Origin of the sequence: Parvibium lacunae, assembly GCF_003335215.1 — a bacterium.
GTDB lineage: Bacteria > Pseudomonadota > Gammaproteobacteria > Burkholderiales > Burkholderiaceae_D > Parvibium > Parvibium lacunae.
In genome coordinates this window covers 1-57,223 of the sequence record NZ_QPGB01000007.1, presented here as the reverse complement: position 1 = coordinate 57,223, position 57,223 = coordinate 1, and the positions used below count along the sequence as shown (strand labels likewise).

54 protein-coding genes, 2 tRNA genes and 2 pseudogenes (1 of these 58 cut by a window edge) are annotated in these 57,223 nt (G+C 51.7%); 37 read left to right on the top strand and 21 right to left on the bottom strand.

Annotated elements, in window-relative coordinates; all coding sequences use genetic code 11:
* The 3 genes from DU000_RS12335 to pmbA all read right to left on the bottom strand — a co-directional run.
* Positions 1-237 carry the 5' portion of a TRAP transporter substrate-binding protein gene (locus DU000_RS12335; RefSeq protein WP_114403711.1) on the bottom strand. 846 nt of this gene lie to the left of the window's left edge, so the window shows 237 of its 1,083 coding nt (coding positions 1-237); its start codon is at positions 235-237; its stop codon lies beyond the left edge, outside the window.
* Positions 238-459: 222 nt separating this feature from the next.
* Positions 460-1,548, bottom strand: a complete 1,089-nt coding sequence (locus DU000_RS12330) for a TRAP transporter substrate-binding protein (protein WP_114403710.1) — start codon at positions 1,546-1,548, stop codon at positions 460-462.
* 280 nt (positions 1,549-1,828) lie between these two features.
* The gene (gene pmbA, locus DU000_RS12325; protein ID WP_420812158.1) at positions 1,829-3,214 is read right to left on the bottom strand and encodes a metalloprotease PmbA; all 1,386 of its coding nucleotides are present in this window, start codon (positions 3,212-3,214) and stop codon (positions 1,829-1,831) included.
* 96 nt (positions 3,215-3,310) lie between these two features.
* Here pmbA and yjgA point away from each other — a divergent pair, with 96 nt between their 5' ends.
* Genes yjgA through DU000_RS12310 form a run of 3 tightly spaced genes read left to right on the top strand, consistent with a single transcriptional unit; the run spans position 3,311 to position 5,098 of the window.
* Entirely contained in the window at positions 3,311-3,829 is a 519-nt protein-coding gene (gene yjgA / locus DU000_RS12320) for a ribosome biogenesis factor YjgA (RefSeq protein WP_114403708.1), read from the top strand.
* Positions 3,830-3,839: 10 nt separating this feature from the next.
* Positions 3,840-4,421, top strand: a complete 582-nt coding sequence (gene mog, locus DU000_RS12315; protein WP_114403707.1) for a molybdopterin adenylyltransferase — start codon at positions 3,840-3,842, stop codon at positions 4,419-4,421.
* Positions 4,422-4,426: 5 nt separating this feature from the next.
* Positions 4,427-5,098: an alpha/beta hydrolase gene (locus DU000_RS12310; RefSeq protein ID WP_114403706.1), complete on the top strand. Its 672-nt coding sequence runs from the start codon at positions 4,427-4,429 to the stop codon at positions 5,096-5,098.
* A gap of 49 nt (positions 5,099-5,147) precedes the next feature.
* On the opposite strand, the gene DU000_RS12305 is transcribed toward DU000_RS12310, so the two are convergent.
* The 3 genes from DU000_RS12305 to DU000_RS12295 form a co-directional block, all read right to left on the bottom strand.
* Positions 5,148-5,966, bottom strand: coding sequence for a hypothetical protein (locus DU000_RS12305; RefSeq protein WP_147267025.1), 819 nt, complete (start codon positions 5,964-5,966; stop codon positions 5,148-5,150).
* A gap of 83 nt (positions 5,967-6,049) precedes the next feature.
* Positions 6,050-6,126, bottom strand: a tRNA-Asp gene (locus DU000_RS12300).
* 97 nt (positions 6,127-6,223) lie between these two features.
* A complete protein-coding gene (locus DU000_RS12295) occupies positions 6,224-7,075 on the bottom strand; it encodes an SPFH domain-containing protein (protein WP_114403704.1) in 852 nt (283 codons plus the stop codon).
* A 180-nt stretch (positions 7,076-7,255) separates the two neighbouring features.
* On the opposite strand from DU000_RS12295, the gene DU000_RS12290 reads away from it, so the two are divergent.
* From DU000_RS12290 to DU000_RS12260, 8 genes are all read left to right on the top strand, one after another.
* Positions 7,256-8,494: an MFS transporter gene (locus DU000_RS12290; RefSeq protein ID WP_114403703.1), complete on the top strand. Its 1,239-nt coding sequence runs from the start codon at positions 7,256-7,258 to the stop codon at positions 8,492-8,494.
* Complete coding sequence (locus tag DU000_RS12775; RefSeq protein ID WP_158529705.1) at positions 8,494-8,664, top strand: hypothetical protein; 171 nt, start codon at positions 8,494-8,496, stop codon at positions 8,662-8,664. The genes DU000_RS12290 and DU000_RS12775 overlap by 1 nt, the downstream gene beginning before the upstream one ends.
* Before the next feature lie 277 nt (positions 8,665-8,941).
* A complete protein-coding gene (locus tag DU000_RS12285) occupies positions 8,942-10,918 on the top strand; it encodes a DNA topoisomerase IV subunit B (protein ID WP_114403702.1) in 1,977 nt (658 codons plus the stop codon).
* A 186-nt stretch (positions 10,919-11,104) separates the two neighbouring features.
* Positions 11,105-11,578 carry a hypothetical protein gene (locus DU000_RS12280; protein ID WP_147267024.1) on the top strand — a complete coding sequence of 158 codons (474 nt, stop codon included), beginning with the start codon at positions 11,105-11,107 and terminating at the stop codon, positions 11,576-11,578.
* Positions 11,579-11,669: 91 nt separating this feature from the next.
* Positions 11,670-11,906 (top strand): AbrB/MazE/SpoVT family DNA-binding domain-containing protein, encoded by a 237-nt coding sequence (locus DU000_RS12275; protein ID WP_240001896.1) that lies wholly within the window; start codon positions 11,670-11,672, stop codon positions 11,904-11,906.
* Between the two features lie 3 nt (positions 11,907-11,909).
* Complete coding sequence (locus DU000_RS12270) at positions 11,910-12,383, top strand: type II toxin-antitoxin system death-on-curing family toxin (protein ID WP_114403699.1); 474 nt, start codon at positions 11,910-11,912, stop codon at positions 12,381-12,383.
* Positions 12,383-14,689 (top strand): DNA topoisomerase IV subunit A, encoded by a 2,307-nt coding sequence (gene parC, locus DU000_RS12265; protein ID WP_114403698.1) that lies wholly within the window; start codon positions 12,383-12,385, stop codon positions 14,687-14,689. Before DU000_RS12270 ends, parC begins: the two co-directional genes overlap by 1 nt.
* 10 nt (positions 14,690-14,699) lie before the next feature.
* Positions 14,700-15,716: a response regulator gene (locus DU000_RS12260; protein WP_114403697.1), complete on the top strand. Its 1,017-nt coding sequence runs from the start codon at positions 14,700-14,702 to the stop codon at positions 15,714-15,716.
* 52 nt (positions 15,717-15,768) lie between these two features.
* On the opposite strand, the gene DU000_RS12255 is transcribed toward DU000_RS12260, so the two are convergent.
* The 3 genes from DU000_RS12255 to DU000_RS12245 are packed head-to-tail and all read right to left on the bottom strand — an operon-like array spanning position 15,769 to position 17,448.
* Positions 15,769-16,377, bottom strand: coding sequence for a hypothetical protein (locus DU000_RS12255; RefSeq protein WP_114403696.1), 609 nt, complete (start codon positions 16,375-16,377; stop codon positions 15,769-15,771).
* Entirely contained in the window at positions 16,361-17,230 is an 870-nt protein-coding gene (locus DU000_RS12250; RefSeq protein WP_114403725.1) for a segregation and condensation protein A, read from the bottom strand. Before DU000_RS12250 ends, DU000_RS12255 begins: the two co-directional genes overlap by 17 nt.
* Before the next feature lie 17 nt (positions 17,231-17,247).
* Positions 17,248-17,448, bottom strand: coding sequence for a DUF3460 family protein (locus tag DU000_RS12245; protein WP_114403726.1), 201 nt, complete (start codon positions 17,446-17,448; stop codon positions 17,248-17,250).
* Positions 17,449-17,555: 107 nt separating this feature from the next.
* On the opposite strand from DU000_RS12245, the gene DU000_RS12240 reads away from it, so the two are divergent.
* The 3 genes from DU000_RS12240 to kefC are packed head-to-tail and all read left to right on the top strand — an operon-like array spanning position 17,556 to position 20,449.
* Complete coding sequence (locus DU000_RS12240; protein ID WP_147267023.1) at positions 17,556-18,065, top strand: outer membrane protein assembly factor BamE; 510 nt, start codon at positions 17,556-17,558, stop codon at positions 18,063-18,065.
* Positions 18,065-18,595, top strand: a complete 531-nt coding sequence (gene kefF, locus DU000_RS12235; protein ID WP_114403694.1) for a glutathione-regulated potassium-efflux system oxidoreductase KefF — start codon at positions 18,065-18,067, stop codon at positions 18,593-18,595. Before DU000_RS12240 ends, kefF begins: the two co-directional genes overlap by 1 nt.
* Before the next feature lie 9 nt (positions 18,596-18,604).
* Positions 18,605-20,449 (top strand): glutathione-regulated potassium-efflux system protein KefC, encoded by a 1,845-nt coding sequence (kefC, locus tag DU000_RS12230; RefSeq protein ID WP_114403693.1) that lies wholly within the window; start codon positions 18,605-18,607, stop codon positions 20,447-20,449.
* 32 nt (positions 20,450-20,481) lie between these two features.
* Here kefC and DU000_RS12225 read toward each other — a convergent pair whose 3' ends face one another.
* From DU000_RS12225 to metG, 3 genes are read right to left on the bottom strand one after another with little or no spacing between them, the layout of a single operon-like run.
* Positions 20,482-21,453, bottom strand: coding sequence for an alpha/beta hydrolase family protein (locus tag DU000_RS12225; RefSeq protein WP_114403692.1), 972 nt, complete (start codon positions 21,451-21,453; stop codon positions 20,482-20,484).
* A 4-nt stretch (positions 21,454-21,457) separates the two neighbouring features.
* A complete protein-coding gene (locus DU000_RS12220; protein ID WP_205074066.1) occupies positions 21,458-23,143 on the bottom strand; it encodes a SulP family inorganic anion transporter in 1,686 nt (561 codons plus the stop codon).
* Position 23,144: 1 nt separating this feature from the next.
* Positions 23,145-25,286, bottom strand: coding sequence for a methionine--tRNA ligase (gene metG, locus DU000_RS12215; protein ID WP_114403691.1), 2,142 nt, complete (start codon positions 25,284-25,286; stop codon positions 23,145-23,147).
* Between the two features lie 134 nt (positions 25,287-25,420).
* Between metG and apbC the strand changes: the two genes are divergently transcribed.
* Positions 25,421-26,515: an iron-sulfur cluster carrier protein ApbC gene (gene apbC / locus DU000_RS12210; RefSeq protein ID WP_114403690.1), complete on the top strand. Its 1,095-nt coding sequence runs from the start codon at positions 25,421-25,423 to the stop codon at positions 26,513-26,515.
* Between the two features lie 166 nt (positions 26,516-26,681).
* Positions 26,682-27,215 (top strand): hypothetical protein, encoded by a 534-nt coding sequence (locus DU000_RS12205; RefSeq protein ID WP_114403689.1) that lies wholly within the window; start codon positions 26,682-26,684, stop codon positions 27,213-27,215.
* An 8-nt stretch (positions 27,216-27,223) separates the two neighbouring features.
* On the opposite strand, the gene DU000_RS12200 is transcribed toward DU000_RS12205, so the two are convergent.
* Positions 27,224-28,147: a LysR family transcriptional regulator gene (locus DU000_RS12200; RefSeq protein ID WP_192878497.1), complete on the bottom strand. Its 924-nt coding sequence runs from the start codon at positions 28,145-28,147 to the stop codon at positions 27,224-27,226.
* A 93-nt stretch (positions 28,148-28,240) separates the two neighbouring features.
* Here DU000_RS12200 and metE point away from each other — a divergent pair, with 93 nt between their 5' ends.
* The 4 genes from metE to msrA all read left to right on the top strand — a co-directional run bounded on the left by metE (position 28,241) and on the right by msrA (position 32,605).
* Positions 28,241-30,568 (top strand): 5-methyltetrahydropteroyltriglutamate--homocysteine S-methyltransferase, encoded by a 2,328-nt coding sequence (gene metE / locus DU000_RS12195; protein WP_114403688.1) that lies wholly within the window; start codon positions 28,241-28,243, stop codon positions 30,566-30,568.
* 244 nt (positions 30,569-30,812) lie between these two features.
* Positions 30,813-31,379, top strand: coding sequence for a dCTP deaminase (dcd, locus tag DU000_RS12190; RefSeq protein WP_114403687.1), 567 nt, complete (start codon positions 30,813-30,815; stop codon positions 31,377-31,379).
* A 212-nt stretch (positions 31,380-31,591) separates the two neighbouring features.
* The gene (locus DU000_RS12185; RefSeq protein ID WP_114403686.1) at positions 31,592-31,984 is read left to right on the top strand and encodes a VOC family protein; all 393 of its coding nucleotides are present in this window, start codon (positions 31,592-31,594) and stop codon (positions 31,982-31,984) included.
* A 63-nt stretch (positions 31,985-32,047) separates the two neighbouring features.
* On the top strand, positions 32,048-32,605 hold the full coding sequence (gene msrA / locus DU000_RS12180) for a peptide-methionine (S)-S-oxide reductase MsrA (protein WP_114403685.1): 558 nt from the start codon (positions 32,048-32,050) through the stop codon (positions 32,603-32,605).
* Here the strand turns inward: msrA and pdxH are convergent.
* The 3 genes from pdxH to DU000_RS12165 all read right to left on the bottom strand — a co-directional run bounded on the left by pdxH (position 32,582) and on the right by DU000_RS12165 (position 34,841).
* Complete coding sequence (pdxH, locus tag DU000_RS12175; protein ID WP_114403684.1) at positions 32,582-33,217, bottom strand: pyridoxamine 5'-phosphate oxidase; 636 nt, start codon at positions 33,215-33,217, stop codon at positions 32,582-32,584. The genes msrA and pdxH overlap by 24 nt on opposite strands.
* A gap of 73 nt (positions 33,218-33,290) precedes the next feature.
* The gene (locus DU000_RS12170) at positions 33,291-33,884 is read right to left on the bottom strand and encodes a P-loop nucleotide/nucleoside kinase family protein (RefSeq protein ID WP_114403683.1); all 594 of its coding nucleotides are present in this window, start codon (positions 33,882-33,884) and stop codon (positions 33,291-33,293) included.
* Positions 33,885-33,887: 3 nt separating this feature from the next.
* Positions 33,888-34,841 (bottom strand): CysB family HTH-type transcriptional regulator, encoded by a 954-nt coding sequence (locus DU000_RS12165; RefSeq protein ID WP_114403682.1) that lies wholly within the window; start codon positions 34,839-34,841, stop codon positions 33,888-33,890.
* Between the two features lie 136 nt (positions 34,842-34,977).
* Here DU000_RS12165 and DU000_RS12160 point away from each other — a divergent pair, with 136 nt between their 5' ends.
* The 9 genes and pseudogenes from DU000_RS12160 to DU000_RS12120 form a co-directional block, all read left to right on the top strand.
* Positions 34,978-35,754 carry a sulfite exporter TauE/SafE family protein gene (locus DU000_RS12160; protein WP_114403722.1) on the top strand — a complete coding sequence of 259 codons (777 nt, stop codon included), beginning with the start codon at positions 34,978-34,980 and terminating at the stop codon, positions 35,752-35,754.
* A 15-nt stretch (positions 35,755-35,769) separates the two neighbouring features.
* Positions 35,770-37,509 carry a nitrite/sulfite reductase gene (locus DU000_RS12155; RefSeq protein ID WP_114403681.1) on the top strand — a complete coding sequence of 580 codons (1,740 nt, stop codon included), beginning with the start codon at positions 35,770-35,772 and terminating at the stop codon, positions 37,507-37,509.
* Positions 37,502-38,002 carry a DUF934 domain-containing protein gene (locus DU000_RS12150; RefSeq protein WP_114403680.1) on the top strand — a complete coding sequence of 167 codons (501 nt, stop codon included), beginning with the start codon at positions 37,502-37,504 and terminating at the stop codon, positions 38,000-38,002. Before DU000_RS12155 ends, DU000_RS12150 begins: the two co-directional genes overlap by 8 nt.
* On the top strand, positions 37,999-38,685 hold the full coding sequence (locus DU000_RS12145) for a phosphoadenylyl-sulfate reductase (protein ID WP_114403679.1): 687 nt from the start codon (positions 37,999-38,001) through the stop codon (positions 38,683-38,685). The genes DU000_RS12150 and DU000_RS12145 overlap by 4 nt, the downstream gene beginning before the upstream one ends.
* 392 nt (positions 38,686-39,077) lie before the next feature.
* Positions 39,078-40,265, top strand: a complete 1,188-nt coding sequence (locus DU000_RS12140; RefSeq protein ID WP_114403678.1) for a methyl-accepting chemotaxis protein — start codon at positions 39,078-39,080, stop codon at positions 40,263-40,265.
* Between the two features lie 135 nt (positions 40,266-40,400).
* Entirely contained in the window at positions 40,401-41,336 is a 936-nt protein-coding gene (gene cysD / locus DU000_RS12135; protein ID WP_114403677.1) for a sulfate adenylyltransferase subunit CysD, read from the top strand.
* Positions 41,336-42,649, top strand: a complete 1,314-nt coding sequence (locus DU000_RS12130) for a sulfate adenylyltransferase subunit 1 (RefSeq protein ID WP_114403676.1) — start codon at positions 41,336-41,338, stop codon at positions 42,647-42,649. Before cysD ends, DU000_RS12130 begins: the two co-directional genes overlap by 1 nt.
* A 131-nt stretch (positions 42,650-42,780) precedes the next feature.
* A complete protein-coding gene (gene cobA, locus DU000_RS12125) occupies positions 42,781-43,560 on the top strand; it encodes a uroporphyrinogen-III C-methyltransferase (RefSeq protein ID WP_114403675.1) in 780 nt (259 codons plus the stop codon).
* Positions 43,561-44,123: 563 nt separating this feature from the next.
* Positions 44,124-44,771, top strand: a pseudogene (locus tag DU000_RS12120) (TerC family protein); the annotation flags it as partial.
* 248 nt (positions 44,772-45,019) lie between these two features.
* On the opposite strand, the gene DU000_RS12115 reads toward DU000_RS12120, so the two are convergent.
* The 3 genes from DU000_RS12115 to lptF are packed head-to-tail and all read right to left on the bottom strand — an operon-like array spanning position 45,020 to position 47,706.
* A complete protein-coding gene (locus DU000_RS12115; RefSeq protein WP_114403673.1) occupies positions 45,020-45,409 on the bottom strand; it encodes a sirohydrochlorin chelatase in 390 nt (129 codons plus the stop codon).
* Positions 45,410-45,417: 8 nt separating this feature from the next.
* Positions 45,418-46,551 carry an LPS export ABC transporter permease LptG gene (lptG, locus tag DU000_RS12110; protein ID WP_114403672.1) on the bottom strand — a complete coding sequence of 378 codons (1,134 nt, stop codon included), beginning with the start codon at positions 46,549-46,551 and terminating at the stop codon, positions 45,418-45,420.
* A gap of 3 nt (positions 46,552-46,554) precedes the next feature.
* Complete coding sequence (gene lptF, locus DU000_RS12105) at positions 46,555-47,706, bottom strand: LPS export ABC transporter permease LptF (protein ID WP_114403671.1); 1,152 nt, start codon at positions 47,704-47,706, stop codon at positions 46,555-46,557.
* A 390-nt stretch (positions 47,707-48,096) separates the two neighbouring features.
* Here lptF and DU000_RS12100 point away from each other — a divergent pair.
* The 4 genes and pseudogenes from DU000_RS12100 to DU000_RS12085 form a co-directional block, all read left to right on the top strand.
* Positions 48,097-49,668, top strand: a pseudogene (locus DU000_RS12100) (leucyl aminopeptidase); the annotation flags it as partial.
* Between the two features lie 120 nt (positions 49,669-49,788).
* On the top strand, positions 49,789-50,214 hold the full coding sequence (locus tag DU000_RS12095) for a DNA polymerase III subunit chi (protein ID WP_114403670.1): 426 nt from the start codon (positions 49,789-49,791) through the stop codon (positions 50,212-50,214).
* Between the two features lie 2 nt (positions 50,215-50,216).
* Positions 50,217-50,606, top strand: a complete 390-nt coding sequence (locus DU000_RS12090) for a hypothetical protein (RefSeq protein ID WP_114403669.1) — start codon at positions 50,217-50,219, stop codon at positions 50,604-50,606.
* Positions 50,607-50,662: 56 nt separating this feature from the next.
* On the top strand, positions 50,663-53,437 hold the full coding sequence (locus DU000_RS12085) for a valine--tRNA ligase (RefSeq protein WP_114403668.1): 2,775 nt from the start codon (positions 50,663-50,665) through the stop codon (positions 53,435-53,437).
* A 65-nt stretch (positions 53,438-53,502) separates the two neighbouring features.
* Here the strand turns inward: DU000_RS12085 and DU000_RS12080 are convergent, their stop codons facing one another.
* On the bottom strand, positions 53,503-53,742 hold the full coding sequence (locus DU000_RS12080) for a sulfurtransferase TusA family protein (protein WP_420812157.1): 240 nt from the start codon (positions 53,740-53,742) through the stop codon (positions 53,503-53,505).
* Positions 53,743-54,200: 458 nt separating this feature from the next.
* Here DU000_RS12080 and DU000_RS12075 point away from each other — a divergent pair.
* The 4 genes from DU000_RS12075 (at position 54,201) to DU000_RS12060 (ending at position 56,656) form a co-directional block, all read left to right on the top strand.
* Positions 54,201-54,290: transfer RNA gene (locus DU000_RS12075), tRNA-Ser, on the top strand.
* Between the two features lie 362 nt (positions 54,291-54,652).
* Complete coding sequence (locus DU000_RS12070) at positions 54,653-55,237, top strand: suppressor of fused domain protein (protein ID WP_114403667.1); 585 nt, start codon at positions 54,653-54,655, stop codon at positions 55,235-55,237.
* 199 nt (positions 55,238-55,436) lie between these two features.
* Positions 55,437-56,300: a hypothetical protein gene (locus DU000_RS12065; RefSeq protein WP_114403666.1), complete on the top strand. Its 864-nt coding sequence runs from the start codon at positions 55,437-55,439 to the stop codon at positions 56,298-56,300.
* A gap of 11 nt (positions 56,301-56,311) precedes the next feature.
* The gene (locus DU000_RS12060; protein WP_114403665.1) at positions 56,312-56,656 is read left to right on the top strand and encodes a hypothetical protein; all 345 of its coding nucleotides are present in this window, start codon (positions 56,312-56,314) and stop codon (positions 56,654-56,656) included.
* Positions 56,657-56,717: 61 nt separating this feature from the next.
* On the opposite strand, the gene DU000_RS12055 is transcribed toward DU000_RS12060, so the two are convergent.
* Positions 56,718-57,223: IS30 family transposase (locus DU000_RS12055; protein WP_114403664.1), on the bottom strand; the 506-nt coding region annotated here is incomplete at its 5' end.

Genomic DNA, 57,223 nt, shown 5'->3' with positions numbered 1-57,223 from the left:
GAACGCAGGAACAATTTCACCGGCAGCAAAAACCCGAATATCAAAGCGACCTTCGGTGGCAGCTTTAACGCGCTTGGCCATATCTTCTGCGGCTTGATAAATCGTATCCAGGCTTTTCGGGAAGCTCGACGCCAAGCGCCATTTGATGGTTGGTTGTGCTTGTGCAATTGCTGGGGCGGCAAGGGTAGCCACAGCGGCACCGGCACCTGCTTTTTTCATAAAGGAACGGCGTTCCATATTGTCTCTCTCCTTCGTTATGGGAAGCAAACAACCTAGCAACTGCTAGGGCTAAGACATAGACTTACCATTGAGTATTAAGTTCTGTCTAGTGCAAAGATATTAAACCGAATACCTCATTGTTGGCGTGTGAAAATTTTTACTGTCTCGCAATTTGCAGCAAAAATGCAAAAACCCTGCCGAAGCAGGGTTTTCACTAGTTGCTTAAAAGCGGATTGAGGCTTAGACCTTTTGGTTAAAGGCAAACGCAGCAAAGCCTTGTTCAGCAACGCGGAACCACTGATAAGAATCATTACGGAAACGATTCCACTGATCAAAAATCTTTTTGAACTGAGGGTTCTTCGCATTTTCTTCGGCCAAGAGGTCTTGCGAGGCTTTAAATGCAGCCGCCAAGACATCATTTGGATAACGGTGCAGTTTCGCGCCTTTCGCCAGCAGGGAGGCCAGAGCGCGAGGGTTTTTCGCGTCATACTCAGCTTGCATTTTTACATGGGCTTCAGCTGCGGCCGCTTCTAGGGCTGCCTTGTAGGTTGCAGGCAGTTTTTCCCATTCCTTGGCATTGATGTAAAACGAAAGCTGCGTGCTGGATTCCCAGAAGCCAGGGTAATAGTAGTTCGGGGCGACTTTGAAGAAGCCAAGCTTTTCATCATCGTAAGGACCAACCCACTCTGCGGCATCAATGGTTCCCTTTTCCAATGAGGGATAAATATCGCCACCAGGAATCGCTTGGGGAACCACGCCAAGGCGGGACATCACTTCACCCCCGAAACCAGGAATGCGCATTTTGACCCCTTTCAAATCTTCAACAGATTTGATCTCTTTGCGCCACCAGCCGCCCATTTGGGTGCCTGTATTGCCGCCAGGCATATTGATAATGTTGAATTCACGGAAGAATTCGCGTGTTGCAGCAAGCCCACCACCGTGGTACATCCAGGCAGTTTGCTGGCGGGAAGTTAGGCCAAATGGAATAGCACAATCGAAACAGAAGGTTTTATTTTTGCCGACGAAATAGTAAGAAGCAGTATGTGCCATTTCAACCGTACCGTTTTGCACGGCGTCTGCAACCCCGAATGCCGGGACCACTTCTCCAGCGGCAAAAACACGGATATCAAACTTACCATCGGTTAATTCCTTGACACGCTTGGCCATGTCTTCTGCTGCCTGATAAATGGTATCCAGGCTTTTCGGGAAGCTGGATGCCAAGCGCCATTTGATTGATGGTTCATTCGCAATGGCGGGTGCAGCGAGTGTCGTGGCGGCAGCCGCAGCAGCGCCTGTGCTAGCTTGTTTCAGAAAGGAACGGCGTTCCATGGAGTCTCCTCAGCATTATTAAAAAATCACCTGCTACCCGGTGACGGCACGCTGCATTAACCGCTCCCCTGTCGATGGCTCGATTGCAGCATGTAGGCATACGAATCACTTCGTTAGCGACTGAATTTTATGGAACTCTATGCTGAAAAAAACTCAGGGAATTCCCTTGAATTGAGGGGGTCTAGGGAAAACCCCTAGCGACGAGATGAGACTTGATAGCTGCTGTACCAGCTGTGCTAAAGAGGCGGGATGGCTTGATCTGCCGGCCCCGACAATCGTATTAATTGCCGGCAACCTGCATGGATTCAATCAAGATTGAACCCGTGGTTTTGGTCCCTCTTGTGAGGTAATCGGCACCAACTGCAACGATGTCACGCAGCATGGTTTTAAGATTACTCGCAATGGTAATTTCCTCGACCGGATATTGAATGACGCCATTTTCTACCCAATAGCCAAACGCCCCACGTGAGTAATCACCGGTGACATAATTTACGCCTTGGCCCATCAGTTCGGTGACAAATAGGCCTGTGCCGAGTTTGCGCAGCATAGCAGGCAGATCATCGTTTGGTATAGTTTGGGTGCTGGTCAGACTGAGGTTATGCGCCCCGCCTGCATTCCCCGTTGTGGGTAAGCCGAGTTTGCGGCCACTGTAGGTAGACAGAAAATAACCGGCAACGACACCGTCTTTAATAATTTGCCGACGGGCAGTCCGGCACCCTTCATCGTCAAACGAGGCACTTCCCATACCACCCTGTAAGGTCGGATCATCCCAGACCTGGAGATGCGGTGCGAGCACTTGTTGGCCCAGACTGTTTAATAAAAAACTGGATTGACGATAGAGTGCGCCACCACTAAGGGCTTGGGTTAAGGCACCCAATAACCCCGCCGCCAGTGGCGCTTCGAAGAGGACCGGCACCCGTCTTGTACTGAGCCGACGCGCATGCAGGCGGGCTAACGCACGCTCCGCTGCATAACGGCCAATCGCCGCCGGTGCTGCCAGCTTCGCTGGATCGCGTTGTGAGCTATACCAATCATCTCGTTGCATGATGTTTCGACCAGACTGCGCGATGGGCGCACAGGCAATACTGTGACGTGAATATGGATACCCTCCCATAAAACCACGTGAGTTCGCGAGGATGAAGTGCCCGTGTTGCGCATGGACCGACGCCCCATCCGAGTTACGAATTTGCTTGCTGGTCGCAAAGGCCGCCGCTTCTGTGGTTTGGGCTATCTGAATGGCTGTTGTGGCATCGATATTCCAGGGGGTATACAACCCTAAATCATGCGGCGAGTTTTGCAACGATTCAGGCTCAGGCAAGCCCGCACAGTCATCAACCGCTGTGTAGCGGGCGATATCGTAAGCGGCTTGTACGGTCGCCTTGAGGGCATCCAAGCTGAAATCTGACGAACTGGCATGGCCTCGACGATAGCCTTGTTGCCCTGCTTCAGCCGGCAAATAGATGGTGACACCCATGCCTTTATCGCGGTTGTGCTCAATTGTTTCCACTGCCCCCTTGCGTACTGAGACAGACAAGCCATGACCATCGGAAAACTCAGTGCTGCAATCACTGGCTCCCAGTGCTTTCGCCAGGTGCAACACATGTTGCGCGAGACTTTGCAGGGTTTCTGTGGAATAAGCAAAAGTAGGTGAAGCAGGAGTAGCCATAGTCATCAATAATCTTCGAACGATGCGCAGAACAGAATAGACAAATCAATATGAGGTTATCATAACAGCCTGTAGAACCTAATCCATAGCCTTGTCATGTCTACCCTATACGAGAAAGGGCTTGATCCCGATGCAATCGACGATCGGCCCAGTAAAACCCGCCGCAAAAAAGAGATGCATGCGCTCCAAGATCTGGGTGAGCAGCTCGTTGATCTTTCCAAAGATCGACTCCGTCAGGTTCCACTCGATGAGGGATTGCGTGGCGCGATTGAACTGGCCCAACGGATTACGACCCATGAAGGAAAACGCCGTCAGTTGCAGTACATTGGTAAGTTAATGCGGAATACCGATACCAGTGCAATCAAAACGCTGTTGGATTTGTGGTCGGGTGAGTCAAAAGCGGCCACGGCGCAGTTGCATCTACTAGAACGGTGGCGTGAGCGCCTGATCGAAAATGATGAGGTGCTGACGGAGTTTGCTGCCGCCTACCCCCAGGCGCAGGCTGAAATCCAGACTTTGCGTACCTGTATCCGTAATGCACGGAAAGAAAAAGAAATGAATAAACCACCCAAAGCCTACCGAGAGCTGTTTCAACTGCTCAAGCAATGGTTGTAGAGGGGCTTCTATGTTGAAAATTGGTTTGGTAGCGACCTCTGACCGCGCGAGCCAAGGCGTCTATGAAGACAAAGGCTTACCCGCACTCAATGCATGGTTAGAGAGTGCGCTGGCTAGCCCTTGGCAAGCCATGGCTCGGCTCATTCCTGATGACCAAGCCGAGATTGAACGGACGCTGATTGACTTAGTCGATACCGAAGGGTGTCACTTGGTGCTGACCACGGGCGGGACGGGCCCGGCCCCACGCGATGTCACACCTGATGCAACGTTGGCCGTTGCCGACCGCCTCATGCCGGGCTTTGGTGAACAAATGCGACAAATTAGCTTGCATTTTGTCCCCACCGCTATTCTGTCGCGCCAAGTTGGTGTGATACGACAGCGTTGTTTAATTCTGAACTTACCCGGCCAGCCCAAAGCGATTGCAGAAACCCTCGCGGGAGTGATAGACCCCGAGGGCAACACCCTCGTCCCAGGCATTTTCGCCGCCGTTCCCTATTGCATCGAATTACTCGGCGGTCCGTATATCGAGACTCACCCGACGGTTTGCCGCGCTTTTCGCCCAAAATCTGCTTCACAGCCAGCCACTAAGTGACCACCATGACGCCCCTTGACTTTATAACGATTGAAACTGGTCCCAATCCCCAAGCCCTAGTCATTTGGATGCATGGGCTCGGTGCCGATGGGAATGACTTTGTCCCGATAGTCGACGAACTCAATCTGGACGGTTGCCCCGACATTCGCTTTATTTTTCCTCATGCCCCAATGATCCCGGTCACAATCAATGGGGGGTATGTCATGCGGGCCTGGTACGATATTCTGAGTAGTGACCTGGTGCGGCGCGAAGATGAGGCGGGGCTGCGGACCTCACAACTACAGATTGAAACCCTGCTCGCGCAGCAAGCCGCGCTGGGGATTCCTGCAGAGCGCACCATTCTTGCTGGGTTTTCTCAAGGGGGCGCGATGACATTACAGGTCGGCTTACGCTATGCCGAGCGGCTGGCGGGATTAATTGTGCTCTCAGCATATGCGCCACTGATCGATGTATTACCGCGTGAGTTGCAATCAGTGCAAACGCAAACGCCCATTTTCATGGCGCACGGGACGGAAGATCCAATCGTTCCCTATACCCGCGGACAAGCAACCCGAGACGCATTGCAAGCGCTTCATTGCCAGGTTGAATGGCATGAATATCCCATGCCGCATTCTGTGTGCTGGCAAGAGATCAGTGCGATTGGCCAGTTCTTGAAAAAAGTATTAATCCCGAATTGAGCTGAGCGTATAGAAAACCTCACGCCGCTCTGCCACTGGTAGGATTCAGTTAAGGGTTTTCCGATTGCCGCTGGCGTGATTGTAACCAAGCGAGCAAACGTGCGGCACAGAGTGCTGCAAGAATGGCGAGTGGGAATCCCCAGCTTGCTGACAGCACAGCTTCGCCCTGCGTGTTTGCCGCAAAGCCGAATGCGAGCGCGGCAAAGAAAATCATAAAGCTGAAAATACCCAGTAGAAAACCCCGGACTATCAGATACGTTGCCGTTGTGCCATATAGCCGTAGCGTGAAAACTGGTAAAACTGAACCCGAGATCGGGATACCCAATAGCAGCCCACTCCAGGCACTCCCCAAATGAGGGGCACTGTAACCAATCGTTAAGGCCAATAAAACAGCAAACAGAATACGGGCAATGAGTTCGCTCTGGGGAATCCGTAACCGTGCTGGTATATGGGTGGTGTGCGGCAACAGACGGACACTCAACATCCAGCCTGCCAGTGCCCAGGCTATCCAGCCAAGGGCAAGGGCTTTGGGCTCAGAAAAGGGTAACACTACCTGCTGGCAAAGGTAGGCACTGGGCAGATAAGTCAGGTACGCGGCGCTCAGACAAAGCCACCATTTCCCGTATCGAGCGAGTGCTACAAAAGCCAAACAGAATAGGCCGATTGCGGGGATCACCTGGAGCGTCGCAATGGCGGTTTGGTGGACAAACCCGACACCCAAGTCGAGCGCCATAAAAATACAAATTGGGGCCGCGATCATGGGCAATCCAGCAATCCAGCCAGAAACACGATGGCCCCAATATTTCCCTGCCTGACTCGCAATAAATACCGCTAGACCAACGAGACAAGCTTTGAGCATGACTAGCACAGTCAGACTCCTTAGTAGGCAGACGAAAAATGAAAAAGCCCTGAGCGCTTCAGGGCTAATAACGGATATTTCATGTGCAAAACTGGCGGAGCGGACGGGGCTCGAACCCGCGACCCCCGGCGTGACAGGCCGGTATTCTAACCAACTGAACTACCGCTCCGCAGCGGTGATAAATCATTGATTAAACGAAATCAAACGGAAATGATCGCACAATCAAGCTTCGAATTATTTCATAGAAACTGGGGGCTTGTCCAGTTTCAAGCGCTTGGATTAATCTGCAAGGCGGGGTTCGTATGACCACTGCGTAAATCCATCACAACCAATTTGCCATGTTCGGCAGCACTCTTGATGGTATCCAGTCGGTTCGTTTCCATTAGCAGCGTGAGCACATCGCGCTCATCGACCCCATTCGCTGCCGCAGCTCTGACCGCCTCGCTGAGACCCTGAGCAAGAATCTTGCGGGCTTGCGCCAAACCTTGTGCCCGCAAAAGCTGTGACTCAGCCTCAGCTTTAGACTCACCCACAATCAAAATCCGCTTGGCTTCGGCTTCTTGCTCAGCCGCCTCTTTCTCTCTTTTGCTGGCAACAACCCGGTTAAAGGCAGCTTGCACTTCAGCCGAAACAGTCGGTTGATCAACCAGCACCCCTTCGATTCGAAAACCGTAATCACTCATGCGTGCGACCAGTTCATTCTGGATCGTCGATACCAAATGATCTCTATCTTTAAAGAGATCAGAGAGATCCATGTTGGCAGTAATCGAGCGTAAGGTATTCAGTACCCAGACTTTGATTTGCTCCTGCGGATTTGCTAGCTTGTAGTAAGCGTCGGCAGCACGCTCGGGTTGCACTTGCACCATCAACGTAACAGGCAAATTCACAAACATGTTGTCAGCCGTTTTAATTTCAACCTGGGCTGGAATTTGTTGAATCCGTAAGTCTAGCTTCCCGGAAATTTGCTGGATTCCCGGAATAATCCAGTTTAATCCGGGGGTCAGTGTGCGTGAATATTTACCAAAGGTTTCGACGATAGCCACCTCTTGTTGCCGGATGATTCTTAAGCCGGCAAAGAGGATAACCACGACGATGGCGGCAGCGACGAAGATATCCATCAATCTTTTCTCCTGGTTAAGGCGTGTGGCGATAAAGCCAAACTGTACACCAATAAATTGACAGCCGTTGTATCCACCGCTTTTCAAATAAGTGGCTATGATAAAGTTTGGTTACGGCTTCCGTTTGCCTGCCCCGCAATCAATCCACCTTGATGGATCCCTTCTTACAGAAAGTCAGCCATGTCCGATTCTTCCGCTTTTTCTCCGAGAGCACGCGCCATCCTGACTTGCTCTGTACTGGTGCTCTTGCTCGGCATGGGGACACGGGCTACCTTTGGGCTCTTTATGCAGCCCATGAGTTTAGAGCATGGGTGGACGCGTGATATTTTTTCGTTAGCTTTTGCCATCCAAAATATTGTCTGGGGAATTTCTTCGCCGCTGTTTGGGATGATCGCGGATAAATATGGCTCAGCGCGCGCAATTGTCCTGGGCAGCGTGCTCTATGTCATCGGGCTGTTAGGGGCCAGCTTGTCGCATACGCCGTTAGCACTCTATGGAACATTAGGGGTCTTGGTGGGGTTGGGACAAAGCGGCGTCACGTTTGCGGTTGTGTTAGGGGTAGTGGCGCGTAATGTCAGCCCAGCCCAGCGTAGCACAGCCTTGGGAATTGCCAGCGCTGGGGGCTCGCTAGGACAGTTTGTTATGACCCCCACGGGTAACTGGCTGATTGAGCAATGGCAGTGGCAACAGGCGTTTTGGATTCTGGCGGCATTTTTCGTGGTTTTGTTGCCGATGGCCTGGGTGCTACGTGGCAAACCTGCTGCGCCCGATCAAGGTGAGACAGCACAAACCCTTAATCAGGCTTTACAGCAAGCCTTGGGTCATCGGTCTTACCATTTTCTATTCTGGAGTTTTTTCGTTTGTGGTTTTCACACCGGGTTTATCACCCTTCATTTGCCTGCCTATGCGAAAGATCAGGGCCTCACGCTGCAACATGGTGCGATTGCCATCGCCCTGATCGGCTTATTTAATGTCTTGGGTTCCTATGGTTGTGGTTGGTTGGGAGGACGCTACAGCAAAAAAGCACTGCTTGCCTATGTCTATGCTGGGCGCTCACTCTTTATTGCGTTATTACTGCTTTTTCCGCTCACCCCAGGATTGTTGTATCTGTTTGCGGCTGGTATGGGTTTGCTATGGCTAGGCACTGTCCCATTGACCAATGGTTTAGTGGGGCAGATCTATGGCGTACGCTATGCCTCTACCCTATACGGCATTATTTTCTTTGGTCATCAAATTGGTTCATTTATTGGGATTTGGTTGGGCGGCAAAATACAGGTGCAAACAGGCAGTTACGATATTGTTTGGTGGCTGGGGATCGGGCTGGCGTTGTTGGCAGCGTTGATTTGTTGGCCCATTGACGAGAAACGCATTCCATCTCGGTTAATCACGAACGTTGATGCGGTTCCTGAGGCAAAATAATGCGTCCTGTGAAGTCAAATAAGCTCAAGCAATGCTGGCGGCTTTGCCAACCCGTGCTGCTAACTTTATTTGGCGTGTTAGGCTTGCTATTGATTGCCAATCTCTATCGACAGCCCAGTATGTGGCTGGCATGGGAAGCCTTATTGGCGATGTGCGGCATACCGAATTAGTCTAGCTCCCCTTACTCAATACCCAGCGCCAGCTCGCCGCTTACCAAAGCCGACCCTCAACAATTCTTACGCTTGATCGTCAAACCGCATTGTTAATATTTTGTTCAAACCGATCCACCCTAACTGTCATGCGGCTGTCATCAGTTTTCCACATGGGGTTTTCCACAATTTCTGGGGATAACTTTTCTTATCGCGTACGCTCTGATCCTGAGAGAAAGGGGCCACGGTTGGCGCAAGGTACAATCCGGCATCGTTTTATATTGAGATATTGATTCGCATGGCGCTGACTAAAAAACCCGCTGACTATTCTGAAGCCTCCATCAAAGTCCTCAAGGGCCTAGAACCCGTCCAACAACGCCCTGGCATGTACACGCGCACCGAGAACCCCTTGCACATCATCCAAGAGGTGATTGATAACGCGGCCGACGAAGCCCTAGGTGGCTATGGCAAGCAGATCAACGTGACCCTGCATACCGATGGCAGCGTGAGCGTAGAAGATGAAGGGCGCGGCATTCCGGTAGGCATCCACCCCGAAGAAGGTGTGCCCGTAGTGGAGATTGTCTTCACCCGTTTACATGCTGGCGGCAAGTTTGATAAACAAGCCGGTGGCGCGTATGCCTTTTCCGGTGGTTTGCATGGTGTCGGCGTATCCGTCACCAATGCGCTCTCCCACAAACTCGAAGTCACGGTGTGGCGCGATAACCAAGTGCATCAACTGGTGTTTAGCAATGGCGCGGTCACCCATCCTGTCAGCAGTGCGCCAGCTGGCCGCAGCGATAAAAAGCACGGCACCCGCGTGCGGGCCTGGGCCAATGCCAAATACTTTGATAGCCCTACCATTCCTCTCGCCGAATTGCAGCGCTGCTTGCGCGCCAAGGCAGTGCTATTACCCGGCGTAACCGTCACGCTCTTGATTGAAAAAACCGGCGAACAGCAAAGCTGGTGCTATGCCGATGGCTTGCGCGGGTACTTGGAAGAAAGTCTGCAAGGGAGTGAGGCGCTCATTCCTTTCTTTGAAGAATCCGGCTTTGCCGTCGCCGGGCACGATAGCTTTGCCGAAGGTGAAGGCGCATCGTGGATAGTAGGCTGGACCGAAGAAGGCCCCATCGCCCGTGAGAGTTACGTTAACCTCATCCCCACGCCCGCTGGAGGCACCCATGAGGCAGGCTTGCGTGAAGGTTTATTCGGCGCAGTGAAAAGTTTTATTGAACTGCATAGCCTGCAACCCAAGGGCGTGAAGCTTTTGCCCGAAGACGTGTTCGCCCGCGCCAGCTTTGTGCTCTCCGCCAAAGTACTCGACCCACAATTCCAGGGCCAAACCAAAGAGCGCCTGAATAGCCGCGATGCGGTGCGCCTCGTGGCCAGCTTTGCCAAACCCGCGCTTGAACTCTGGCTGAACCAGCATGTGGAACAGGGTAAAAAACTCGCGGAGCTGGTGATTAAGCAAGCGCAAGCCCGCCAGCGCAGCACGCAAAAGGTGGAAAAGAAAAAATCTTCCGGGGTAGCAGTGCTACCCGGCAAACTCACTGACTGCGAGAGTGATGACATCACCCGCAACGAACTGTTTTTAGTGGAGGGCGACTCTGCCGGTGGTTCCGCAAAAATGGGCCGCGACAAAGAGTTTCAAGCCATTCTCCCGCTGCGAGGTAAGGTACTTAATGCCTGGGAAACCGAACGCGACCGTCTGTTTGCGAATAATGAAATTCACGACATTGCCGTCGCGCTTGGCATCGACCCCCATAGCGTGGGCGACACCCTGGACTGGAGCAACCTGCGCTACGGCAAGCTCTGCATTTTGTCGGATGCCGATGTCGATGGCTCGCATATTCAAGTGCTCTTACTTACCCTGTTTTACAAACATTTCCCGCAACTTATCGAGCGAGGGCATGTATATGTCGCCCGCCCGCCGCTGTTCCGCGTCGATGTCCCCGGCCAAGGCAAAAAACCCCCGCGCAAGGTCTATGCGCTAGATGAAGGCGAACTGAAGCACATTGAAGACAAGCTCCGCAAAGACGGCTTGCGTGAAGGAAGCTGGAGCATTTCCCGCTTCAAAGGCTTGGGTGAGATGAATGCTGAGCAACTCTGGGAAACCACGCTCAACCCCGACACCCGTCGCTTACTCCCCGTGAGCTTGGGTGAATTGGGCGAAAGTAACACCACCCAACTGTTCACCATGCTCATGGGTAAAGGTGAGGCCAGTGCCCGCCGCAGCTGGCTGGAAGAAAAAGGGAACTTAGTGGAAGTGGATATTTGAGATTGATTGGCAGCAGTAAACCATAAATGCGATCAATACTAGATGCAGTGAGCATAAACAGGAGGAAGGATTTTGTGTAACTTCCAAATTTCTTCCCGGCGATACAGTCAATTCGGTTTGATATGTCTATTACTATTCATTTTGCAGGGGTGTGCCATAACGGGCGTATCTGAGCTGCAGAGTATCTTGTTTACTGATGATGGTGCTTCGGATAAAGAAGCAACCGAGATTTTCACCCCACACAGATCATTACCACTTACGTTTCAATTTATGTGTTCGGAGAAGGTCACTTCTTTCATGATGTCTCCTGTACTGCCACTCCCCCCTGTAATTCCAGGGCAGTTTATGAACAGGCGGGGTTCAAATTTGTCTATCATGCTGCCATCTAGAGATGTAAAAATTTTAAACTTGGTCACACTGACAGCCAGAAATGGCCGAGTAATACGTCTTTCAGAAATGCCAACAGTAGAACCTAAAATAAGTGAAACAAACGGAAATTTTTATATGATGCTCCGATTGCCATTCAACTGTGAGGAGTTTAAAGAGGGCAGCATCATGATTGATCAATTTGATCTCAATGGCACGATATATCCACCAACGCGTGCAATTCTCAAATTCGAATCTAAGTACATAATGAATGCCGGATACTTGCGGGCTTAAAAGAACAGCACCGCATCGATTTTGCTGGCTTGTAATTCGATCACGGATAATACATAATAACATATGTTATAACATCCATTTGGAGCGTTTCGTGCAATCCTCGAAAACCTCACTTAGGCTCACACAAGTCGGTAACTCGGTCGGCGTGGTGTTGCCGAAAGAACTCCTCGCCCGCTTAAAGCTAGAAAAAGGCGATACGGTGTTTGTCACCGAAACTCCAGAAGGTTTCACGATCACGCCGTATGACCCGAGCTTTGCTGAGCAGATGGAAATTGGCCGCCAACTCATGCGGGAAAACCGTGCCGTGCTGCACGAGCTTGCTAAGTAAGCCATGCCGTATCAACAGCAAACGTGGCAGTGGGTTCTACCAGCTATTGTGTTAGCGATTCATGACGAGCAATTAGCGGAGCATGGTGGGGGCAGCGGTGTGCGTGATGCGGGCCTACTCGAATCAGCCCTCGCCCGTCCACAACAGCTGGCTCACTATGGTGAACCACCGCCAGACGTGTATGCGCTGGCCGCTGCATACGGTTATGGCTTGGCACGCAATCATCCGTTCATTGATGGCAACAAACGCACCGCTTTTGTGGTGATGCTGCTATTTCTGTATTTGAATGGATATTGCATTGACGCATCGGATACAGATAAGGTGATGACCATGCTTAAGGTCGCGGCCGGGCAAATAGATGAGACCACCCTCGCCAATTGGCTACGAGAGCATGCTGTGTCACGCCATGCGGTGCACGAACCCAAAGCCCAGTACGCCTCACGCCCCAGCAAAAAAACAAACGAAAGAAAAGTTTGATGGACCAAAGTAATTTATTTGATACGCCCACCCAAGATAACGACGATCACATTGTGCTCGGCCAATTTGCCGAACGCGCATATCTGGATTATGCAATCAGCGTCGTAAAAGGCCGCGCGCTACCAGATGTGGCGGATGGCCAAAAACCCGTGCAACGTCGTATTTTATTTGCGATGCACGAGATGGGGCTGGGCGCCACGAGCAAGCCCGTGAAAAGCGCGCGCGTAGTTGGTGATGTACTCGGTAAATTTCACCCCCACGGCGATCAAGCGGCTTACGATGCGCTGGTACGTATGGCGCAAGACTTTTCGCTGCGCTACCCGCTGATTGACGGGCAAGGTAACTTCGGCTCGCGCGATGGTGATGGTGCGGCGGCGATGCGCTACACCGAAGCCCGTTTAACGCCGATAGCAAAACTACTGCTGGAAGAAATCGACCAAGGCACCGTTGATTTCCGCCCGAACTATGATGGCTCGATGGATGAGCCGAATCTGCTCCCCGCCCGGCTGCCCTTTGCATTACTGAACGGGGCATCCGGGATTGCGGTAGGGATGGCCACCGAAATTCCTTCGCATAATTTGCATGAAGTCGCGCAGGCCTGCATTGCGGTATTGCGCCAGCCAAAAATGAGCGATGCTGAGATTAGCGCACTGATTCCTGGCCCCGATTTTCCTGGTGGCGGGCAGATTATTACCAGCCCCAATGACATTGCCGAGATTTATCAATCCGGCCGTGGTAGCTTAAAGGTTCGCGCGCGCTGGAAGATTGAAGACCTCGCTCGCGGGCAGTGGCAACTGGTCGTCACCGAGCTTCCACCGAATACGTCTTCGCAAAAAGTGTTGGAAGAAATTGAAGACTTAACCAACCCTAAAATCAAACTCGGTAAAAAAACGCTCACGCCCGATCAGTTGCAGCTCAAGCAGCAAATGCTAGGCTTACTGGACACCGTGCGCGACGAATCCGGCAAAGAAGCCGCCGTGCGTTTGGTGTTCTCGCCCAAAAGCAAGAACATTGATGCCACCGAATTTGCGCATACCTTGCTGGCGCATACCAGCCTGGAAAGCTCGGCTTCAATTAACTTGGTGAGCATTGGCCGCGATGGCCGCCCACAGCAAAAATCGCTACGTGCGATGTTGTGCGAATGGGCGGATTTCCGGATTGAAACCGTGACCCGTCGTAGCCAACATCGACTCGGCAAGGTACAAGACCGCATCCATATTCTGGAAGGGCGCTTGCAAGTACTGCTGAATATTGATGAGGTGATTCGCATCATCCGCGAATCCGATGAACCTAAGCCAGCCCTGATTGCCCACTTTAAGCTGAGCGACCGCCAAGCTGAAGATATTTTAGAAATTCGCTTGCGGCAGTTAGCGCGTCTGGAAGGGATCAAGATCGAACAAGAGCTCGCCGAGCTGCGCACCGAACAAGACAAGCTGCAAGCCCTGCTCGCCAGCGACAGCGCCTTGCGCAAGCAGATCATCAAGGAAGTGGAACAAGATGCCAAAGCCTTTGGTGATGCGCGGCGGACGTTGATTGAGGTGGCACAAAAAGCCGTCGTCGAAACCAAGGTGATTGATGAACCCGTGACTGTGGTCATTTCCACGAACGGCTGGGTACGCGCCCGCACCGGGCACGGCCATGATGCCACGCAATTCAGTTTCAAGGCGGGCGATAGCCTCTACGCCACGTTTGAATGCCGCACGGTGGATACCCTGCTCGCGTTTGGCAGCAATGGCCGGGTGTATTCCGTGGGCGTGGCGCAATTGCCCGGCGCTCGTGGTGATGGTGTGCCGGTCACAACTCTGATTGACTTGGAAGCGGGCAGCAAAATTCTGCATTACTTTGCAGGCAATGCCGGCATCGCATTACTGCTCGCCCATAGCGGCGGCTATGGCTTTAGTTCGACCGTAGGCGATATGACCAGCCGCGTAAAAGCCGGCAAGCAATTCATAACGCTCGAAGCCAATGAAACGCTACTCACTCCCCATGCAATTGGCAGCGCCAGCGCAATTGCGTGTTTAAGCAGTGGCGGCAAGCTGCTGCTCTTCGGTTTAGATGAACTCAAGCAACTCAGTGGCGGCGGGCGTGGTGTGATTCTGCAAGGATTGGACGACAAAGAAACGTTACTTTCTGCGCTGCCAGTTACCGAAGCAGGACTACAAGTCAGTGGGATTGCCCGTGGCGGGAAGTCTTATAGCGAAACGTTAAGTGGGCGGCAGGTGGCCGAGCATGCAGGCAAACGCGCACGCAAAGGTAAGGTGTTAGAGATCAAGGGGAAACCGCAGCAATTATTGCCGCTGGATTAATAGGTTATTTATGCTACCTGCACTACATTACCCGACGACTGTTCTGCTGATTGATGATGACCTGGCTTTTTTACAGAACCTGTCGCTTCACCTCGACCCCTCACTTTGCTATAAATTATTTGATTCAGCGCGTGAGGCGCTGTCGTTTATTCATGCCCAACAAGACGTAGCACGGCACACCGGTCTATTAGACGAAGCCGTTCTTCGGGTCGGCTATCATGATGAACAGCCAGATCTAAGCCAACGCAGTATCCACCTGGCACTTAATAAGGTGCATCACACGATTTATAACCCACGGCGCTTTAGTGAGATTGCAGCCATCGTTGTCGATTATGCTATGCCAGAAATGAATGGGCTTGAGTTATGCACCAAGCTCACGCAGTCATCAATCCGACGCATACTTTTGACGGGTGAAGCAGATGCCATGGTCGGCGTTGAAGCATTTAATGTGGGCTTGATTCATCATTTTCTAAAAAAGCAGACCACCACGATTGTACCCCAACTGAATTTGGCTATTGCGCAGATGCGGCAACAGCACTTGAATAGCAAGGGCCTGTTATTAAGCCAAGTGTTGAATATGGCAGACATCGGGTTTTTATCCGACAGCAGTTTCAAGGCGCTGATTGCTCAGCTCATGGCACAGCATTACTTTATTGAATATTATTTTCTGGCCAACCCCGATGGTTTACTGTTTTTACGTGCTGATGGTAGTGCGATGCGCTTGGTGGTAGAAACAGGCGCAGGAATGCAAGCACATATTGAAGCGGCGCAAGCGGGTGGTGCGCCTGCCGCTTTGCTCGAAGCGTTACAGAAAAAACAGGTTGTACCTTTCTTCTGGCGCAGTGGGGGCATGTATACAGAGGCCAGTTTTGATTGGGAAGCGGATGTATTACCGGCGCAATGTTCAGTCGGACAGCAGATTTATTATTGGGGGCTGAGTCCCGTGGTCGAGCCAACGATAGCGTTGAACAAGATCTACACGTTTAATGATTTTACCCAGCGTCGTCCGTTTACCGAGGCAGCGTAAGTGATTCAATGTTTCACGATGCTTGGTTGAGCTATTTTCCTACTGGTTGCCTTTATGGGGCGCGGCGGCTCAGTGAGATGGGTAAATACCTAGCGTCACCGATAAAGCTGCGGCCCATTTGCATAAACAGCGCAGGCTGATTATCGACGTAGCCATGTTGTTGATAGACTGCAGAAATCAGAACGTAATGAGGGCGCTGCAACAAGTCTTGCTGCATTTTTCGCAGATGACGTGGCTGCAATTGTTCGCTCGTTAAGCTAATCACAAAGCGTACTTCTTTTGCCGTATTTTTCTCTGGTACTGAGAGGCGTAAGGGCAATTCCAAGCCTGCTGGGGAAGCATTTTGCAAGGGATACCACTGACAGACAAACTCTATATAACGCGCGCCATCCGTCGCGGCCTGGCGCGTTTTAGTATGAATCTGTGTAATGCGCCCAGCCCACACGACAGGTCGTTGATGCGGTGTTTCCCACAAGCTTGCTGGGGTACTTTGCCAATCAATGTCTTGCTGGGGCAAGTCTTGTAAAACTTGGCTTGGGACAACAGCAGGCGAGCGCGCAAGCACAGACACCGGGGCCAAACTCAACAACCATGCCACCAGCGAAACCCCTAGGGCGCTCTTGATTAAGACCTTATTGCTTGAATTAGTGGTTCGGCGCATAAGCTAAACGAACGTAAATAGGCGCATAGGCTTCTGCTTGCGTCACTTCAACCAGTTGTTCTTTTGATAGCTCTAGCATCGCAATAAAATTAACCACGACAACAGGCACACCGCGGCTGGGGTCGAAGAGATCAGCAAATTCGAGGAAGCGACTGTTTTGCAGACGACGCAGAATCTGAGTCATATGTTCTCGTACCGAGAGTTCTTCGCGCGAAATTTTATGATGCTGGTTGAGTTTCGCACGGCGCAAAATATCATTCCAAGCGGCTTGCAAGTCAGCAATATTGACATCCGGGAAGCGCTTGACACTACTCTGCTCGATATAAACCTGAGCCCGCATAAAATCGCGCCCAGCTTGCGGCACTGCTTGTAATTGCTGTGCAGCCAATTTCATTTGCTCATATTCAAGGAGTCGCCGGACCAATTCAGCCCGCGGATCATCCACGTCTTCGCCAGTGTCGGTTTTCTTCACCGGCAGCAACATGCGTGATTTGATTTCGATCAGTAAGGCGGCCATCAAGAGATACTCTGCCGCTAACTCCAAGTTGCGTTGGCGTATTTCTTCGACATAGCCCAGATATTGCGCAGTGACCTGAGCCATTGGAATATCCAGAATATTAAAGTTCTGCTTCCGAATTAGGTAGAGCAATAAGTCCAAGGGGCCCTCAAAGGCTTCAAGGAATATCTCAAGGGCATCCGGCGGAATATATAAATCTTGTGGCAGGTTAAAAAGCGGCTCGCCATAGAGTTTGGCGAAGGCCATGCCATCAATCACATCTGGGGTGCTATCCGTATGCTCAGGTGACTGCAGTGCCGCTTCGGGCGCATGGTGATCATTTGCAGCATGGGGCAGGTGCGGCAGATTCACGCTTAACCTTTGGTCTGATAGACATAAGGCTGTTGCGGCACACGCGCCGCCTGTTGTGCCTCACGCTCAGCCAGATCAATCGGGGCTTTATCCCAGAGCAGCGCACGGCCCTGTTGTTGCCCCATTTCCACGGTCGGTTTTTCTGTTTTTAGCTGTTTCAGAAAAAGGGTGATATCCGATTCATAATGACGATTAAAGCGCATGGCGGTACCTTTGTAGAAAATTTGCTTTATTTTAATGGCATTCTGGCTGTTTCGGTATGCGTCAGTGTGCACAAATTAGGCGGATCAATCAGAAATGGGGAGAGCAGATGCGGTCTCTATGGTGGAAGGGGTGTTGGATGGGGATATTGGCGTGGTTATTGGGTGGTTGCTCAGATTTGGCGCGGGAATTAGACCCGTTTATGCAGCTCAAATCTGGCATGAGTGGGGCGCAGGTGATTGATAAAGTCGGCCCCCCTCAGTATCAACAAGCTATGCCCACTGGTGAAATCCGCTGGGATTACACCCTGGGTCCAGAGGGGCAGCAAAATTATTTCTTATGGTTCGATGGTACGCTGAATTTCCAGCGGCTGGAACCCTTGCTGTCGCGTCAGAATTTCAGCCAGATTCATACTGGAATGACGGCAATGGCCGTGCGTGAAAAGCTGGGGCCCTATTTTTATGAGCGCGTCTATCCTTTTAAAGAGGGGGTGACCCGTGAATGGCGCTTTGCCGATACGCCTAGTAGTCAGACCGAACTTTTCTATATCGAATTTGATGCTCAAGAGCGGGTGCAGGCAACGGGGTATCGCCCTGATCCTCGTCAGGAGCATGGTTAATGACTTCACTCTTGGTTATCTATGCCCACCCAAGCCCGGCCCGTTCACGTGTGCATGAGTTATTACGGGAACATATCCCGCCTGCTGTGACAGTGCATGATTTGTATCGGCGGTACCCTGACTTTGATGTAGATGTTGATCATGAACAGCAAGCGCTGGCAGCGGCAACGCATGTCGTACTGCAATTTCCGCTGCAGTGGTACAGCGTGCCACCATTGCTAAAAGCTTGGCTTGATGATGTACTGCTATTGGGTTGGGCCTATGGTGAGGGTGGGCAGGCGTTACGGGGTAAAACGCTGACCGTCGTCACCAGTGCAGGAGGGCCGCTTGCAGCGTATGAACCGACAGGTTCGAATCGTTATTCACTCGAGGTTTTCTTACGGCCGTTGGAGCAGACCGCCCATTTGTGTGGCATGCACTGGCAAGCGCCGCATGTCCTCTACGCCGCGGATCGCGCTTCGCAGGCAGAAATCATGGCATATGCCACGCACTATCAAACGTGGCTAAATCAACGCATAACGGCTGAATAAAGGCAGGCCATGGAAAATAGTTTTCTGTTTAGTCTGGTGATTTTTATTGCCGCCGCTGTTATTGCGGTGCCGCTTGCTAAGAAATTACAACTGGGGTCAGTGCTCGGTTATTTATTGGCAGGCATTGTGATTGGTCCCTGGGTACTTGGTTTGATTACCGACGTCGATACCATCCTGCATTTTTCTGAGCTAGGCGTGGTACTGATGATGTTCATCATTGGCTTGGAATTAGAGATTCGGAAGCTCTGGGCGTTGCGCCGCTCTATTTTCGGTTATGGCGGGGTGCAAATGCTCGCTTGTGTACTCTGTTTGCAATTAACCATTTGGTTATGCGGCTGGCCCTGGCAAGTTGCCTGTGTGGCTGCGCTTGGCCTCGCTTTGTCATCCACGGCGGTGGCCTTGGCGATTTTGAAAGAACGTAATCTACTCAATACTGGTGCGGGGATGGCAGGTTTCGGGATATTGCTGTTTCAGGATATTGCAGCAATTCCCATTTTGACGATCTTGCCGCTCTTTGTATTTGCCAATCCCGAGCTAAGCTTAGTCGCTTCTGCCAGTGCCGCTGAGGTATCTGCCAGCAGTGCTGAAAAGTGGTGGTTAGTTTTACGGGGTTTGGCAACCATCGCTCTCATCATTGGGGTGGGGCGTTGGTTACTACGCCCGATGTTACGACTGATTGCCAACACCGGATATCGAGAATTATTCACAGGGTTTGCGCTGCTCCTCGTTGCTGGGGTTGCCTTGCTCATGCAGGAGATTGGTCTATCGATGGCGCTCGGCGCGCTGATCGCTGGCGTCCTGTTGGCAGACTCTGAGTATCGTCATGCGCTAGAAACCGATATTGAGCCATTCAAAGGCTTGTTATTGGGCTTATTTTTTATTGCCGTGGGCATGACCATTGACTTCAGCGTCCTGCTGAAAGACCCGGCCCTGGTGATTTTGGCTGTGCTTGGCATGGTGTTACTGAAAAGCCTGATTTTGTTCGGCTGCAGCCGTTGGTTCGGCATTAGCCAACCAGAGCGCGCATTGTTTGCGATTGTTTTATCTCAGGGTAGTGAGTTCGCCTTTGTGGTGTTTGCTACGGCGACGCAACTGCAGATTTTTACTGGCCAGCAAGCTGCTTACCTTAATCTCGTGGTTGCCCTTTCAATGGCCTCAACCCCCTTACTATTGATTCTGCACGACCGCTTCTGGCTACCGCGTATGCAAACACCTGCTGCCAATAGCGCAGAGCCCGTCGCCTATCAGCAGCACCCCGTTATCATTGCTGGCTTTGGCCGCTATGGACAAATCATTGGCCGAATGTTGCTGGCGCAGGGAATTCGACCCACCGTGTTAGAAGTTGACCCTGAGCAAATTGAAAGTTTACGTAAGTTTGGCTACAAAGTATTTTATGGGGATGCAACACGCATGGATTTGCTTCATGCAGCGGGTGCTGGTGAAGCAAAAATTCTGGTCGTCGCGATTGATGACATAGATGACAGCCTGCACTTAATCAAACTGGTGCGCGAACATTTCCCGCACTTACAAATTGTTGCGCGGGCCCGCAATGTCAGCCACGTTTATCGGTTGATGGATCTGGGCGTTACCCATATTGAACGTGAAACATTTGAATCAGCCTTGCGCAGTGCGCGTAGCACGCTAACATGTTTGGGCGTGGCGCCCAGTGATGCACGGCGTGCGGCACTCAAGTTCCGACGCCATAATTTGGAATCTTTACAGAAAATTTATCCGCACTACCAAGATCAAAAGGCGTTGGTATCGATGGCCAAACAAGCACGTGCTGAGTTGGAAGAGATGTTCCGGGCAGACCAGAACGAGCAAACAGAAAAATCGAAAACGGGTTGGCATTAAGGGTATCGTCAAAGCCCATAAATTCAGTCAGGTTACACAGAGAGAGTCAGCTGATGAGGGGGCGAAATATGGGTACCGATAAACCCCCACCGAATCGCATTGTGCATTGGCTGGGCATGGCCTATTGTGTCCAACCAAAACCCCAGCGTGGTTTCTTGCACCACCGGAATCAAGGCGGCATCGACGGAATTGTCTACTTCCTTAAATGCACTCATCCCGCATTCCGCCGCAGAGTCTTGACGTGATCGACCATTAAAAAATAAATGATCGGCACCTGCTAACACCAGCATGGCTTTATTGTTGCCCCGCATGTGTCGGAACGGTAATTGCCGATTGTCTGGCGTAATGTCGGGTGCAATCCTAATTTGGTCGTGCGTGCCGGTTAAACAAAAACACGGTAGAGTGATCTGTCCAAACTGTTCATCCAATTGCGCGGTATGGCGGGCGGACGGGCTAAAGACCAGCGCTGCTTTAAAGCGCGATTCAAATAAAGTACTGGGCGCACTGCTGGCTGCGAATGCAGGTAAATGTGGATAGTGTTGGCCGCACAGCGCCAGTGTCGTCACCGCCCCATACGAATGCCCGCTCATCGCGATGCGATTCAGATCAAGCGGCTGTAATGTTGGTGTGCTGGCTTGACGTACATGTAGCTCATCCAGCACAAACTTCACGTCCAGTGTGCGTTGCTGCAATTCGTGGGGCTGCATGGCGGCATGGAGCCGTTCCCGTAAATTCAACTCACCGGAGTCACGCCTGCGTGACCAGATGTTGAGATCGCTGCCTGGATGCTGGACGTTTAAGGTGGCAAAGCCTTGCGCGGCCCAATGATCTAACCAAAACGATCCACTGGCGAGTGAGCCGCCCAGCCCGTGTGAAAACACAATCAGAGGCACGGGCGTGGACGCATGCTGCGGCAGGCGCAGGCGGATGGGAATCTCGCGCTGGCGCAAGCTGTCCCGCCAAACATCGTCCATCACGGCGAAAGAACCGGCGCTATCTCGCATGGGTTTATGGGCGGCCCCGATCGACCAACGTGTGCGCTAATCCATAGGCTTCTTCTAACGTCACACACACATGGTCAGGCCCTATTTCTTGTACCAAGCCCCCGCGTCGAATAATCGAACCCGGTTGTTTATTCAGTCCACATAACACCAAGTGAGCGCCTTGCGCATGCAGTTGGTGATGCAAGCCCGCCAAGGCTTCTAAACCGGTGGTGTCGATAGAAATGGTTTGGTGCAAATCGAGAATCACCACCTTGGGCAGCGTGCTGTGGGGCGCGAATAAATTTTCTAGCTTGGTTACTGCGCCAAAAAACAGCGAACCGTATACGCGATAGACCGCCACCATATCTTGTGAGACGGCATTGGCATCGCTCTCGCTCAGCGTCACGCGTTCAATCGTGGTGAGGTTGGAAACTCGGTAAATAAAAAACAAACTGGCCAAGACTAAACCGACTTCTACGGCCACGGTGAGATCAAAAATCACCGTGAGTAAAAAGGTGCTGACCAAAACGGTGCCATACGGCAACGAGAACTTACGCAGCCGGACAAACTCGCGCCACTCACCCATGTTCCACGCTACGTAGAGCAAAATCGCGGCTAGCGTCGCCAGTGGCACATCGTAAGCCAACGGGGCGGCCAGCAAAATGATGAGTAACAGCGTGAGCGCATGCACAATGCCTGCAATCGGTGAGGTAGCACCTGAGCGCACATTGGTGACGGTGCGAGCAATCGTCCCCGTGGCCGGAATGCCGCCGAAGAAGGGGGCAATAAAGTTCGCCACACCTTGCGCCATCAATTCCTGATTGGGGTCGTGCCGATCTTTGTGAGAAGCGTTAATTAAATTGTCTGCCACCCGCGCACAGAGTAGGGATTCAATTGCACAGAGCAAGGCAATCGTCAGCGTGGGGGCGACCAGTTGTTTCACTAAACCCCAAGAAAAGTGGGGCAGGGCAAAACTGGGTAGTGCTTGTGGAATGCCACCAAAACGCTGACCAATGGTTTCTACTTCTAGACCGCTACTCGCCACAAACAGAGTCGCCAAAACGAGCGCCACAATCGTGCCGGGTACTTTGGTCAGCCAGCGTTTGTAATTCGCGTCTTGAGGACGGTAGCTCTTCGGCCACACAATCACCAGTAGCAAACTCGCCAAGCCAATACTCAGCGTGGGGAGATCCGCCGCGAGGCCATGTTCGGCCAGTACCCGCAGCTTGGCAAAGAAATCAGCGGGCATGGTGTTAATGGGCAAACCAAAAAAATCTTTGATCTGCGAGAGCGCAATCAATACCGCAATGCCGTTGGTAAAGCCAATCACAATCGGTACCGGAATAAAGCGGATTAAATTGCCCAACTTGAACAGGCCCATCGCAAACAGCAGCACGCCCGCCATGATGGTGCAGATAAGCAAATTCGCTAAGCCATAACGCTCAATAATGCCGTAGATGATGACAATAAACGCCCCGGCCGGGCCACCAATTTGCACTTTGCTGCCGCCCAACGCGGAGATGAGGAAACCGGCGATGATGGCGGTAAAAATCCCATTTTCGGGTTTGACACCACTGGCTATCGCAAAGGCCATCGCTAGGGGTAAGGCCACCACGCCTACCGTTAAGCCTGCGCTCACATCTTGCAGTAAGCGGCTGCGATTGTAGCCGCGTAGGCTATCGAATAGGCGAGGGTGGAAGCCGGGTATCACGTTAGCGAATCCGCATCCCCGGCTGCGCGCCGCTATGCGGTTCTAGCAGATAAATGCTGGGATTGGCTTTTTCATCCGCAGCGCTGGCGGCTAAGACCATGCCTTCGCTTAAACCAAACTTCATTTTGCGTGGGGCGAGGTTGGCAATCATCACCGTGTATTTACCGACGAGGTCTTCGGGTTTGTAAGCCGATTTAATGCCGGAGAACACGTTGCGGGTTTTGCCTTCGCCAATGTCCAGCGTCAGGCGCAGTAGTTTAGCTGCACCTTCCACATGCTCGGCATTCACAATTTTGGCAATGCGCAAATCCACTTTGCCGAAATCATCGATCCCGATTTCATCCGCAATGGGTTCGATCTTTGGTTCGATAGCGGGCGCAGTCACTGCGGCTGGCGTTTCCGCCAAGCTTTGTTTATTGGCTTCTACCAGCGCTTCGATCTGTTTGCTTTCTACACGGGTCATGAGGTGGCTGTAAGGATTGATTTGATGCGATCCTGATAAATGGCTGTTGAGATCAGCCCATGTGAAATTCTTAACATTAAGGAATTTTGAGACTTGTTCGGTGATTTTTGGAAGCACAGGGCTGAGTAAAATAGAAATCAACCGAAATGCTTCTATCGTAGTTGTACAAACCTCGTGAAGAATAGAACCTTCTTCTGACAAATTTTTTGCTTTTTTCCAAGGCTCGTTTTCATCCCAGTATTTATTGATTGCGTCAGCAAGTCTCATGATGCTTGAAATAGCCATATTAAAACGCCGACTTTCATAATGCGTTTTAATGTATTCGGCCTCCTCAAGAATGTCCTGAATTAGCACGTGCTCAATTGTTTCAATAAACTGACCATTCACACTCAATGTTCCTTGCTGTAGTTGTGTGAGTTTGCCATCAAAGTGTTTGTGCACGAACCCCGCCGCACGGCTGGCGATGTTGATGTACTTGCCCACCAAATCGCTATTCACACGCGCTACAAAATCTTCAAAGTTGAGGTCGATGTCTTCCATCGTGCTATTCAGTTTGGCGGCGAAGTAGTAGCGCAGCCATTCGGGGTTCAGGCCCTGATCAATGTAACTTTGTGCGGTGATGAAGGTGCCGCGCGATTTACTCATCTTCGCGCCATCGACGGTTAAGAAACCATGTGCAAACACATTGGTGGGTGCGCGGTGGCCAGAAAATTCCAACATCGCGGGCCAGAACAAGGCGTGGAAGTAAAGAATATCTTTACCAATGAAGTGGTATTGCTCGGTTTGGCTGCCGGCTTTAATCCATCCATCGGTATTCAAACCCAGTCGAGTGGCGAGGTTTTTGAAGCTGGCGTAGTAACCCACCGGCGCGTCCAGCCACACATAAAAGTATTTGCCTGGGGCTTCTGGAATTTCAAAACCAAAGTAGGGCGCATCGCGTGAAATATCCCAGTCGGCCAACTTGGCTTCGCCGGGCTGACCCAGCCATTCCGCCATTTTGTTGGCCGCTTCGGGTTGGGCCAAGCCTTTCACCCAGCCACGTAGGAAGTTTTCGCAGCGCGGGTCGGAGAGTTTAAAGAAGTGATGATCAGAATGCTTACGCACTGGCGCAGCGCCCGATACCACTGAATAGGGGTTCTTGAGGTCGGTGGGTTGATACGTCGCGCCACACACCTCGCAGTTATCGCCATACTGGTCTTTTGCGCCGCACTTGGGGCATTCGCCTTTGATGAAGCGATCTGGCAAAAACATTTCTTTGACCGGATCGTAATACTGCTCAATCGAGCGGACTTCAATCAACCCTGCGGCTTTGAGTGCAAGATAGAATTCGCTGGCCAGTTCACGGTTTTCTTCGGAATCGGTGGAGTAATAGTTGTCAAACGAGACATGAAAGTTATCAAAGTCACGTTTGTGTTCTTGCCACACGCGCGCGATCAAGGCTTGGGGTGTTAGCCCTTCTTTTTCCGCGCGTAACATAATCGGTGTGCCGTGGGTATCGTCAGCGCCTACATAATGCACCTCATGCCCGCGCATGCGCTGAAACCGAACCCAAATATCGGTTTGAATATATTCAACCAGATGACCAAGGTGAATAGCACCATTCGCATAGGGTAGGGCAGAGGTCACCAAAATTTGGCGCGGTGACGTGGCATGAGTGGGAGCGGCGTGCGGCTGTGACATGAGATTCAGACAGTAAAAACTAAAACCTTGATTTTACTGGGGTTTTACGGGTTTTATTTGGGTGCTTTATGTAGATTTTGCAATGCTTTAGATTAGACTTAGGGCATTCAATCCCCCTCTTCAGCCCTTTTGCAATGAAAAACGACCTCGTTCAAACCATTACCACAGCGTTAAGCCAATTGATCGACCCCAATATGGGTAAAGATTTCGTCAGCAGCAAGGCGCTCAAACAACTCACAGTTGAGCAGGGCCAAGCCCATCTCACTATTCAGCTCGGCTACCCCGCACAATCGCAACTCAGCGGACTGCGCACCTTGCTGGAAAACGCTGTGCGGGCGGTGCCGGGAGTCACAGGGGTGCAGCTTGATCTAAGCTGGAAAATCGTGGCCCACAGTGTGCAAGCAGGGATTAAAACTTTGCCGAATGTCCGCAATATCATTGCCGTGGCTTCGGGCAAAGGTGGGGTGGGCAAAAGCACCACCGCCGTTAACTTGGCTCTAGCGCTGGCCGCAGAAGGCGCGCGGGTGGGCGTGCTGGATGCCGACATCTACGGCCCATCCCAACCGTTGATGCTGGGGGTGCAAGGGCAGCGGCATGAAGCGAACGAAGACCAAACCATCACCCCCATTATGGCGCATGGTTTGCAAATGGCGTCGATTGGTTGCTTGATTGACACCGAGCAAGCCGTGGCCTGGCGCGGGCCAATGGTCACCGGCGCACTGTTGCAATTACTTCAGCAAACCGCTTGGCAAGACCTGGATTATCTGGTGATTGATATGCCCCCCGGTACCGGTGATATTCAACTAACGTTGGCGCAAAAAGTGCCGGTGACGGGGGCGGTGATTGTCACCACCCCGCAAGAAATTGCACTCCTGGATGGCCGCCGTGGCGTCAATATGTTCCAGAAAGTGGGCATTCCGATTTTAGGGGTAGTGGAAAACATGGCGCTGCACATTTGTTCGCAGTGCGGGCATGGCGAACACATCTTCGGCACGGGCGGTGGGCAGCGCATGGCCGAGCAGTACCAAGTGTCTTACCTCGGCGCACTGCCGCTGGATAGCCAAATTCGCGAACAAACGGATTCCGGCAAACCCACTGTGGTGGCCGATCCCAACAGCCCCGCCAGCTTGGTGTATGGCCAAATTGCCCGCAAAGTGGCGGTGCAGATTGCGGACAAAGCGCAAGACCATTCGCTCAAATTCCCGACCATTAAAGTGCAGAATACCTAAGGCATGTCCTTAGGTTCTGCGTACGCTTGATCAGTAGCCATCCTCCACTTTTTCTGATTGCTACTACTGAAAAATCCGATTGGACAGGCGTGCTGGCAAGCCACATACTCTATCTCATCCGAAGCCACAGTGTGAACCATGATTTGCCAGACCAAGGACGTGACCGATGGCCCTAGCCAACTGGATTGAAACCTATATCGCCGCGAAAGATCACAATCGCCCTCATTTGATGGCGCAAGCTTTTTTGCCGGATGCTGAATTACAAATGGATGTGCAAACGGGAATAATTAGCTTCCCGGCCCAGAGCCTAGGGGAAGCCGCGATTACCCAAGTACTGGTGCGGGATTTTGGAACGAAATACGAAAACGTGTATACCTTTTGCGTGGGGGAGCGGCCTCAAGCGCATGAAGCCAACTATCGCTGCCAATGGCTGGTGGTGATGTCGGACAAAGCGACGGGTGAGGCCCGAATTGGTTGTGGTGAATACGAGTGGGTAGCCGATGCGGAACGAGTGGGGGTGCAGCGCTTAATAATTGTGATTAAGCATATGGAAGTCTTGCCACCCGTGCTGCTTGCGCCCATTTTGGCATGGGCCACCCAGCTCAGTTATCCCTGGACACACGCCACACAGATTGCCGTGCATATGCCTAATGATCCGGCTTATGCAGCGGTGCGCCGCTATTTGTTACCCACAGCCTGAATGGCTGGCTAGAGCAACTCAATCCCGATCAGTTCTTTGACGCAGTTTTGTTTGAGCAATTCGGCAAAGGCTTGTAGGTAGGCTTTCTCAGCATCGGCTTGCCGAATGGCGACATACAGGGTGGCGTATAAACCTTTCTTAGTGATGCGCCGCGTTTGAATATATTGCTTTTGTACGTAGCTTTCGACGGCCCAAGCGGGCAGGGCGGCAATGCCACGCCGACTGGCGACGAGCTGCAGCAGTGCCACCGTGAGTTGCGCGGTGCGCTTGGCGGGCGCGATGCCTGCAGGCTGCAAGAGCTGGCGATAAATATCCAGCATGCTTTCCGGCACGGGGTAGGTAATCAGCGTGTCCTTAGCAAAATCACTGGCTTGCAAAATGGCTTTTTTCCCCAAGGGGTGATCATTCGCGAGTACGGCTACCACTTCATAGCGAAATAAAGGCACTTGTACGATGCTGGGGTCGTCCTGCGCTTCGGTCAAAATCGCAAAGTCAGCACTGTGGTTATCCAGCAGGCCCACGGGGTCGGCATGAAAGCCCGACACAATATCGAGTTCGACTTCCGGCCAGTCCTGCCGATACGCATCCATGGCGGGCATCAGCCAATCAAAACAAGTATGACATTCCACGGCAATCCGCAGCGGCCCGACATTGGGTTGATGGAGCCTGACAATATCGCGTTCAGCAGCCTGCACGGTAGGGAGTACGGTCTGGGCTAGCGCCAATAGCCGTTCGCCAATCGGCGTCCAGCGCAGGGGATTGGACTTGCGCACGAATAGCTCGCCCCCGTAATGCGCCTCAAGCGCCATGAGCTGATGCGAAAGAGCGGATTGCGTCACATGCAGCATCTCTGCGGCTTTAGAGAGCGTGCCCACTTGCGCTAAAGCGTTTAGCGTGAGCAGGTGGCGGAGTTCGAGTGGGGTTTTTATCATGAATAAAATTAATAATAAATCTGAAAATTTATCGTTTGAATAATAATCTAGTTTGGCTCAGACTGCACTATCTAAAGAAATATGGAGCCAAACATGACACAACTTCAAGCACTCACGAATGTGAAAGCCCATGTGCTGGGTGCCGCCCGCATTGGTGCGCAGCGTGAATTGAAATTTGCAATGGAGCAATTTTGGCGCGGAGAAATTGGCGCAGAAGAATTGGAAGCCGTCGGCGCAGCGATTCGTGCCGATAACTGGCAGCGCCAAAAAGCGGCGGGTCTGGATTTTTTAACGGTGGGCGATTTTGCCTGGTACGACCATGTGTTGCAGACCTGCGCGCTGTTCGGCGCGCTGCCGGGGCGGTTTGGGTTTCACCCGGCGCAGCTGGATTTAAAAACCTATTTCCAATATGCACGCGGCAATACCGAGCAGTTCGCCATGGAAATGACCAAGTGGTTTGACACCAACTACCACTATATTGTGCCGGAATGGTCGGTGAATACCCAGTTTGGTTTGCATGCCGAGCGGCTATTGGCGCAGGTGGCGGAGGCGCAGCAATACGCCACGCCCATCAAGCTCGTGCTATTGGGGCCAGTGAGTTTGCTGGCCTTGGGTAAAGAAAAATCGGCCGATTTTGACCGCTGGACTTTATTGCCTGCTTTGCTTGCGCAGTACAAAAAACTATTGGTATGCCTGCAAGAGGTGGGCGTGAGCTGGGTGCAAATAGATGAACCGTATTTGGTGCTGGAAGAATCCAAAGCGCGCTTGCCGCAGGTTGAAGCGGCCTATGCCGCGCTGCAATCCAGCCCGGTACCTTTATTGCTCACCACCTACTTTGAAACAGTCGAAAACTTGCCTGCATTGGCCCGTTTACCTGTGGCGGGTTTGCATGTGGATGCGGTGCGCGCGCCCCAGCAAGTAGCGCAAGTGTTTGCGCAGTGGCCGCAAGATAAAGTGTTGTCTCTAGGGGTGGTGGATGGCCGCAATATTTGGCGGCAAGATGTGGCCAATATCTTGACGAAAGTGCAAGACTGGGCGAAGGCACGCAAGCATCTATGGTTAGGCTCAAGCTGTTCCTTATTACATGTGCCGGTGGATTTGGCGAGTGAACACAAGTTGGATGCCACGCTCAAAAGCTGGCTGGCCTTCGGCCAACAAAAGCTGGAAGAGCTCGCCTTCTTGCGCAATGCTATCAAGGGTGAGGTTGATCAACGCTTTTTAGCGGCAGCAAGCCAAGCGCGGGCCGAGCGTGCGCATTCGGCACGAATTCATAACCCATTGGTCGCTCAGCGTTTAGCACAGGTCAGCGCGAGCGATGCCGAACGTGCTCAACCTTATGCGCAACGTCAAGCGCAGCAACAGGCACGTTTGAACTTGCCGCTTTTCCCCACGACCACCATTGGTTCTTTCCCGCAAACAGCGGCGATTCGGCAAGCACGTAAAGCGAATAAACAAGGTCAGCTCTCACAGCTTGATTATCTGCACGCGATGCGCGCCGAAATTGCCGAGGCGGTGGCCCAGCAAGAGCGCTATGGTTTAGATGTACTGGTACACGGCGAAGCCGAACGCAATGACATGGTGGAATATTTTGGGGAACAACTCTGGGGCTATGCCTTTACGGAATACGGCTGGGTACAGAGCTACGGCTCGCGCTGCGTGAAGCCTCCGATTATTTACGGTGATGTGTATCGCCCCGAAGCGATGACGGTCAGCTGGACTGCGTATGCACAAAGCCTGACCAGCAAGCCGATGAAGGGCATGCTGACTGGCCCGGTGACGATGTTGCAATGGTCGTTTGTGCGCGATGATCAGCCGCGCAGTGCCACGGCCAAACAGATTGCCCTCGCGATTCGGGATGAGGTGGTGGATTTGGAGAAGGCGGGGATTGCCGTGATTCAGATCGATGAACCGGCTTTCCGTGAAGGCCTGCCGCTCAAACAAAGCGTTTGGCAAGACTATTTAAATTGGGCGGTCGAAGCCTTTAAGCTGAGTGCCTGTGGGGTACGGGATGAAACGCAAATTCATACGCATATGTGCTATTCCGAGTTTAATGATATTTTGCCTGCGATTGCCGCGTTGGATGCCGATGTGATTACGATTGAAACCTCGCGTTCCGACATGGAATTGCTGCGTGGCTTTGGCGACTTTGCTTACCCGAATGAAATCGGCCCAGGGGTGTATGACATTCATTCGCCACGAGTGCCGCAGGTAGACGAAATGGTGAACTTATTGGAAAAAGCGGTGCAGGTTATTCCAGCTGAGCGCTTGTGGGTCAACCCCGATTGCGGCCTGAAAACCCGGCGTTGGGAAGAAGTGGCCCCGGCTTTGCAAAACATGGTGGCAGCGTGCCAGCAGTTGCGTACCCGCTGGCAGGGTCAAGTCAAAAGCGCGCCATCTCTTGAGACATCGCCAAGCTTTTGATTAGGCATGACTTTAGCATTGATGCATGCCCTTATGGGTGCTCATGGACAGGCAAAAATAAGTGCAAAAAGGCTAGGAAACTAGCCTTTTTGTCATGGGCGCTTCGGCGGGCTTCTGCTCAAGATAATCGGGGCGTTGGGTGCTAGCGAGTATTTGGTTGGGAAGCGCGGGTGGTCGAATTTGGGGTGAGTTTCAGTCATAATGCGGGTTTCGCACTTTGCGCAGCCTAATCGGATATTGACTTATGAGCATTAAATCAGACAAATGGATTCGTCGAATGGCCGAAGAACACGGCATGATTGAGCCGTTTGAGCCTGGCCAGATTCGCTACGCGAATGGTGAAAAAATCGTGTCGTATGGCACCTCCAGCTATGGCTACGATATTCGCTGCGCCAACGAATTCAAAATTTTTACCAATATCAACAGCACGATTGTTGATCCTAAGAACTTCGACGAAAAATCCTTTGTTGATTTCACCGGCGATGTCTGCATTATTCCGCCCAATTCGTTTGCGCTGGCCCGCACGGTTGAATACTTCCGCATTCCACGCAGTGTCCTCACCGTGTGTTTGGGCAAAAGCACCTACGCACGCTGCGGCATCATCGTCAATGTAACGCCGTTTGAACCAGAGTGGGAAGGCTATGTGACGTTGGAGTTTTCGAACACCACGCCACTGCCCGCGAAAATCTATGCGGGCGAGGGCTGTGCGCAAGTGCTGTTCTTCGAGTCGGATGAATTGTGTGAAACATCTTATAAAGATCGCGGCGGCAAATACCAAGGTCAGCGCGGGGTGACCTTACCAAAAACCTGATTGCTCATTGTAAGGATTAGTTTTGCTTCCTGACTAAGGTACAGGATCTGAAATAGAGTGATTAGCTGATTGATAGAGACTGACGGGTATGCGTCATGCCCCCCTGCGTACTGGGGGTTTGATTATGATTACACGTAAGAACGGAGTGCCTGCGCGCCCTTGGTTGCCTTGCATCGCGCCACATAATCCAGTTTGAATCAGAAAGGTACACCATGAAATTTGGCTACACCATTATCTATGTCGGCGATGTTGAGGCCACGCTTCATTTTTACCAACAAGCCTTTGGTTTTGAGATTCGCTTTTTACATGAATCTAAAGAATATGGTGAATTGGCAACGGGGGAAACCACGCTGGCGTTTGCAAGTTTTGCAATGGGCGAGATGAATCTGGCCGGTAAATATCAGCAGGTCAATCTCAATCAAGACCCGTTTGGGATCGAAATCGCGTTTGTGACTGAGGATATCGATGCTGCTTATGCGAAAGCGGTTCAAGCGGGCGCTTATGTTGTGACGTCGCCAGAGCTAAAACCCTGGGGGCAGATGGTGGGATATCTACGGGGACCAGAAGGTACCTTAATCGAACTATGCACGCCGGTCGGTGCTTAACCTTTGCTGACGTGAGTCAGACCAATATTCAGTATTGATATCAGGGCCCTGAGCGGAAAAAATATGGAAAAGATTTACTTAGGCGGGGGTTGTTTTTGGTGCGTGGAAGCCGTGTTCAATCAGGTCCGTGGCGTGCAGTCGGCACTCTCGGGCTATATGGGCGGCGCACGACCAAACCCAAGTTATGAACAGGTCTGCACTGGGGTGAGTGGTCATGCGGAAGTGGTTGAGGTTAGCTTCGACCCCAGCCAAATTGAGCTATCTCAATTATTGAAAATATTCTTTGCAATTCACGATCCCACGACCCTGAACCGGCAAGGGAACGATGTGGGCACGCAGTATCGCTCCGCGATTTTTTACACGAATGAGGCGCAAGCAGACATCGTTCGGAGCGTGATCGCGGAACTGGTCGCCGAGGCTTGGTGGACAGCCCCAATTACGACGGAAGTGGCTGCTGCCCCAACTTTTTGGGTGGCGGAAGACTACCACCAGAACTATTTAGTGCGGAATCCGCAACAGGGGTACTGCTTGGCTGTCGTCGCGCCTAAAGTGGCCAAGTTCCGGCGTACCTTTTCGCAATTTCTGAAAAATAGCGATTCAGGGCGCCAGTCTTTCAATTAGCCATTGCCCCCGCTGACTGAGGCTGTAGTTGATACGGTCATGCAAGCGAGAGGGACGGCCTTGCCAGAATTCAAACTGAGTGGGCTGGAGCCGATAGCCACCCCAATGTTTTGGGCGCGGTGGCTCGTCACCATACTGCGCGCGAAACTGGGCTTCCCGCTCTTCCAGAAATTGGCGGGAGGGAATGGCTTGACTTTGGGGTGAAGCCCATGCCCCGAGGCGATTGCCGACTGGGCGACTGGCGTAATAACGATCCGACTCTTCGGTGCTGGCAAAGCGCACTTGTCCTTCAATGCGCACTTGTCTTTCTAGCTCAGCCCAATAAAACAGCAGGGCGGCATGCGCGTTTTGCGCCAACTCATGCCCTTTGCGCGATTGGTAGTTCGTAAAAAACAGCAGACCTTGTTCGTCATACCCACGCAGGAGCACAATTCGAGCACTCGGCTGGCCTTGCTGGTTGGCTGTTGCCAGCGTCATGGCATAGGGCTCTGGTAAGTTAGATTTGAGGGCCTGGCTGAACCAGTGGTCAAATTGCTGCAGCGGGTCAGCCGCGACATCTTCCTCATTGAGGGCCGCTTGTCGGTAGTCTTGACGTAAGTGAGTTAAATCCATAGCAACACTCCACTAAAAGAATTGATTGTTTGTCACACTGTAACAAGCTGTGGTCGCGTCAGATTGACTTGCATCATGCCGAGCGTACTTTATGGGCGAGCTGCCGCTGTAATGCGGCGTAGTCGTCAACGGTTGGCGCGGTGTTGTCAAAGAAAATCATTTTTGGGTAATCGGCTCGGGCGGGTGAAAAGCGCCGTTGCCGATAGTCTTCCCAGTGCGCCAACTTGTATTCGTCGCGCTTATCGGCACGGGCGATGATCCGTTGTTTGGCGGTTTCTTCATCAATCTCAACCCAAACGACAGTGCTGTTACAGCCTGCCGGCAGGCGTAACCAGGTGGGGTCAAATAACTGTTGTTGCTTAATTTCGCGGCTGAGAGGGCCGACCACAATCACATGAATGCCGAGTTGCAAGTTTTCGCGAGCGGTATCCAGTAGCGCTTGATATTCTGGGTCGCGCAGGGTATTGAGGTAAGTGGGGCTGTCACGGTCGTTGGGGTTGCCGGTGAGTGCGCCCATCACCGCGCTGCTGTAATTACCGTACAGGGTGTCTTTATCTAAAAAACAAAAGGACTGCCCGAGTTGCGCAATCAGATCACGCGTCATGCGGCGCGCAATGGTTGTTTTACCGGTGCCAGCATGACCACAGAAAAAAATCAGGGTTGCCATTATTTAGAGATCATAGTCGTTAGGGTTGCCCGAGAGTGCTTTGTCGATTAATTTACGGTTGAGCGAGGGAGCAAAAATTTCCACAAAGGTATAAACATAGCTGCGTAAAAAAACCCCCGGCTTGAGGGCCAGTTTGGTGGTGTGGGTGCCAAATAAATGGCCAGCGGTAACACAGCTAAAGGCACTGTCGCGCTTGGCATCGTACGCCATATTGGCAATGATACCAATCCCGAGCCCCAACTCGACATAGGTTTTAATCACATCGGCATCAACAGCGGCGAGCACCAGATCCGGCACGATCTGTTTTCTGGCGAAGGCCTCATCAATTTTTTGCCGGCCGGCGAAGGCACTGTCGTAGGTAATAATGGGATAGCGTGCGACCAGCTCAATGGTTAGCGGTTTCCCCTTTTTGATTTCCCGTTCCAAATCATGGCCTTTCGGCACAATCACCACATGTTCCCAGGTGTAGCAGGGCAGGGCAACCAGTTCTTTGTAATCAGCGATGGCTTCTGTGGCAATCGCTAAATCTGCTTCGCCTTGAATAACCATGGTAGCAATTTGGCTGGGCGTGCCCTGGAGCAGACTTAGGTGTACATCAGGATAACGCTGCTTAAAAGTTGGAACCACCCGTGGCAACGCATAGCGGGCTTGTGTGTGGGTAATCGCAATGCGTAAATCGCCACTACTCCGTGCAGCATATTCCTTGCCTATTCGCTTGAGATTGTCAATTTCCTGCATCACACGTTCTACTGACTGGTAAATCTCTCTTCCTGGCTCCGTTAAATCCTTAATCCGCTTCCCATGGCGCTGGAAAATCTCTACCCCTAACTCTTGTTCTAACTCAATAATGGCTTTGGAAACGCCGGGTTGCGAGGTATGCAGGGCCTCAGCGGCAGCAGTCAGGCTAAATTTTTGACGTACCGCTTCACGGACAAATTTGAGTTGGTGTAAATTCATGGGGGCTCTGGCTTTATTACCAATAACGATAAAGAAATGAAAACTAATTAGTTTAGAAAATATAGCGTGCTGACTACAATCGCGCCAGACTTTTTTCAATTTGCCCGTTTTGGGTCTCCCAATGAGTTTGCCCGATATTCATCTTCATTTTGTTCTAAGTGGTCTTTTGGTAGGTACGCTGGTCGGGCTAACGGGCGTAGGTGGTGGCTCTTTGATGACACCACTATTAACTTTGTTATTTGGCGTATCGCCGAGTGTTGCGGTAGGAACAGACCTCGCATTTGCTTCGATTACCAAGGGCGCTGGTACATGGGTGCATCGCCTGCGCGGTACAGTAAATCACCGAATAGTCTATCTGCTGTGTGCGGGGAGCTTGCCTACCGCCGGTCTCACGATTCTGGCTTTGCATTATCATGGCGCCGTCGATGGCGGTTTGGTGCGCTTGATTAAATATTCGATTGCGGCTTCGGTCTTATTGACCGTCCTCTTTTTGTTATTGAAGTCTCGTATACTTCACTGGCTGAGCCTACACCCTGAGCGACACTTACATGGGCGCACGCTGGATCTAGCAACGGTATGTGCAGGTGCGGTTATCGGGTGTTTGGTCACGCTTTCCTCTATCGGTGCTGGCGTCATTGGGGCGACCTTATTAAGTATCTTGTATCCCCGCATGCGAACAGCAGAAATCGCTGGAACCGATATTGCTTACGCCGTACCGCTGACAGCGGTCGCAGCATTGGGGCATTGGTGGTTGGGGACTATCGATTTTGCATTACTGCTGAGTTTGCTAATGGGGTCGGTCCCTGGCATCACAGTGGGCAGTTATTTGAGTCGTTCAGTCCCCGAGCATTGGCTGCGGGGTACCTTGGCAACTGTCTTAACGTTGGTTGCCGCTAAAATGATTTTTTCCTGATATTAAAGGTAAGTTATGTATCAGTACGATGTTTACGATCAGCGGATCGTGGATGAGCGGGTTCGACAATTTCGTGATCAAACTCGCCGTTATTTAGCCGGTAAGCTCAGTGATGATGAGTTTCGCCCCTTACGCTTACAAAATGGACTATACATCCAGCGTCATGCCCCGATGCTGCGCGTGGCGATTCCCTATGGTTTGTTGTCGAGCCAGCAACTGCGCAAGCTTGCACATATTGCACGCACCTATGATCGCGGCTATGGCCATTTCAGCACCCGCCAAAACCTGCAATACAACTGGCCCAAGTTAGAAGATGTGCCCGAGATTCTGGCCGAATTGGCCACCGTGCAAATGCATGCGATTCAAACCTCCGGTAACTGTGTGCGGAACGTGACGTCCGATCAGTTCGCCGGGATTGCGCCGGATGAGATTGTGGATCCCCGCCCCTATTGCGAAATTGTGCGCCAGTGGTCGACCTTCCATCCCGAATTCGCGCACTTACCCCGCAAATTTAAAATTGCGGTCAGTGGCACCAAAGAAGACCGGGCCGTGGTGCAAGCGCATGATATTGGCTTGTATGTGGTGAAGAACGCAGCGGGCGAGATCGGGCTGAAAGTGTTGGTCGGTGGTGGTTTAGGCCGCACCCCGATTATCGGGAGTGTGATCCGCGAATTCTTGCCCTGGCAGCATATGCTGACCTACATTGAGGCAATTCTGCGCGTGTACAACCGCTATGGTCGCCGCGACAATATGTACAAGGCGCGCATCAAAATTTTGGTGAAAGCAATTGGCCCGGAGCAGTTTGCCAAAGATGTCGAAGCAGAATGGGCGCATTTGCAAGATAACCCGAATACGCTCACGCAAGCCGAATTAGACCGGGTCGAGGCTTTCTTTAAAGACCCAGCCTATGAACAGATTGCGGTCAATACAGCCGGTGAAGAAACCAGCTATGCCGCGAAAAAGGTCGAAGACAAAGCATTTTCGCGTTGGGCCAGTCGCAGTGTGCATGCCCATAAACAGGCTGGCTATGCGGCCGTGACGATTTCGCTCAAGCCCTACGGCAATGTTGCCCCCGGCGATGCCACGGCAGACCAAATGGATTTAATCGCCAACTTGGCGGATCAATACAGCTTGGGTGAGCTGCGTGTTTCGCATGAGCAAAATCTGATTTTGTCGGATGTGAAACAGGCTGACTTATTTGCCTTGTGGCAAGTCCTTAAGGGCGCGAATTTGGCGACCCCTAATATTGGCTTGTTGACCGACATGATCGCTTGCCCAGGGGGTGATTTCTGCTCGCTCGCGAATGCGAAATCCATCCCGATTGCGAATGCAATTCAAGCGCGGTTTGAAGACCTCGATTATCTGTTTGATATTGGTGATTTGCGTCTAAATATTTCCGGCTGCATGAATTCATGCGGGCACCACCACGTGGGCCATATCGGGATTTTGGGCGTCGATAAACACAGTGAAGAGTGGTATCAAATTTCATTGGGTGGCCATGCGGGTGATTTAGTTGGCGGTGATGGTCAGGCCCACATCGGTAAAATTCTGGGCCCCTCGTTCTCCGCAGAAGAAGTGCCCGGCGTGATTGAGAAATTGATTGAAACCTACACTGCCCAGCGTCATGAGGGCGAGTTGTTTGTAGATGCCGTGCGTCGCCTCGGTTTGGAGCCATTCAAATTAGCCGTGTATGGTGAAAAAGCAGCCGACAAAGCTAATCAAGACAGTAAAAATCAGGAGCTGACTCATGGCTAAAATTATTTTAGGTAACGCCGTGGTAGACGATACCTGGACGCTCGTGCGTGAAGACAGCACAGCATTACCTACCTTACCCGTTGGCGATGTGATTGTGTCCCTCGCCCGCTATCAGGCTGAAAAAGCGGCCCTGCTGGCGCGCGGCACTAAAATCGGGGTATGGCTACAGCCCACTGATGAGCCAGAAATCTTGGTGAGTGAATTTGCGAATTTGGCGCTGATCGCGGTTGATTTCCCGGCCTTTAAAGATGGTCGGGGTTATTCGATTGGCTGGTTATTGCGTGGCCGTTATGGCTGGCAAGGTGAATTGCGGGCGATTGGCGATGTCTTGCAAGATCAGCTCTTCTTTTATAAGCGTGTGGGCTTTAATGCTTATGCGGTGCGGGAAGATAAAGACATTCACGAAGCGCTCAATGGTCTGCAAGACTTCTCTGAGGTGTATGCGGGCTCGATTGACCAACCGATTCCCCTTTTCAGACGGCGTGCCGCATGAGTGCCCATATTGAACACACCTTGCTTGTGCTGCGCGAAGCGGTACAAGCTTTTCCGAAAATTGGTTTCGCGAATAGCCTGGCTGCGGAAGATATGGTGCTGACCGATTTGATTTTTAGAAATCAGCTTGGCATTGAAGTCTTTACGCTCGAAACCGGCATGTTGCATGCCGATACTTTCGCGATGATTGGGCGGATTGAAGCCCATTACGGCCAGCCCGTCGCGATTTACCAGCCCCAACCGGAGGCGGTGGAAACGTACATCAAAGCGCATGGCAAACATGCCTTTTATGAAAGCGTTGAGCTACGCAAGCAGTGCTGCCACATTCGTAAAGTCGAGCCGTTACAACGTGCCTTGGCAGGTAAGCAGGCTTGGATCACGGGGCAGCGCCGTGAACAGGCAATTACCCGTGGCGAGCTTGCTGAGCGTGAGTTTGATGCGGGCAATGGCATTGAAAAGTTTAACCCGCTGGCCGCATGGTCAACTGAGCAGGTATGGGACTACATCCGTAGCAATAATGTGCCCTACAACCCCCTGCATGATCGTGGCTATCCTTCGATTGGTTGCGATCCGTGTACTCGTGCCATCAAACCGGGTGAAGATATCCGCGCTGGGCGGTGGTGGTGGGAACAAGCAGACACTAAAGAGTGTGGTTTGCACGTTGGGCAAACCGCAGCAAAATAAATCTGCTTGTCAGCGCAGGTTAACTTTGAGGTTAAGCAAGCCAGCAAGTGGCCGCAGCTAAAATCAGGACACAAAAGAATGCGGCCGCATATTACACGGCTTGCTTAAAAATAAATCAAATTGTCGAGATCAGTAACTCAGCTAGGTCGTGCTCGAATTTCCGTTGAATCAGTAACATTACGTTCAGCCTGACCAAAGGCTTGTTGAGCACAGTCAGGTGCAAGCTGTTTCTCGGGCTTTTCGCCGCTACTGCTAAATAATTAACCTTATTTATGCCCTCTATTTAGGCTATGGTGTATGACGGCCGCAGATTATGCTCAGTTTTAAGTCGCTATTTGCCGTAAAGTCATTGAACGAGGAACACACCATCATTAATCAAAAAAGGGTCGACTATGAAGGCACCTGAATCCGTTATGGGCTTGTCGAGCGCAGTACTGCCGCTTTTTGCGGCGTTATCCCTGGGGGTTGGCCTGATTTTATCTTGGACAGGCGTGCCTGCTGCCTTGACTTGGAGTGCCGGCATTGCCTTGTGCGCTGTGCTGCTGGCAGCATGGGGCCGCAGTATCAATAATCACCCGCCCGTGGTGATTCAAGAGGCGCTACCAGTCGATGGGATGCGACAACTACCCAACTATGCCCCTGCCGTGGTTGCTGGTCAGGTGCAGTGCCAAGAATTAGAGCGGCAATTAGCCCAGTTAACCCGGTTGCTGAGTCACGCGACGACCGAGTTATCAGGCAGTTTTACGGGTCTTGAGCAGGCCTCTTCGGGTCAGCAAAATATTTTGCAAGAAATGATTCGGGAATTATTGGTAGCGGTTGAGTCTGATGGACAAGCGCAGCAATCTCAAGGTATCCAGCGCTATGCGCAAGCCACTTCGCAAGTTGTCAGCGAATTTACCAACACGATCAAAGGCTTGCACAACACCACCAGTCAGATGCAAATGGAATTTGCGAATATGCTGGTTCATGTTAAGGAAGTGTCTAAACTGCTGAATGATGTTAACGGCATTGCGAAGCAGACCAATCTATTGGCGCTCAATGCGGCGATTGAGGCAGCACGTGCAGGCGAAGCAGGACGGGGCTTTGCGGTCGTTTCGGATGAGGTGCGCAATCTTTCTGGACGGACTACCGAATTCAGCGCACGCATCGGCGAGAAGATGGGGGCGATTACGGAGGCACTCGCCACGATGGAAGCCAGCGTCAAGAAAGGCGTTGAAATCGACTTGGTCTCAATTGAAAACTCCGAGTCAAATGTAAATGGCATGTGGCTTGAGGTCGAGCAGTTAAATGCCCGGGTTGCGGCAGAATCACAGCGCGTCAGTGACATTTCCCATCGCATTGAAACGCATGTCCATACTGGGGTGGTCTCCTTACAGTTTGAAGACATCGCGCAGCAATTAATCCAGCAAATCACCGAGCGTACGCAAGCGCTTGCCCACTTACTGAGCGGTTTGGAAAAGAATCCGAGCCGGATGGGATTGGCTGAGCTGATGGACGACTTTAATCGGCGTATTAAGCAGATTGCTGGCGCAAGAATTCTGCAAAAGTCCGTCGAGACAGGTTCGGTAGACTTGTTTTAGTGACTATGCCCAGGGGGAATGCAGTCCCCCTAATAACAAAACCGCATATTCAAATAAAAACTAAATAATTTGTAGCAATAAAGATTGCTTAACATACCGAGATCATTTTTATTCTCAGCATGCCCTGGCAATTCTATGAACGCTTCCACCATCCCGTCCCCTCTGGGCGCCGCTCAATATCAGTCCCACTTGGACTGGCTCGAAGCCGAATCCATTTTTATTCTGCGCGAATTGGCCGCAGAATTTGCAAATCCTGCCTTGCTTTTTTCGGGTGGTAAAGATTCCTGTGTCGTGCTGCGCTTGGCCGAAAAGGCCTTCCGCCCCGGCAAACTGCCGTTTCCCTTGCTGCATGTGGACACCGGCCACAACTACGAGGAAGTGATTACCTTCCGGGATCAGCGTGTGGCCGAGTTAGGCGAGCGCTTGATTGTGGCTTCCGTGGAAGATTCCATCAAAAAAGGCACGGTCAAGTTACGTAAAGAAACCGACTCGCGCAATGCGGCGCAAGCGGTCACCCTCCTGGAAGCGATTGAAGAACATGGCTTTGATGCGCTGATTGGCGGGGCCCGCCGCGACGAAGAAAAAGCCCGTGCGAAAGAACGGATTTTCTCTTTCCGCGATGAGTTTGGTCAGTGGGACCCCAAAAACCAACGCCCAGAACTGTGGAGCCTGTTCAACACCAAACTGCATCCCGGCGAAAACATGCGTGTTTTCCCGATTTCTAACTGGACGGAACTGGATGTCTGGCAATACATCCAGCGCGAAAACCTCGCGCTGCCGAGCATTTATTACGCCCATGAGCGTGAAGTGGTCGAGAAAAACGGTCTGTTAGTGCCCGTGACTTGGCTGACCGCGCCCAAAGAAGGAGATGTGATTGAAAAACGCTCGGTGCGCTTCCGCACGGTGGGTGATATTTCCTGTACCTGCCCGGTCGCTTCCACCGCTACGACCATTGACGACATCATTGCCGAAACGGCGGTGACTGAAATTACCGAGCGTGGCGCGACGCGCATGGACGATCAAACTTCGGAAGCTTCAATGGAGCGCCGCAAGAAAGAAGGGTATTTCTAATGAGTGGCTTATTACAAAAAGAAGACCGTGGGGTCTTGCGTTTTATTACCGCAGGTAGTGTGGATGACGGGAAGAGCACCTTAATCGGTCGTTTGCTTTATGACAGCAAAGGTATCTTTGCCGATCAATTGGATGCGCTGTCGCGCGCCAAGCACAAGCGTACCCAAGGGGACCAAATTGATTTGTCATTGCTGACCGATGGTCTGGAAGCCGAGCGCGAGCAAGGCATTACGATTGATGTGGCCTACCGTTACTTCGCGACGCCGACCCGCAAATTCATCATTGCCGATACCCCTGGTCACGAGCAATACACCCGCAATATGGTGACAGGTGCGAGCACAGCCGATGCGGCGATTATTTTGATTGATGTTTCCCGCGTCAAAAATGGTGAACTGCTGACACAAACGAAACGGCACTCCACGATTGCGAAGTTGCTTGGGATTGAGCACATCATTGTGGCCATTAACAAAATGGATTTGGCCGAATATCAAGAACAGGTGTTCACTGATATCGTCACGGCCTATCAAGATTTAGCCGCCAAACTTGGGTTGCAAAACGTGCAGTTCATTCCCATGTCCGCACTGGCAGGGGACAACGTGGTCACGCGTAGCGAGCATATGCCCTGGTATAGCGGCCCAACGTTGCTGGAATTGCTGGAGGCCCTATCCGTGCGCAATCAGCATCCTGAAGGGGGCTTGCGCTTCCCGGTGCAGGCTGTATTGCGTACCTACCCAGAAGGTGAAGAGAACGCGGCGGGCACCGAAGTATTCGGCTTCCGTGGCTATCAAGGTCGTATTGCAGCGGGTGTTGTTCGCCCCGGCGATACGGTCACGATTTTGCCCGCAGGCACTGAAGCCACGGTACATGAAGTACGCTTGTTTGAAGGCCCACAAGAGATCGGGGTACCCGGTCAGTCGGTCACGATTTTGCTGAAAGAAAACGTCGATGTCTCGCGCGGCGATATGCTGGTCACCCAAGCGGAGGCGGCGAACGTCACTAAGAATCTGGTGGCCGATGTCTGCTGGTTGGATACCGAAAAGTTTGACCCACGTCGTAAATACTGGCTCAAACACACCACGCGCACCACCTACGCCAAGGTGAATGGGATTGATTACAAGCTTGATGTACAAACTCTCGGTGAACAAGGTGATGCGACAGAATTGGGCATGAATGACATTGCCCGTGTGCGTTTGACCTTGCAGCAGCCGATTGTGGCCGATACTTACGCCGCAAATAGCACGACCGGCAGTTTTATTCTGATTGATGCGACGACGCATCAAACAGCAGCGGCAGGCATGATCGTTGCTAACTAGAGTTGATGAAAAGGCTTCTGGCGTTGTTACGCCGCCTTGCTGTACTTTTTTGTACTATCTGCGGCGGCGTGTCTAGCCAGAAACGCGTTGCTGCCTTTTAATCAACTCTTGGCAATCTCTTTTATTTCGCTATGAAAAAAAAATCAGTCGGCAAAGTATTCCTGATTGGCGCCGGTCCCGGTGCGGCGGACCTCATTACGGTCCGCGGTCTACGCTTGCTACAAAGTGCCGACTGTGTCTTGCATGATGCGTTGGTGTCACCAGAGTTATTGGCTGAGGCCAAGCAAGCCGAGCTGATTGCCGTTGGCAAGCGCTGCGGCAAACTCTCTAGTGCGCAGCACTTCATCAATAAACAGCTCGTCGATGCGGCGCATAAATTCCCTATAGTGGTGCGCTTGAAGGGCGGGGACCCCATGCTCTTTGGTCGCGCCGAAGAAGAAATTGCGGCACTAGAAGCAGCAGGGATTGAATACGAAATTGTGCCAGGCGTGACGGCTGCGTTAGCGGCCAGTGCCGCGATGGCCGCACCCCTCACACAGCGCGGGGTTGCCCGTTCCGTGGCCTTTATTACACCCAGTGTCGGTGAGTCGCAGCCCAATAACGCTTGGGAAAACCAAACGATTGCTGCGGATACCCTGGTGTTCTACATGGGGCGGCGGGTCGCGGCCGAGATTGCGCAACGTTTATTAGGACTGGGACGGGCGCAAGATTGGCCTGTGGCGGTCATTGAGCAAGCCAGTTGGGTGGATCAGCGTGTGCAATACACGGATCTAGGATCGCTGGCACACATTACGGATTGCGTGACTTGGAGTGATGCCCCAACGCTGATTGTGATGGGTGAGGTGCTGCGCCAGCGTCAACAATCAGCCTTGCAGGTAGAGGTGGCGCTGCAGCGACTATGGATGGCATAGCGGGTGATGAGAATCGGTGGGATGTGGCTGTTAGTTAAATAATAAGGGGGAGACGTTTTCAAACGACTCCCCCATTCTTTTTATAACTACGCGGTTGTCTCCACCACCGCAGCGTGGTTCTAGGCCAATGGTTTGGCTGCCACGTCACTCCTCCTGAGAATCTCTGCAGTTAAAACCGATGCTGCTGGCTCCGTTTTAACTGCGTATAATCTTGCTGGAACTTTTTGTAACCAACTGTGTCCATAAACAGATTGGTGCGGAGTTTAGTCTGTAAATTAGCAAGCGTCTAGTGATTTTTCTGACACTGTTGTTTGCTGAAGAATAGCGCCAGCATCATCAAAGAAGGGGAGTAGCCCACAGTCATGCGTCGTCAATCCGATGCTCGCATCCGGCCATGACATAAGTATGTTCCGCGTGAACGATTCTTATCGGCAAGACCTTCGGTATCTGCAAATCTTGTGATTTGATTCGTCACCGAAAGGAGTGCCTGTCTTATGTAGTTGATCTGCTGTATTTCATCCTAGCTGTATACAATAGAGATTACCCGTTCAATCTAATTATTTTTGGAGTTACCCATGGAGTTATTCAGCCCAGAGTTCTGGTCAGCGTTGCTGGCAATTGTGTTAATTGATTTGGTTTTGGCTGGCGATAACGCGATCGTGATTGGTTTGGCGGCGCGCAATGTCCCGAAAGAAATGCAAAAGAAAGTTATTTTCTGGGGTACTTTTGGGGCGATTGCGATTCGTGCCTTATTGACACTGGTCGTTGTTTGGCTGCTCAAAATCCCCGGCTTCTTGTTGGCAGGTGGCTTGGCGCTAGTCTGGATTGCCATGAAGCTGGTCAAGCCAGAAGATGAGAAAGATGGCCACCATATTGAATCACATAGCTCAGTGCGCAAAGCGATTCAGACCATCGTGATTGCGGATGCGGTGATGGGCGTGGATAACGTCTTAGCAATTGGTGGTGCGGCACACGGCAGCATGCTGCTAGTGGTTCTAGGTTTGCTTATCAGTGTGCCAATTGTTGTTTGGGGCAGCCAGTTGATTCTCAAGTGGGTAGAAAAATACCCGAGTATCATTCTGATTGGGGCGGGCGTATTAGGTTGGACCGCTGTCAAAATGATCGCCAATGAGCCGTTGATTAAAGAAATTGTCGCGAATAGTCATCAGCTTCGCATTTTGCTCTACGTCATCGTGTTGGGTTTGATTATGGTGCCACCGCTGGTACGTTATCTCCCAGAAAACAAGCGGGTTCTGGGCATATTGCTGCCATTCCTGATTGTTTGGTTAACCGGTTTTGACATTCTGGAAGAACACTATCATCTGCACCCCTTGGATGACTGGTTCTGGATTGATGATGTCGTGGATATCGTCATGTGGGTGGGTTGGATTCCTTTCGCCGTACTAATTTACAAGAAGCATCAAGCTAAAGCCACCGCCGCTGACGCGTAACACGCACGCTACAACGATGCCCTCGCTGCTTCCAGACAATACGCAGTGAGGGCGTCCAGTACTCCTTCGTTCTCCCCTGCCGCATCGGCACACGTTATACGTACACCCGCATAACTTTCCTCAAGCTCAGCAATCAAGCGCGGCAGATCGCGTCGAATATGCCCACCGCGACCCAAAAAAATGGGGACAACCAGGAGCCGCTGACAGCCCATGTTGACCAGCTCTTGCGCCGCGTCTGCCAGGGAGGGAAGCATCAGTTCGAGAAAGCACAAACGGACTGGGCCAGCGTGTTGCTGGGCTAATTTTTTTTGTAAGCGTTCAAATGGCTCTGCCCAGCGGGCATCGCGAGCCCCATGCGCAAAAAGTAATAGCCCGGTTTCCGAGACAGTGTTGAGCATCATGATTCCTAGTGTCGTTCAACCCAATAAAGTGCAATTGCGGCAAGCAGCAGGGCCATTAAACTGGGTAGGGTCGCCGATAACACGGGCGACCAAGTGTTGAGTAAGCCGATGTGTGAAAAAAGATTATTCAATAAATTAAAGCTGACCCCAAGCATGACCCCGATAAAAATTTTCAAACTGATCCCCCCCGTCCGAAAATGCAGATAGGCGAATGGCAGCGCCAACATCAACATCACATAGACGGCAAAGGGGTAAGATATTTTGCGCCAAAACGCAATTTCAAAGCGATGGGTTTTTTGCTGGTTATCGCGTAAGTGTTGAATGTATTGGTACAAATTAAAGGCAGCCATATTGTTCGGTCTCACCAAGACGGCGCTCAGTAACGTTGGCGTCAGTGTGCTGGGCCAAGAAAGCGTTTCTACTTGCGTTAATTCGGTTCGATTGGGTTCGCCACGGGCATTCAGTAAAAAGCGAGTGCGCCTGACTTGCGTTAGCGCCCAGACACCCTCCGCTAAATAGGTTCCTGTTGCCGCTTCAAGAATTTCATGCAAGCGGAAGTCTTTATCAAACGAAAAAATTCGAATTTGCCGGATTTGATTGTCTGCACGAACCTCGCTGACATTCACAAAGCGAGTTTCTGCTGCGAGGGGTGCCGTACCATTTTGCGCCACCGGTAAATTGTCTCGTAACCAGATACCGGAGCGAAACTCTTCGGCGAAGTTTTGTCCCGTCATTTGCGCGCGGAGGTTTTCTGCATACTTGGCTGCCGGTGGGGTGAGCACTTCACCACATAAAAAGGTAAGTAATAGCAATAGCGTGCCATGCCGCCAGATACTCACAATGATCGTCGCTGTGCCCATTCCCGCCGCACGCATGATGGTAAATTCTGATTGGTTTGCCAAACGGGCAAAAACGTAGATAGCCCCAATCAAGCCTGCTATTGGTAACAACTCATAGAGATGTCCTGGGATATTCAAGGCCACCACCATGACAGCATGCTGAAACCGATACTGGCCTTTGCCAACATCGCCAAGCTCGCTGACTAAATCAAAAAAGCTGAACAACGCCAAAAAAGTCAGGGCGACGAAGGCAATCGCGGTGCGTAATTGTGTACCGATATATTGATGGAGCAGTCGCATAGTTTATTGCTCCCGCTGCGTGCTGCAGGATTGGCGTCGTGTCATCGGTTGGCACAATGCCCGTACGATGGCTTGCAGATAGAGACCGACTCCTGGGCGTCGATTCATACGATGCTGGATTCCCCATGCGGTCAGCAGCAATACACCCAGGTGTAGCGGCCACCAAACGAGACTAAAGCTGATTTTTTGTTGAATCACCAAGCCCTGTAAAAGACTGGTTGTATTGGTATAGATGACGTAAATCAACAAGGCTAATACCAAGTTAAAAGACCGACCCGCTCGCGGGTTGACGAACCCGAGCGGAATCGCGAGCAAGGCCAAGGTTAAGCCAAAGATGGGTACGGAGAGACGCCACAGGAGTTCGCCTTGATGCGCTGGTATGGGTTGTGCCACGAGCGTTAGCGTTGGTAATTCTTTGACTGATTTTTCGGTACGCTGAGGTGTTCCCTTTTCATCCAGTAAGGCTTGATAGCGCTCGAACTCAATGACCTTATAGGCCGCTTCTTCTGGTCTACCCTCATAGCGGCGGCCATGTTCGAGAACGACATAGCGAGTTCCCTCATTATCGGTGTGCAGGTATCCTTGGCTAGAAAACGCAACGCCGAGGATGCCTCTTTCCAAGGTGCTAATAAAAATATTTTTTACCCGCTGGGCATCCGTGGATAAGCCCTCAACGAAAAAAACACGCTCCCCCCGTGCTGACTCCGCAAACTGACCTGGGGCAACCCGGGCCAAATCGGAGCGTTGTTCAAACTTGGCTCGATAGGTGTTTGTCTGTTCATTGGCCCAGGGGGTGATCCACAGACTGAGGAGAAAACTCAGCGCAGTGAGCGGCAGTGAAAATTTAAGTAGAGGGGGAATCCAGGCCCATAAGCTTTGACCGGCGGAGAACCAGACGACCATCTCTGAATCACTGTAGCTGCGCGTCATGGTCGATAGCGCAGCAATAAAGATCGTCAGTGACAAGAGAACCGGGAGATAATTTAAAACCGTAAAGGCCAACAGTGCGACAACCGCATCGGCACCAATTTCGCCGCCTGCTGCCATACCGAGAATGCGGATCAGCGCGGTGGTTAAAATGATCGAAAACAGCGCCGCAAACACAGCGCCACCGGTCGCATAAAGCTCTCGTACGATGGTTCGACTAAAAATCATGCCATTGTGCTGGATCAAAAGTTAAAGGACATCGCATTAAGCTGACAAGGTTAAGTTCACTGGAAGATTAACTTCGGCATTGCAACACGCCGACCGTTATGCTGACAGCTACACCTGATGCCACCAGTTAGCGGCTTCGGCAGGAAGAAACCCGTCAGCGAAGGCACAGATTCTCTCATTCACCGAGTGGCTAGCCAGTAACGACAAAACGGTATTTCCTGCACGAGTATAACAGCACCATATTGCTGTCCCTTGATTCCCTCTTATGGCGACTCTCTGCCGTGTTGGCAGGCGAATCGACCCGCGCCTTGAACATGGCTGAATGGGGCCAGGTTGACCGGCCTCAGCTATAATTGGCGCTTATTGACATTTATCGACCAAGGGGACCAAATGCAATTTCGCGTGGCTGCATTACCAAACTTAGCGACTGCGGCTGGTTTGCGCAGTTTGGCGGGCCAAACCTGTATTGTCGGCGTCTTTGAAGCAGCGGTAACGCCTGGGGTGAAACGCCGTGGCCGACCCACCAAGACAGTCTCATCGCCAATCGCCAGTCCCACCCTGCAAGCCTTTTTGCAACAGGTTGAGGCCGACTCTGCTTTGGCTCAGCTATGGCATGCGCAGCAGGGCGAACTCAGTGGTAAGCGTGGCACCTGCCATGTAGTCCATGGGGTTGCTGGCTTGGCCCGCTTGGTCATTGTTGGTTTAGGCCCCTATCAGGCAGAAGGGGTGAGTGCTAAGGCCTTGCAAGAGGCTCAGCGCACTGCCTTACTCGCGCTAAAAGGGTTGGCCTTGAGTGACGTTTATTGTGCCTTGAGTGAACTCCCCGTCTTGGATACTGCCGTGAGCGGCTTGGAACGCTTGGTCTTGGCGAGTCGAGAGTTATCGTTCCGTACGGATAGCCTGAAATCCCAGCCGGACCCAACACCGCTGCTGGTTCGCCAATGCTCTTTCTGGGTGCCGACTAGCGCCCTAAAGGTTGCTCAACGTAGCTTGCAGCAAGCGGTTGCCTTGGCCGACGGTGTCGCCTTGACAAAAACATTAGGGAATTTACCGGGGAATATCTGCACGCCTACCTATCTCGCCGAAACCGCGAAAAAAATCGCGCGCCAAGCGTCGGCCTTGAAAGTGACAGTACTGGAACAAAAGCAATTGCAACGCCTGAAAATGGGGTCATTCCTCTCGGTTGCCAAAGGCTCGGTGGAGCCCCCCAAGTTTATTGTGCTCAGCTACACCGGGGCTGGCACAAAACAGGCACCGATTGTGTTGGTCGGCAAAGGCATTACGTTCGATTCTGGTGGTATTTCACTCAAGCCTGGCGAAGGCATGGATGAAATGAAATACGACATGTGTGGCGCCGCCAGTGTGTTGGGCACCCTGCAGGCAGTCGCGCAGATGCAGCTGCCTGTCAATGTGATAGGCGTGATTCCCACTTGTGAAAATATGCCCAATGGTAATGCCAATAAGCCAGGGGATATTGTCACGAGCATGTCTGGGCAAACCATTGAAATTCTCAATACCGATGCCGAAGGGCGTTTGATTTTATGTGACGCGCTAACCTACAGTGAGCGCTTTAAGCCAGCTGTTGTGATTGATATTGCTACCCTAACCGGCGCTTGCATTATTGCGTTGGGGCATCACCACAGTGGTTTGTTTACCCCCAGTGATGAACTGGCACAACAACTACAGGCAGCCAGCACGCGTAGTCAGGATACGGTATGGCGCTTGCCTTTAGATGACGCGTATCAGGAACAATTGAAATCCAATTTTGCCGATATGGCGAATATTGGGGGGCGTCCTGCTGGCAGTGTGACTGCCGCTTGTTTTCTGGCGCGTTTTGCCAAAGCATTCCCGCAGTGGGCGCACCTCGATATTGCCGGCACTGCTTGGAAAAGTGGCGCTGCCAAGGGCGCAACAGGCCGGCCCGTCCCGTTGTTGGTTGAATTCATTCGTGAGCAAGCCAGCCAGGCAGCCAATGCAACGCCCTCCCGCTCGGTTACGCGTCGAGCCCCGGCTCAGCCGACTGCGCGTCGCACGCGTGGCCGCCCTCGTGCCAGTTAAACACATCGTGAGTGGTAGCCCAACGTGACCCAAGTCGATTTTCACTTCAATCTGGCCGATAAGTTGCTTTACGCCTGCCGTTTGGCCCGCAAAGTGTATCTGGCGGGTCAGCCGCTGGTGGTCTATTGCGATGATCGGGCTGTCCTCACCCGCTTTGATCAGCAGCTATGGCAATTTTCGGCCCTGGACTTTATTCCGCATGTCATGCTTGATGACCCTCTGGCAGCGGACACGCCGGTTGTTCTCACTGCAACCGAAGGGGATACCCCTCACCACAGCGTTTTACTCAATTTAGGCCTTGAAACCCCACTGTTTTTTAGTCGTTTTGAGCGCCTATTAGAGCTGGTGGGAGTGGAAGAAGATGAACGACAGGCTGGCCGCGCTCGCTTTAAGTTTTATCGAGAGCGTGGTTACCCAATGCAAAATTTTGATTTAACAAAGGCAGCGTAATCATGACGGCCAGCACTCCTCTCGTAGGCCAACTAAAGCCTGATCTCGCGGCGGACATTCCCTTGTTGACCGACGTCTTAGAGGTCGATACCCAGCGATTACCGGTATTGACTGAAATTCCTGTGTTGGGTGAGGTACTGTCAGCTATTGACCGGCAAGCGTTGGAAACGGAAGTGCGAGAGAACGTATTACGTAGTTTACAAAGCCGGGTTGATGCCGTACTAGACATGCGTTTGCAAGAGACCATGACAGAAATTCTCGCGCATTACGCGCAAGTGTTGCAGGCCGATCTTAAAACACTGGTGCGTGCGACTTTGCAAGATGTGATTGCCCGCGCAGTGTCGCAAGAACTATCTCGCGTTTTGGCGCAAAAATCGGCTGAAAACAAATAACAATCAGCAGCAGCCCCCTGCTGTTTAAGATCGTTCTAATAATAAGATGGACCACTATGACTGAATTAGCCAAATCATTTGAACCCCAAGCCATTGAAGCGCACTGGACCAAAGAGTGGGAACAGCGCGGCTATTACGCCGCCACGCTCAAAGACAATACGCCGTCCTTTTGCGTGCAGTTGCCGCCGCCGAACGTGACCGGTACCTTGCACATGGGGCATGCGTTTAATCAAACCATCATGGATGGGCTCACGCGCTATCACCGTATGCTGGGCCATAACGCGCTGTGGCTGCCGGGCACCGATCATGCGGGTATCGCCACGCAAATTGTGGTGGAGCGCAAATTGGATGCACAAAAAATGTCTCGCCACGATTTGGGCCGTGAAAAGTTTGTGGAAAAAGTCTGGGAATGGAAACAGGAATCCGGCTCCACGATTACTGGCCAAATGCGCCGCATGGGTGACTCGGTGGACTGGGGCCGCGAATACTTCACGATGGACGAGAAATGTTCCAAAGTGGTTTCGGAAGTATTTGTGCGTTTGTATGAACAAGGCCTGATTTATCGCGGTAAGCGCTTGGTGAATTGCGACCCTAAATTGGGTACGGCGGTTTCCGATTTGGAAGTGGTGAGCGAAGAAGAAGACGGCCATCTCTGGCACATTCGGTATCCGCTGGCCGATGGTTCGGGCAGCCTAACGGTGGCGACCACCCGCCCGGAAACCATGCTGGGCGATGTGGCGGTGATGGTGCACCCGGAGGATGAACGCTATCGTCACCTGATCGGCAAAACCGTACAACTGCCGCTATGCAATCGCGAAATCCCAGTGATTGCTGATGAGTATGTCGATAAAGAATTCGGCACTGGCGTGGTCAAGGTCACCCCGGCACATGACTTTAACGACTATGCCGTGGGGCAACGGCATGGCTTGCCACAAATTGAAATTTTGACGTTGGATGCGCACATCAACACCAACGCACCCGCGGCCTACCAAGGGCTAGAGCGCTTCGCTGCGCGTAAGCAGATCGTCGCTGACTTGGAAGCCCAAGGTTTCTTGGTGGAAGTGAAGCCCCATAAACTCATGGTGCCGCGTGGCGACCGTACGGGTGTGGTGATTGAGCCGATGCTGACCGACCAATGGTTTGTGGCCATGAGCAAACCGGATGCCACAGGCAAATCCATCACGCAAAAAGCCTTGGACGTGGTGGAAAATGGCGAGGTGAAATTTGTGCCCGAGCAATGGGTCAACACCTACAACCAGTGGCTGAAGAACATTCAAGACTGGTGCATCTCGCGCCAACTTTGGTGGGGGCATCAAATCCCTGCGTGGTACGACGAAGATGGTAAGGTTTATGTCGCCCGCAGCTTAGAAGCCGCGCAAGCGCAAGCGCCGGGTAAAACCCTGCGCCGCGATGAAGATGTCTTGGATACGTGGTTCTCATCGGCACTCGTGCCGTTCTCAACCCTTGGCTGGCCCGAGCAAACCAAAGAGTTGGACCTGTTCCTGCCTTCCAGCGTCTTGGTGACGGGCTTTGACATCATTTTCTTCTGGGTCGCCCGGATGATTATGATGACCACGCACTTCACCGGCAAAGTGCCGTTTAAGCATGTGTATGTGCATGGCTTGGTGCGGGATGCGGAAGGCAAAAAAATGTCCAAGTCCGAAGGCAATACGCTCGACCCAGTGGATTTGATTCAAGGCATTGGCTTAGAACCTTTGCTGCAAAAAGCCACCAGCGGTCTGCGCCGGCCGCAAGATGCGCCCAAGGTGGAAGCTAAAGTCCGTAAAAATTTCCCCGAGGGCATGCCCGCCTATGGCGCCGATGCATTGCGCTTCACGTTTGCGTCTTATGCCTCGCTGGGCCGCAATATCAACTTTGATCAAAAACGCTGTGAAGGCTATCGCAATTTCTGCAACAAGTTGTGGAACGCGACGCGCTTCGTGCTGATGAATACCGAAGGCAAAGATTGCGGCTTGGATGCCAGTTTGTCGGTTGAATTATCAACGGTTGATCAGTGGATTATCAGCCAGTTGCAGCGTGTAGAAGCCGAGGTCGCCAAAGGCTTTGCGGATTATCGTTTTGATAACATCGCCACCGCACTGTATCAATTCGTTTGGGATGAGTATTGCGACTGGTATTTGGAACTGGCGAAAGTGCAATTACAGAACGGTAACGAAGCGCAGCAACGCGGTACGCGCCGCACGCTGGTGCGCGTACTGGAAGTGATTTTGCGCTTGGCTCATCCGGTGATTCCATTTATTACCGAAGAGCTGTGGCAAACCGTCTCGATGCTGGCCGGTAAGCGCCAAGCCGATGAAACAGTCAGCCTCATGTTGCAACCGTATCCCATCAGCCAGCCGGAAAAAATCAGTGTGGAAGCCGAAGGGTGGATGAGTCAATTCAAACAAGTGGTCGATGCGGTTCGTGCGCTGCGTAGCGAAATGAGCCTGTCTCCCGCGCAAAAAGTCCCGCTGATTGCCAGTGGCGAGGCTACACAACTGCATGCGATTGCGCCTTATCTGCAAGCGCTGGCGAAATTGAGTGAGGTGCAGGTAGTCGATGTGCTACCCGCTTCACCTGCGCCAGTGCAAATTGTGGGTGACTTCAAACTGTTGCTACAAGTAGAAATTGATGTGGCCGCAGAGCGTGAACGCTTGCAAAAAGAAATCGCCCGATTGAATGGTGAAATCGCGAAATGCGAAGGTAAGCTGAATAACGAAAGCTTTGTTGCGCGTGCCCCTGCCGCCGTGGTCGAGCAAGAAAAAGGCCGCTTGGCTGGATTTAAAGCGACCGTGGCGAAGCTGGAAGAGCAGTTGAGCAAGCTTGCTTAAATCTCGCTCGTTTCTCGCGCGTTTTTCAAAAAACCCATCTTAGAACAGTCTAGGATGGGCTTTTTTTATCGCCGCTGCATGTAAAAAATAAAGGTGTCGCCCTCTTTTTCTTCGGCCAGTAAGGCATTGCCGGTTTGCTTGGCAAAGGCCGGGAAATCGTCGGCGGCACCGGGGTCGGTAGCAATCACTTTTAATATTTCACCGCTTAGCATGGGTGCCAAGGCTTTTTTGGTACGCAAAATCGGCAACGGGCATTGCAAGCCACTGGTATCAAGCACTTGATTAGGTTCAATAGGGTGAGTCATCTCAATATTTCATAAAGCTTGGTTAAGCGCCTATTCGATAACTCCAACGCTAATTGACCACTTGCTTAGCGCAAACGAATACCGCTACGAAAACCATAATGATAGCCATACGGTGGCCCATAGTATACCGGCGGTGGGCTATAAAGCACGGGGGGTGGCGTGTAGATAGGCCTGGCGGGGTAAAGCACGGGGCCCGGAGAGTGGTAGCTAACGCCATATTGCCCAGCGCAAGCGGTAAGCCATAGGCATGACCCTAAAATCAACAAACGGCTCAGTTTCTGTAAGTGGGTGTGCATAAGATTATCCGATGACATCAGCATAAGATGACAACGCAAGCGAGCGACTTACGCTGACGCTGTTTTGTAAGCAGCAGTTACCACGGTTAACCTGAAAAGCAACTTTGTCATGGCGAGGGGGGCATTGATACATCTGTTAAAATCTTCAAAACCATTCATCTCGGAGAAGTGGCAGAGTGGTCGAATGTACCTGACTCGAAATCAGGCGTGGGCGCAAGTTCACCGAGGGTTCGAATCCCTCCTTCTCCGCCAATCAATCACCAATCTAGCTGGCGATCCATCAAACCCAACCCCCTTACTGTCGCACAGGGTTGCAGACTTATAAATCCTTGATTGACAATCAGCCCTTCAATATCCAAACTGGACTACCAGATAAATCTGGATTCTGTAAAATAATATGGGACACACCACATTCATTTCACTATTATTCGCGTATTCGAATTATTCGTGGTGCGTTCCCTATTACCCTATTACGTTAAAGGGAATAAGCCATGCGCTTAGTTGAAATAAACGTGGTCTGTCCCCTATTTCCGTGCCCGGAACTGCCATCATCTAACCGAAGCCATCGTGCGGAGGATGCCAGCAATGATTTTTGGAAATGACCAGAGCAAGATATGACAAAAATATCTAATCAGCAAAAAGAAGTCGCTAAGCATACTGCCTCGGCGTTTCTGGTAGATAAGCCACCAATATTTCATTTCTGGGATGATGACCACATAAGTGATGTCTACGTATTAGAAGCAGTCAACAGCCCCCAGCATGGAGTTACGTCTTATGCAACGGTTGGTTTATCTGATCATCAGTTGATGCATCAAGGTAAAGATTTCGGAACTCGAGTAGAGATAGTTGGAGCTTGCGGTTCAAAATTTCCAGACTTCGGGAATGTTTTGGCTACTCTGGCATTCTGCGTAATAAATTCAAAGTGGTTTTGCGCGCCCGGAATTATTTTTCCAGACGTTATAAAAATGTATGGTCACTCGCTCACCATGAGTGACATTTACTTTACATATCCTTTTCTTTGGGATGATCGGTTGAAATCAGCTCGACTAAGTGAAAGAGATATTGCTTGGCTGTTAGCCGTGCCAATTTCTAAGGAAGAAAGTGCTTTTGCGCAGGAGTTTGGATCCAAAAAATTGGAAGAGCTTTTCTCGGAAAAAGATATTGATATCTATAACTTAAATCGTCCGTCTGTTGTATAGATGGGGGAAATAGAACAGTGACTGCGTATCGCGTTGAAGGTATTCCGAATCAACGCATAGCAATTAACGAGGCTGGTGAGGTATCGCTGGTGCCGAATAAAGACCAGGTTGTCTGGATAAACTTTGGACAAGTGCCATCCCCAACCAAAGCCCAGCTGAAGACGCCCGCCTAGCACGCTATGCAGAAACCAGCAGCGCCATGCCTCCGCAAGCACCTAGCGAAGCTGGCTTACTGACCTTTACCAGCAATAACCCCGCGCTCACACAGCCGGTCACTGACCCGGTTAATAGACTCAAAGAAGAAACGCTTGCCTTCTTTGTAAGACGCGGTGCGCAAGCCCCTGAAGGCAGCCTAGCCTATCGGTTCTATGGCACTGGCTATGCTCTGGTAGGCGCTCTGGCCCCAGAGAGCGTACCTGAGTTTATGGCAGGCGCAGCGCTAGGGCCAGTGGGGAGTAAAGTCGGCGGGCTGGGTATTAAACAACTCAACCGACTGCCCGTGCTGGGTGCTGATGTAGGTGAAGGCATTGCGCAAGGAATCCAAGGCTCAGCCAAGTACTTGCGTGATTTGGGTGTGCCGGATTGGAAGATTACCCCACGGCCTTATGAGTATGGTACGCTGAATGCGAATCCGCTACCATTCTCCTTGAAGAGGGTGTGGAGTGGGGGAAATAGCACAACCTCTGAATTCATAACAGATCTACACGGTGCGATAAAACAAAAAATTAATGTTGGCGAACTCGCTGAATATAAAATGCTTGACCCTAATGCAAAAATTGGCCTCACAGGAAGTTCGGCAACAGGTAAGGTTGGAAATCCGAATAAAGCAACATTTGGTCAGCCCATTGATCCGAATAAATTTGACTTGGATCTGTTTGTGCAAAGTGATGTTTTGCTAGAGACGTATGGAACGAAGCTAAAAGCGGCACCAGTACTGAGGCAATCACTTGTTGACGATTTCCCCGACTTATTTAAGGGATTGAAACCTGGTAAGGATGGACTGTCCATAAAATTCAGGCCGACTGGACAACAGCCTGAGGGGTCCATAATGTTTGACGATTAATAGAGGTGCGTATGAATTTGCAGCTTGAATTGAAATCTTCGCTGATTAATTTTTTAACCTCTGGCGATGAGTCGAGTTTAATTGCGATGATTGATGAACATCCCGAAATAGTTACGTCTGTTTATGGCGACTACCCGGATTTTCATCGGGTGGTGGATGTGGTCATTGGAGGGAAATACTATCGTGTCTGTCGTCAAATTTCTAATGATGAAAGGCTAACGCTATCGGTGATTGATGAACCATCAGACGTCTCAGGTGTTCCTATTTGGTTGGAAGGTGAAAAATTAAGGAAATGGGCAGAGGCTGAGGAGGAGGATCCGTCTGATGAGCCAGTGGATTGGGAAAAATATCGATAATTTGATGGGGGAAATAGTGCAGCCATCGCTATGCGTGAACGAGAAAACAATAGGGGTGGATTCACGTTCCAAGTGCACCAGAGACAGCGGCAGAAAAGACCTCATGAGGGGTCTGGAAATCAAGGCACTTGCGTGGTCTATGATTGAGTTTTTTAACGACAAGTGCAAGCGTTTTTTTCGTAATATGGCTGAAATCTGATCCTTTTGGAAAATAGCGACGCAATAATCCGTTGGTGTTTTCATTCGTACCCCGTTGCCAAGCCGCATAAGGATCAGCGAAATAAATACGTAAGCCCGTGCGACGTTCGATTTCCTTGAAGCGAGCGAATTCAGTCCCGTTATCCAACGTCAATGTCTCTCGCATGTGCTTTGGAAAAAATAAATGGGGGCGTACCACTAATAAATCTGGGACGAACAATAAATCGCGGGGTAAACAGGGTACGGGGGGATAGCGAAGTTGAGCATGTACAAGGATATCGTCCAACTCAGCAGCCAATCCATCCAATTTCTTGTCAAAGAAAGCGGCGACGTTCTCCTCAACCCTGGGGCCTGGCAAGACCAAGGCGA

Excerpts from the sequence above, each read along its gene's own strand:
- DU000_RS12330 (WP_114403710.1), bottom strand. The coding sequence starts at position 1,548 with ATGGAACGCCGTTCCTTTCTGAAACAAGCTAGCACAGGCGCTGCTGCG.
- pmbA (WP_420812158.1), bottom strand. The coding sequence starts at position 3,214 with ATGGCTACTCCTGCTTCACCTACTTTTGCTTATTCCACAGAAACCCTG.
- yjgA (WP_114403708.1), top strand. The coding sequence starts at position 3,311 with ATGTCTACCCTATACGAGAAAGGGCTTGATCCCGATGCAATCGACGAT.
- mog (WP_114403707.1), top strand. The coding sequence starts at position 3,840 with ATGTTGAAAATTGGTTTGGTAGCGACCTCTGACCGCGCGAGCCAAGGC.
- DU000_RS12310 (WP_114403706.1), top strand. The coding sequence starts at position 4,427 with ATGACGCCCCTTGACTTTATAACGATTGAAACTGGTCCCAATCCCCAA.
- DU000_RS12295 (WP_114403704.1), bottom strand. The coding sequence starts at position 7,075 with ATGGATATCTTCGTCGCTGCCGCCATCGTCGTGGTTATCCTCTTTGCC.
- DU000_RS12290 (WP_114403703.1), top strand. The coding sequence starts at position 7,256 with ATGTCCGATTCTTCCGCTTTTTCTCCGAGAGCACGCGCCATCCTGACT.
- DU000_RS12775 (WP_158529705.1), top strand. The coding sequence starts at position 8,494 with ATGCGTCCTGTGAAGTCAAATAAGCTCAAGCAATGCTGGCGGCTTTGC.
- DU000_RS12285 (WP_114403702.1), top strand. The coding sequence starts at position 8,942 with ATGGCGCTGACTAAAAAACCCGCTGACTATTCTGAAGCCTCCATCAAA.
- DU000_RS12270 (WP_114403699.1), top strand. The coding sequence starts at position 11,910 with ATGCCGTATCAACAGCAAACGTGGCAGTGGGTTCTACCAGCTATTGTG.
- parC (WP_114403698.1), top strand. The coding sequence starts at position 12,383 with ATGGACCAAAGTAATTTATTTGATACGCCCACCCAAGATAACGACGAT.
- DU000_RS12260 (WP_114403697.1), top strand. The coding sequence starts at position 14,700 with ATGCTACCTGCACTACATTACCCGACGACTGTTCTGCTGATTGATGAT.
- DU000_RS12255 (WP_114403696.1), bottom strand. The coding sequence starts at position 16,377 with ATGCGCCGAACCACTAATTCAAGCAATAAGGTCTTAATCAAGAGCGCC.
- DU000_RS12245 (WP_114403726.1), bottom strand. The coding sequence starts at position 17,448 with ATGCGCTTTAATCGTCATTATGAATCGGATATCACCCTTTTTCTGAAA.
- DU000_RS12240 (WP_147267023.1), top strand. The coding sequence starts at position 17,556 with ATGCGGTCTCTATGGTGGAAGGGGTGTTGGATGGGGATATTGGCGTGG.
- kefF (WP_114403694.1), top strand. The coding sequence starts at position 18,065 with ATGACTTCACTCTTGGTTATCTATGCCCACCCAAGCCCGGCCCGTTCA.
- kefC (WP_114403693.1), top strand. The coding sequence starts at position 18,605 with ATGGAAAATAGTTTTCTGTTTAGTCTGGTGATTTTTATTGCCGCCGCT.
- DU000_RS12225 (WP_114403692.1), bottom strand. The coding sequence starts at position 21,453 with ATGCGAGATAGCGCCGGTTCTTTCGCCGTGATGGACGATGTTTGGCGG.
- metG (WP_114403691.1), bottom strand. The coding sequence starts at position 25,286 with ATGTCACAGCCGCACGCCGCTCCCACTCATGCCACGTCACCGCGCCAA.
- apbC (WP_114403690.1), top strand. The coding sequence starts at position 25,421 with ATGAAAAACGACCTCGTTCAAACCATTACCACAGCGTTAAGCCAATTG.
- DU000_RS12205 (WP_114403689.1), top strand. The coding sequence starts at position 26,682 with ATGGCCCTAGCCAACTGGATTGAAACCTATATCGCCGCGAAAGATCAC.
- DU000_RS12200 (WP_192878497.1), bottom strand. The coding sequence starts at position 28,147 with ATGATAAAAACCCCACTCGAACTCCGCCACCTGCTCACGCTAAACGCT.
- metE (WP_114403688.1), top strand. The coding sequence starts at position 28,241 with ATGACACAACTTCAAGCACTCACGAATGTGAAAGCCCATGTGCTGGGT.
- dcd (WP_114403687.1), top strand. The coding sequence starts at position 30,813 with ATGAGCATTAAATCAGACAAATGGATTCGTCGAATGGCCGAAGAACAC.
- DU000_RS12185 (WP_114403686.1), top strand. The coding sequence starts at position 31,592 with ATGAAATTTGGCTACACCATTATCTATGTCGGCGATGTTGAGGCCACG.
- msrA (WP_114403685.1), top strand. The coding sequence starts at position 32,048 with ATGGAAAAGATTTACTTAGGCGGGGGTTGTTTTTGGTGCGTGGAAGCC.
- pdxH (WP_114403684.1), bottom strand. The coding sequence starts at position 33,217 with ATGGATTTAACTCACTTACGTCAAGACTACCGACAAGCGGCCCTCAAT.
- DU000_RS12170 (WP_114403683.1), bottom strand. The coding sequence starts at position 33,884 with ATGGCAACCCTGATTTTTTTCTGTGGTCATGCTGGCACCGGTAAAACA.
- DU000_RS12165 (WP_114403682.1), bottom strand. The coding sequence starts at position 34,841 with ATGAATTTACACCAACTCAAATTTGTCCGTGAAGCGGTACGTCAAAAA.
- DU000_RS12155 (WP_114403681.1), top strand. The coding sequence starts at position 35,770 with ATGTATCAGTACGATGTTTACGATCAGCGGATCGTGGATGAGCGGGTT.
- DU000_RS12150 (WP_114403680.1), top strand. The coding sequence starts at position 37,502 with ATGGCTAAAATTATTTTAGGTAACGCCGTGGTAGACGATACCTGGACG.
- DU000_RS12145 (WP_114403679.1), top strand. The coding sequence starts at position 37,999 with ATGAGTGCCCATATTGAACACACCTTGCTTGTGCTGCGCGAAGCGGTA.
- DU000_RS12140 (WP_114403678.1), top strand. The coding sequence starts at position 39,078 with ATGAAGGCACCTGAATCCGTTATGGGCTTGTCGAGCGCAGTACTGCCG.
- cysD (WP_114403677.1), top strand. The coding sequence starts at position 40,401 with ATGAACGCTTCCACCATCCCGTCCCCTCTGGGCGCCGCTCAATATCAG.
- DU000_RS12130 (WP_114403676.1), top strand. The coding sequence starts at position 41,336 with ATGAGTGGCTTATTACAAAAAGAAGACCGTGGGGTCTTGCGTTTTATT.
- cobA (WP_114403675.1), top strand. The coding sequence starts at position 42,781 with ATGAAAAAAAAATCAGTCGGCAAAGTATTCCTGATTGGCGCCGGTCCC.
- DU000_RS12115 (WP_114403673.1), bottom strand. The coding sequence starts at position 45,409 with ATGCTCAACACTGTCTCGGAAACCGGGCTATTACTTTTTGCGCATGGG.
- lptG (WP_114403672.1), bottom strand. The coding sequence starts at position 46,551 with ATGCGACTGCTCCATCAATATATCGGTACACAATTACGCACCGCGATT.
- lptF (WP_114403671.1), bottom strand. The coding sequence starts at position 47,706 with ATGATTTTTAGTCGAACCATCGTACGAGAGCTTTATGCGACCGGTGGC.
- DU000_RS12090 (WP_114403669.1), top strand. The coding sequence starts at position 50,217 with ATGACGGCCAGCACTCCTCTCGTAGGCCAACTAAAGCCTGATCTCGCG.
- DU000_RS12085 (WP_114403668.1), top strand. The coding sequence starts at position 50,663 with ATGACTGAATTAGCCAAATCATTTGAACCCCAAGCCATTGAAGCGCAC.
- DU000_RS12080 (WP_420812157.1), bottom strand. The coding sequence starts at position 53,742 with ATGACTCACCCTATTGAACCTAATCAAGTGCTTGATACCAGTGGCTTG.
- DU000_RS12070 (WP_114403667.1), top strand. The coding sequence starts at position 54,653 with ATGACAAAAATATCTAATCAGCAAAAAGAAGTCGCTAAGCATACTGCC.
- DU000_RS12065 (WP_114403666.1), top strand. The coding sequence starts at position 55,437 with ATGCCTCCGCAAGCACCTAGCGAAGCTGGCTTACTGACCTTTACCAGC.
- DU000_RS12060 (WP_114403665.1), top strand. The coding sequence starts at position 56,312 with ATGAATTTGCAGCTTGAATTGAAATCTTCGCTGATTAATTTTTTAACC.